At 71.0% G+C, this 45,681-nt stretch carries 39 protein-coding genes; 23 read left to right on the forward strand and 16 right to left on the reverse strand.

The annotated features are described in order from the left end of the window. Nucleotides 1–373: 373 nt before the first annotated feature. The 4 genes from F8A92_RS11365 to F8A92_RS11380 all read right to left on the reverse strand — a co-directional run bounded on the left by F8A92_RS11365 (nt 374) and on the right by F8A92_RS11380 (nt 4,192). A complete protein-coding gene (locus F8A92_RS11365) occupies nt 374–1,312 on the reverse strand; it encodes an amino acid ABC transporter permease (protein WP_153505282.1) in 939 nt (312 codons plus the stop codon). After that, on the reverse strand, nt 1,309–2,016 hold the full coding sequence (locus F8A92_RS11370) for an amino acid ABC transporter permease (protein WP_228389384.1): 708 nt from the start codon (nt 2,014–2,016) through the stop codon (nt 1,309–1,311). The genes F8A92_RS11365 and F8A92_RS11370 overlap by 4 nt, the downstream gene beginning before the upstream one ends. A 347-nt stretch (nt 2,017–2,363) precedes the next feature. Next, nucleotides 2,364–3,239, reverse strand: a complete 876-nt coding sequence (locus tag F8A92_RS11375; protein WP_153505283.1) for a glutamate ABC transporter substrate-binding protein — start codon at nt 3,237–3,239, stop codon at nt 2,364–2,366. 104 nt (nt 3,240–3,343) lie between these two features. Next, nucleotides 3,344–4,192 carry an amino acid ABC transporter ATP-binding protein gene (locus tag F8A92_RS11380; protein ID WP_153505284.1) on the reverse strand — a complete coding sequence of 283 codons (849 nt, stop codon included), beginning with the start codon at nt 4,190–4,192 and terminating at the stop codon, nt 3,344–3,346. A gap of 275 nt (nt 4,193–4,467) precedes the next feature. On the opposite strand from F8A92_RS11380, the gene F8A92_RS11385 reads away from it, so the two are divergent. From F8A92_RS11385 to F8A92_RS11425, 9 genes are all read left to right on the forward strand, one after another. Beyond that, complete coding sequence (locus tag F8A92_RS11385) at nt 4,468–5,496, forward strand: BMP family lipoprotein (RefSeq protein WP_228389385.1); 1,029 nt, start codon at nt 4,468–4,470, stop codon at nt 5,494–5,496. Nucleotides 5,497–6,137: 641 nt separating this feature from the next. Next, entirely contained in the window at nt 6,138–7,808 is a 1,671-nt protein-coding gene (locus F8A92_RS11390; RefSeq protein ID WP_153505285.1) for an ABC transporter ATP-binding protein, read from the forward strand. Next, nucleotides 7,805–9,388: an ABC transporter permease gene (locus tag F8A92_RS11395; protein WP_153505286.1), complete on the forward strand. Its 1,584-nt coding sequence runs from the start codon at nt 7,805–7,807 to the stop codon at nt 9,386–9,388. Before F8A92_RS11390 ends, F8A92_RS11395 begins: the two co-directional genes overlap by 4 nt. Then, the gene (locus F8A92_RS11400; RefSeq protein ID WP_153505287.1) at nt 9,388–10,926 is read left to right on the forward strand and encodes an ABC transporter permease; all 1,539 of its coding nucleotides are present in this window, start codon (nt 9,388–9,390) and stop codon (nt 10,924–10,926) included. The genes F8A92_RS11395 and F8A92_RS11400 overlap by 1 nt, the downstream gene beginning before the upstream one ends. Before the next feature lies 1 nt (nt 10,927). Then, a complete protein-coding gene (locus F8A92_RS11405; protein WP_153505288.1) occupies nt 10,928–11,335 on the forward strand; it encodes a cytidine deaminase in 408 nt (135 codons plus the stop codon). Then, complete coding sequence (locus F8A92_RS11410; RefSeq protein WP_153505289.1) at nt 11,335–12,612, forward strand: thymidine phosphorylase; 1,278 nt, start codon at nt 11,335–11,337, stop codon at nt 12,610–12,612. Before F8A92_RS11405 ends, F8A92_RS11410 begins: the two co-directional genes overlap by 1 nt. A gap of 172 nt (nt 12,613–12,784) precedes the next feature. Next, nucleotides 12,785–13,213 carry a Fur family transcriptional regulator gene (locus F8A92_RS11415; RefSeq protein ID WP_153505290.1) on the forward strand — a complete coding sequence of 143 codons (429 nt, stop codon included), beginning with the start codon at nt 12,785–12,787 and terminating at the stop codon, nt 13,211–13,213. 22 nt (nt 13,214–13,235) lie between these two features. After that, nucleotides 13,236–15,506, forward strand: coding sequence for a catalase/peroxidase HPI (gene katG / locus F8A92_RS11420; RefSeq protein WP_153505291.1), 2,271 nt, complete (start codon nt 13,236–13,238; stop codon nt 15,504–15,506). Nucleotides 15,507–15,853: 347 nt separating this feature from the next. Beyond that, nucleotides 15,854–16,252 carry a hypothetical protein gene (locus F8A92_RS11425; RefSeq protein ID WP_153505292.1) on the forward strand — a complete coding sequence of 133 codons (399 nt, stop codon included), beginning with the start codon at nt 15,854–15,856 and terminating at the stop codon, nt 16,250–16,252. Here F8A92_RS11425 and F8A92_RS11430 read toward each other — a convergent pair. After that, a complete protein-coding gene (locus tag F8A92_RS11430; protein WP_153505293.1) occupies nt 16,236–16,802 on the reverse strand; it encodes an ATP-binding protein in 567 nt (188 codons plus the stop codon). The genes F8A92_RS11425 and F8A92_RS11430 overlap by 17 nt on opposite strands. Nucleotides 16,803–16,806: 4 nt before the next feature. Then, on the reverse strand, nt 16,807–18,282 hold the full coding sequence (locus tag F8A92_RS11435; RefSeq protein ID WP_153505294.1) for a hypothetical protein: 1,476 nt from the start codon (nt 18,280–18,282) through the stop codon (nt 16,807–16,809). A 125-nt stretch (nt 18,283–18,407) separates the two neighbouring features. Between F8A92_RS11435 and upp the strand changes: the two genes are divergently transcribed. Beyond that, nucleotides 18,408–19,034, forward strand: a complete 627-nt coding sequence (gene upp / locus F8A92_RS11440) for a uracil phosphoribosyltransferase (RefSeq protein ID WP_153505295.1) — start codon at nt 18,408–18,410, stop codon at nt 19,032–19,034. 30 nt (nt 19,035–19,064) lie between these two features. Here the strand turns inward: upp and F8A92_RS11445 are convergent, their stop codons facing one another. Beyond that, nucleotides 19,065–20,705 carry a phospho-sugar mutase gene (locus F8A92_RS11445; protein WP_153505296.1) on the reverse strand — a complete coding sequence of 547 codons (1,641 nt, stop codon included), beginning with the start codon at nt 20,703–20,705 and terminating at the stop codon, nt 19,065–19,067. A gap of 240 nt (nt 20,706–20,945) precedes the next feature. Further along, nucleotides 20,946–23,126, reverse strand: a complete 2,181-nt coding sequence (locus F8A92_RS19040; RefSeq protein WP_228389386.1) for a serine/threonine-protein kinase — start codon at nt 23,124–23,126, stop codon at nt 20,946–20,948. A 242-nt stretch (nt 23,127–23,368) separates the two neighbouring features. Between F8A92_RS19040 and F8A92_RS11455 the strand changes: the two genes are divergently transcribed. Together F8A92_RS11455 and F8A92_RS11460 are read left to right on the forward strand one after the other, a co-directional pair. Continuing rightward, on the forward strand, nt 23,369–24,499 hold the full coding sequence (locus tag F8A92_RS11455; protein WP_153505297.1) for a glutamate--cysteine ligase: 1,131 nt from the start codon (nt 23,369–23,371) through the stop codon (nt 24,497–24,499). A 2-nt stretch (nt 24,500–24,501) separates the two neighbouring features. Next, nucleotides 24,502–25,680 carry an amidohydrolase gene (locus F8A92_RS11460; RefSeq protein WP_153505298.1) on the forward strand — a complete coding sequence of 393 codons (1,179 nt, stop codon included), beginning with the start codon at nt 24,502–24,504 and terminating at the stop codon, nt 25,678–25,680. 93 nt (nt 25,681–25,773) lie between these two features. On the opposite strand, the gene F8A92_RS11465 is transcribed toward F8A92_RS11460, so the two are convergent. After that, on the reverse strand, nt 25,774–26,220 hold the full coding sequence (locus tag F8A92_RS11465; RefSeq protein ID WP_153505299.1) for a gamma-glutamylcyclotransferase: 447 nt from the start codon (nt 26,218–26,220) through the stop codon (nt 25,774–25,776). A 68-nt stretch (nt 26,221–26,288) separates the two neighbouring features. On the opposite strand from F8A92_RS11465, the gene F8A92_RS11470 reads away from it, so the two are divergent. Both F8A92_RS11470 and F8A92_RS11475 read left to right on the forward strand, forming a co-directional pair. Further along, nucleotides 26,289–27,692, forward strand: a complete 1,404-nt coding sequence (locus tag F8A92_RS11470) for an NAD(P)H-quinone dehydrogenase (protein ID WP_153505300.1) — start codon at nt 26,289–26,291, stop codon at nt 27,690–27,692. A gap of 250 nt (nt 27,693–27,942) precedes the next feature. Then, a complete protein-coding gene (locus F8A92_RS11475; protein WP_153505301.1) occupies nt 27,943–28,860 on the forward strand; it encodes a hypothetical protein in 918 nt (305 codons plus the stop codon). Nucleotides 28,861–28,955: 95 nt separating this feature from the next. Here F8A92_RS11475 and F8A92_RS11480 read toward each other — a convergent pair whose 3' ends face one another. Together F8A92_RS11480 and F8A92_RS11485 are read right to left on the reverse strand one after the other, a co-directional pair. Beyond that, nucleotides 28,956–29,537: a hypothetical protein gene (locus tag F8A92_RS11480; protein WP_153505302.1), complete on the reverse strand. Its 582-nt coding sequence runs from the start codon at nt 29,535–29,537 to the stop codon at nt 28,956–28,958. Beyond that, complete coding sequence (locus F8A92_RS11485; RefSeq protein WP_153505303.1) at nt 29,534–30,424, reverse strand: hypothetical protein; 891 nt, start codon at nt 30,422–30,424, stop codon at nt 29,534–29,536. Before F8A92_RS11485 ends, F8A92_RS11480 begins: the two co-directional genes overlap by 4 nt. A 162-nt stretch (nt 30,425–30,586) precedes the next feature. On the opposite strand from F8A92_RS11485, the gene F8A92_RS11490 reads away from it, so the two are divergent. Beyond that, a complete protein-coding gene (locus F8A92_RS11490; protein WP_153505304.1) occupies nt 30,587–31,531 on the forward strand; it encodes an alpha/beta hydrolase in 945 nt (314 codons plus the stop codon). Next, nucleotides 31,528–33,174 carry a flavin-containing monooxygenase gene (locus tag F8A92_RS11495; protein ID WP_153505305.1) on the forward strand — a complete coding sequence of 549 codons (1,647 nt, stop codon included), beginning with the start codon at nt 31,528–31,530 and terminating at the stop codon, nt 33,172–33,174. Before F8A92_RS11490 ends, F8A92_RS11495 begins: the two co-directional genes overlap by 4 nt. Before the next feature lie 174 nt (nt 33,175–33,348). Here F8A92_RS11495 and F8A92_RS11500 read toward each other — a convergent pair whose 3' ends face one another. The 5 genes from F8A92_RS11500 to F8A92_RS11520 all read right to left on the reverse strand — a co-directional run bounded on the left by F8A92_RS11500 (nt 33,349) and on the right by F8A92_RS11520 (nt 38,320). Then, complete coding sequence (locus F8A92_RS11500) at nt 33,349–33,825, reverse strand: DUF1304 family protein (RefSeq protein WP_323368434.1); 477 nt, start codon at nt 33,823–33,825, stop codon at nt 33,349–33,351. A 127-nt stretch (nt 33,826–33,952) separates the two neighbouring features. Continuing rightward, nucleotides 33,953–35,767, reverse strand: coding sequence for an acetyl/propionyl/methylcrotonyl-CoA carboxylase subunit alpha (locus F8A92_RS11505; protein WP_153505307.1), 1,815 nt, complete (start codon nt 35,765–35,767; stop codon nt 33,953–33,955). 23 nt (nt 35,768–35,790) lie between these two features. After that, nucleotides 35,791–36,396 (reverse strand): Maf family protein, encoded by a 606-nt coding sequence (locus tag F8A92_RS11510; protein ID WP_153505308.1) that lies wholly within the window; start codon nt 36,394–36,396, stop codon nt 35,791–35,793. Next, a complete protein-coding gene (locus tag F8A92_RS19045; protein WP_228389387.1) occupies nt 36,393–36,713 on the reverse strand; it encodes an acyl-CoA carboxylase subunit epsilon in 321 nt (106 codons plus the stop codon). The genes F8A92_RS11510 and F8A92_RS19045 overlap by 4 nt, the downstream gene beginning before the upstream one ends. Further along, nucleotides 36,710–38,320 (reverse strand): acyl-CoA carboxylase subunit beta, encoded by a 1,611-nt coding sequence (locus F8A92_RS11520; RefSeq protein WP_153505309.1) that lies wholly within the window; start codon nt 38,318–38,320, stop codon nt 36,710–36,712. Before F8A92_RS11520 ends, F8A92_RS19045 begins: the two co-directional genes overlap by 4 nt. Before the next feature lie 152 nt (nt 38,321–38,472). Between F8A92_RS11520 and F8A92_RS11525 the strand changes: the two genes are divergently transcribed. The 7 genes from F8A92_RS11525 to F8A92_RS11555 form a co-directional block, all read left to right on the forward strand. Next, nucleotides 38,473–39,699, forward strand: a complete 1,227-nt coding sequence (locus F8A92_RS11525; RefSeq protein WP_228389388.1) for an alanine racemase — start codon at nt 38,473–38,475, stop codon at nt 39,697–39,699. Further along, nucleotides 39,692–40,993: a D-arabinono-1,4-lactone oxidase gene (locus F8A92_RS11530; protein WP_153505310.1), complete on the forward strand. Its 1,302-nt coding sequence runs from the start codon at nt 39,692–39,694 to the stop codon at nt 40,991–40,993. The genes F8A92_RS11525 and F8A92_RS11530 overlap by 8 nt, the downstream gene beginning before the upstream one ends. Before the next feature lie 75 nt (nt 40,994–41,068). Next, nucleotides 41,069–41,875 carry a biotin--[acetyl-CoA-carboxylase] ligase gene (locus F8A92_RS11535; RefSeq protein WP_153505311.1) on the forward strand — a complete coding sequence of 269 codons (807 nt, stop codon included), beginning with the start codon at nt 41,069–41,071 and terminating at the stop codon, nt 41,873–41,875. A gap of 46 nt (nt 41,876–41,921) precedes the next feature. After that, complete coding sequence (locus tag F8A92_RS11540) at nt 41,922–42,335, forward strand: VOC family protein (RefSeq protein ID WP_228389389.1); 414 nt, start codon at nt 41,922–41,924, stop codon at nt 42,333–42,335. Between the two features lie 139 nt (nt 42,336–42,474). Next, nucleotides 42,475–43,179, forward strand: coding sequence for a PH domain-containing protein (locus tag F8A92_RS11545; RefSeq protein WP_153505312.1), 705 nt, complete (start codon nt 42,475–42,477; stop codon nt 43,177–43,179). A gap of 111 nt (nt 43,180–43,290) precedes the next feature. After that, on the forward strand, nt 43,291–44,484 hold the full coding sequence (locus F8A92_RS11550; RefSeq protein WP_153505313.1) for an exonuclease SbcCD subunit D: 1,194 nt from the start codon (nt 43,291–43,293) through the stop codon (nt 44,482–44,484). Then, nucleotides 44,481–45,681: AAA family ATPase (locus F8A92_RS11555; RefSeq protein ID WP_153505314.1), on the forward strand; the 1,201-nt coding region annotated here is incomplete at its 3' end. The genes F8A92_RS11550 and F8A92_RS11555, both read left to right, overlap by 4 nt.

The following is a 45,681-nucleotide window of genomic DNA, read 5'->3' on the forward strand; positions in this document are numbered from 1 at the left end:
AGCGACTCGCGGACGGGATCAAGGACCAGATTCGGAACACGGCTACGCTTCACCTACGGAGTGCCTCTCTGCGTGATGGACCTTGAGCTTCAGCAACCCAAGAATCCCGCGCCAGACAGGCACTTCCGTGCTTTACACGCCGTACTCACCCCCGACCACGTGAATCCCGAGGCTAGCGGCTCCGCTCGCTCGACGACCAGAGAAGGGCTCGGCGGCCGGGAAGCTCGGCGGCCGTGGAAGGCTCGGTGACCCTGCAGGGGGCCGACGACCGTTGACCGCCTGCGGGCGTCTCGACGTCGCTTCGCCTATCGGCTCCGCTCGCTCGACGACCGTTATCACGCTCGACCGTTAGCAGACCGACGACCGTTGAGGGTTAGTCCTTGAGCTGGCGTTCGGTCTCGATCTCGATCATGGTGTCCGGCGGAAGCAGGGGATCGGCCTTCACCGGCGCGAGCCTCTTGGTGCGCGCCTGCCGCTTGCTCAGGTAGCCGGCCAGCCGCGACAGCGAGTAGTTGATCGCGATGTAGACGCACGCCAGGACGATCGTGACCGGGATGAAGTTGTCGTATCCGGTCGCGATCAGCTGCCCTTGGCGGACCAGCTCGCCGTACCCGACGATCAGGCCGAGCGAGGTGTCCTTCAGCGCCACGACGCTCTGGCTGATGATGGCCGGCAGCATCGTGCGGATCGCCTGCGGGGCGAGGATCTTGCGCAGCGTCTGGCTGCGGGTCAGGCCGATCGAGTACGCCGCCTCACGCTGTCCGCGCGGCACCGACTGGACGCCGGCGCGGAAGATCTCCGCGAGCACCGATCCGTTGTACAGCGTCAGACCGATCACCAGCGAGGCGAGCGCGCCCTGGCCCTTGCCGAGACCGGCGTTGTCCATCACCGTGGTGATGCCGAGGTTGTTGGAGATCGACTGCAGCGTGTCGGCGAAGCCGAGGAACACGAACAGGATCAGCAGCACGAGCGGCACGGCGCGGAAGAACTCGACCACGACTGTGGAGATCGTCCGCAGGATCGCGTTGTGCGAGACCCGCATCGCCCCGAAGACGGCGCCGAAGATCAGCGAAAGGATGATCGCGAGAATCGCGGCGATCAGCGTGTTGATCAGCGCGTTGGCCAGTGAGTTCAGCGCGGTCGGGTCGGTGAAGATCGACCACTTCCGGGCGGTGAACTGCTTCGTCTCGTACATCCGGTACACCAGGTAGCCGAGGATCGCGAGGATCACGAGACTGCCGATGATGCCGGCGATCAGCTGGTTGCGCCGGGCGCGCGGCCCGGGCTGATCGAAGAGGACCGAGGCGCTCATCGGGCGACCTCCAGCTTCCGCTCGAACACTCGCGAGATCCCCGAGATTGCGAACACGATGATGATGTAGCCGAGCGCCGTTCCGAAGAACACCCAGTACAACGCCTGCGGCTCGTCGCGGATCAGGCCCTTCATCACGAACGAGGCCTCTGCGATCAGGAACGCCTCGGCCACCGCCGAGTTCTTCACCAGCGCGATCAGCACGCTCGTCAGCGGCGGGATCACCGCCCGCATCGCCTGCGGCAGGATCACGAGCTTCAGGTTCTGGTTGAACGTCAGGCCGATCGAGCGTGCCGCCTCGGCCTGGCCCGGGTTCACCGAGTTGATGCCCGAGCGCACCGCCTCGCAGACGAACGCCGAGGTGTACGTCGCGAGCGCACCGACGGCGAACCCGAACGTGTGGTCGCCCTTGATGCCCAGCAGGCCCGGCAGTCCGTAGGTGAAGACGACGAACAGCAGCACCAGGGGAGTGTTGCGGAAGATCGTGATGTACGCCGTGCCGACGGCGCGCAGCGCCGGTACCGGCGACACGCGGAAGGCCGCCAGGATCGTCCCGACCACCAGCGCGATGATGCCGGCGAGCGCGGACAGCGCGAGAGTCTTGCCGAACCCCTCGAGCAGCTTGTCGATGTTCGACGTCAGGACCGTCAGGCCCGACTGGGCGAACACCGAGAAGCCGGCGTCCGACAACAGTGTCGTAGTCACGTGTCCTTCTGCTTCCTTCCGATCTCACCGGGGTGAGAGGTGGTTCCGTTGTCCTGCAGGTGCGGCGTCTCGACGTCGCTTCGCCTAGCGGCTCCGCTCGCTCGACGACCGTTGGTGGGTCTTGCTCGATGACCGTCGGGGCCTCCTGCTCGACGACCGTTGGTGGTCTGGCTCGATGACCGTCGGGGCCTTCTGCTCGACGACCGTTGGGGGTCTGGCTCGACGACCGTCGGGGCCTCCTGCTCGACGACCGTTGGGGCGGCTTCCCCGCCCGACGGCCGCTGCGTCGAGGCGCCGTACGAGAGTGCGGGCCGGTCCGCGGCTGCGGACCGGCCCGCGACCCGTCGTTATGCGCAGGCGTCGACCTTCGGCGGCTCGGGAGCCTTCGCGCCGCCCTTGCCCAGGGTGTCGTTGAACGCCTTCTTCCAGCTGCCGTCGTCGATCATGTCCTTGATCGTCTTGCTCAGGAACTCGCACATCTGCTTGTCGTCCTTCTTGAAGCCGATGCCGTAGCGCTCCTCGGAGAACGGCTCGCCGACGACCTTGAGGTCATCGGGGTGCTGCGCGGCGTAGCCGAGCAGGATCGGGCCGTCGGTGGTGACCGCGTCGACTGTGCCGTTCAGCAGCGCGGTGACGCACTCGGAGTACGTGCCGGCCGGCTTCGGCGCGGCGCCGTACTTCTCCTGCACCGTCTTGATCGACGTCGAACCGTCGACCGAGCAGACGCCCTTGCCGGTCAGGTTCTCCGGGCCCTTGATCGAGTTGTCGTTCTTCTTCACCAGCAGCTGCTGGCCGGTCACGTAGTAGGGGCCGGCCTGGCCGACGACCTGCTTGCGCTTGTCGGTGATCGAGTACGTCGCGACGACGAGGTCGACGGTGCCGTTCTGCAGGAACGGCTCACGGTTGGCCGACACGGCCTCGACCCACTCGATCTTGTCGGCCGCGATGCCGAGCTTCGCCGCGACGTACTTCGCGACCTCGATGTCGAAGCCCTGAGGGGTATCGCCCTTCGCGGGATCCTTGTAGCCCAGGCCGGGCTGGTCGAACTTGACGCCGATCTTCACCGAGCCGGCCTTGTTGAGCGTCTCCATCGTGGAGCCGGCCTCGAAGCTGACCTTCGACTCGACCGACGGCGTGCTGCCGCCGGAGTCGCTCTTGCCGCAGCCGGTCATGGCCAGCGCCAGAGCCGACACGGCAGCGACCGCTGCAATCTTGATACGCATTCGCGTTCCTTTTCTCGTGGTGGTTCGGCATACCGTTGATCGATTGCCGGGTGGGCGGCGTACGCCGCGGGGGCTGGCTATTGGGTCTGGCGGAAGCGCTCGGGTCAGTGGTTGAGGATCTTGCCGAGGAAGTCCTTGGCGCGGTCCGACCGCGGGTTGCTGAAGAACTCGTCCGGGGTCGACTCCTCGACGATCGCGCCGTCGGCCATGAAGATCACCCGGTCGGCCGCGCGGCGGGCGAAGCCCATCTCGTGCGTGACCACGACCATCGTCATGCCCTCCCTCGCCAGGTCGGTGATGACGTCGAGGACCTCGTTGACCATCTCCGGGTCGAGCGCGGACGTCGGCTCGTCGAACAGCATCACCTTCGGGCGCATCGCGAGCGAGCGGGCGATCGCGACGCGCTGCTGCTGTCCGCCGGACAGCTGCGCGGGCATCTTCTCCGCCTGGTTGGCGATCCCCACCCGGTCGAGCAGCTTCATCGCCTCGGAATCGGCGTCCTTCTTCGACTTCTTCAGCACCTTCAGCGGACCGAGGGTGACGTTTTCCTTGATCGACTTGTGGGCGAAGAGGTTGAACGACTGGAACACCATGCCGACCTCGGCGCGCAGCTTCGCCAGCTCCTTGCCCTCCTCGGGCAGCGGGACGCCGTCGATCTTGATCGACCCCTCCTGGATCGTCTCCAGCCGGTTGATGCAGCGGCACAGCGTCGACTTGCCCGACCCCGACGGGCCAAGGATGACCACGACCTCGCCCTTGCGGATGTCGAGGTTGATGTCCTTCAGGACGTGCAGGTCGCCGTACCACTTGTTCACGCCCTGGATCTCAACGAGCGGACGCCCGTCGGCAGCGGCGGGCGTCGTCGAGGGGGCGGTTCCGGCGGCACGATCCGCCGGCCGGGCCGGATCGTCGGCCGCCGAGCCGGCTGCGACCGGGTCGTTCGCATGTGTCATGGGCCAGAAGCGTACAGAAGTCGTCAGATGCTGCCTGTTGCGCAGGCATCACAACCGTGTAACAGCACCCTATGGAATCGGTCCCTCGCGCGCGAGTATGTGCCCGCCGCTCACGAATTGGTCTCGGGTGCGAAAGGCGCGGTTAACACGAACTTCAGGCGCGCTACCCTCTAGTAGCACGACTCTAGATTTCGCCCGCCGCGGCCACCGCCGACCGGGCAACCACCTGAAAGGAGACGGTTTTGCGCCGTCCAAAACTCTTCCGCAGGGGCGCCGTGATCGCCTCGCTCCTCTCGGCGACCATGGCCCTGAGCGCGTGCGGCAGCGACAACAAGTCCGGCGGCTCGGGCGACAGCGGTAGCGGCTCCAAGGGCGGACCCGTCGTCGCCGTCGCGTTCGACACCGGTGGCCGTGGCGACAAGTCGTTCAACGACGCCGCCGCCGCCGGCCTCGACAAGGCCGTCGAGGAGTTCAAGCTGGAGAAGCCGACCGAGCTCTCGGGCAAGCCCGACGAGTCGGACGCCGACAAGGAAGACCGTCTCCGCCAGCTGGCCGACAACGGCGCCACCGCGATCGTGACCGTCGGCTTCTCGTACAAGAACGCCCTCGAGACCGTCGCGCCGGACTACCCGGACGTCAAGTTCGTGCTCATCGACAACAGCCTCGAGGCCAAGAACGTCGCCTCGTACGTCTTCAAGGACAACGAGAACGCGTTCCTCGTCGGCGCCATCGCGGCGCTGACCTCGAAGACCGGCAAGATCGGCTTCGTCGGCGGCGTCAACGAGACCCTGATCAACAACTTCGAGAAGGGCTTCACCGCCGGCGCCAAGCAGGCGAAGGCCGACATCCAGGTCGACGTGAAGTACCTGACCGAGGCCGGCGACTACTCCGGCTACAACGACCCGGGCAAGGGCAAGGTCGCGGCCGAGGGCCAGTACGACGGCGGCGCCGACGTGGTGTACGCCGCCGCGGGCCTGTCGAACAACGGTGTCTTCGAGGCGGCTGCCGAGAAGGGCAAGCAGGCCATCGGCACCGACTCCGACCAGTACCTGACCGCTGACGCCTCCTACAAGGAGTCGATCATCGCCTCGGCGCTCAAGCGCATCGACACGGTCGTCTACGACTTCATCAAGTCGGTCAAGGACGACACCTTCAAGGCCGGCACGCACGCCGTCGGCCTCAAGGAGAACGGCGTCGACTACGTCATCAACAACCCGCAGGTGAAGGCGGCCGTCGACAGCAAGATCCAGGATCTGAAGAAGCAGATCATCGACGGCAAGATCACCGTTCCGTCGGCGAACTAGCAGCACCCGCACGGCACAGGTGGCGGGCATCGTGAGCAGGTCGATGCCCGCCACAGTCGTGTCCGGCCCCACGGTCGACTGGCGACCTTCCACGGTCGTCGAGCCTCCGGACGCCCGAGCGACGCCTTTCCACGGTCGTCGAGCGAGCGAGCGCCAGCGAGCGACGTCGAGACGTGGCGACTGCGGCTTGCGTCGTCTCGACGTCGGGCTCGTTCCTCGCCCTCGCTCGACGACCGTTGGGGGGAGCGGCGTCGGACGGCCGTTGGGGAGCGACCGGAGGTCCACGACGGTTGGGGTAGGCGCCCGCGGTCGGGTCGGCCCCTTCACGGTCGTCGAGCGAGCGAGCGCCAGCGAGCGACGTCGAGACGTGGCGACTGCGGCTTGCGTCGTCTCGACGTCGGGCTCGTTCCTCGCCCTCGCTCGACGACCGTTGGAGAGCGACCGGCGTCGGACGACCGTTGGGGAGCGAGCGGCGTCGGACGACCGTCGGGGAGCGAGCGGCGGTCCACGACGGTTGGGGAGCGCCCCGCGCTCGGGTCGGCCTTGCGACGGCCGTTGGAGGTCTTCGTCCGCGAGGTCACGGGCGATGACCGGTATGTTCGCCACAGCAACCACGATGCACCCATGAGGTCGAGGTAGTCATGACAACTACGCCACCGCGAGCGGCGTCCCCCAGCAGCGCGCCGGACACCCCGGATCGCGCAGCGCTGGCAGTCGAGCTGGACGGGATCACCAAGCGGTTCCCCGGCGTCGTGGCCAACAAGGACATCTTCCTGAAGGTCCGCCGCGGCACGGTGCACGCCATCGTCGGGGAGAACGGCGCCGGCAAGTCGACGCTGATGAAGACGCTCTACGGCATGCAGCGCCCCGACGAGGGCGAGATCCGCATCGACGGCAAGCAGGTGCGGTTCGCGACGCCGTCCGACGCGATCAAGGCCGGCATCGGCATGGTGCACCAGCACTTCATGCTCGCCGACAACTTCACCGTCCTGGAGAACATCGTCCTGGGCGCCGAGAAGCTCTACGGCATCGGCGACAAGGCCCGCGAGGTGATCCGCAAGATCGGCGAGGACTACGGCCTGGAGGTCGACCCCGACGAGCTCGTCGAGAACCTCGGCGTGGGCGACCGGCAGCGTGTCGAGATCATCAAGGTGCTCTACCGCGGCGCCAAGATCATCATCCTCGACGAGCCCACCGCCGTCCTCGTCCCGCAGGAGGTCGACGAGCTGTTCGACAACCTCCGCGAGCTCAAGGCCGAGGGCTACACCGTCATCTTCATCTCGCACAAGCTCGACGAGGTGCTGTCCGTCGCCGACGACGTGACCGTCATCCGCCGCGGCACGACGGTCGCCGCCGTCGACCCCAAGCAGACCACCGCCCGGCAGCTCGCCGAGCTGATGGTCGGCAACGAGCTGCCCGAGCCCGCCACTCGCGGCAACACCGTCCAGCAGGACAACTTCGTCCTCGACGTCCGCGACCTCGTCGTCAACGACTTCAGCGGCCGCGCCGTGGTCGACCACATCAGCCTGCAGATCCGCGCGGGGGAGATCCTGGGCATCGCGGGTGTCGAGGGCAACGGGCAGGAGGAGCTCGTCGAGGCGATCATGGGCATGGACGTCATCCAGGGCGGCACCGTCACGCTGTCGGGCAAGGACATCGGCGAGTGGTCGACCCGCAAGCGCCGGGAGGCCGGCATCGGGTTCATCCCGGCCGACCGGCACCGGCACGGGTTGCTGCTCGACTCGCCGCTGTGGGAGAACCGGATCCTCGGCCACCAGACCGAGGAGCCCAACATCGCCGGGCCGCTGATCGACGCCAAGGGTGCGAAGGCCGACACCGAGCGCATCGTGGCCGCCGAGGACGTGCGCACCCCGTCGATCGACGTCACCGCCGGCTCGCTGTCGGGCGGCAACCAGCAGAAGCTGATCATCGGCCGCGAGATGGCGCACACGCCGAAGGTGCTGCTCGCCGCGCATCCGACCCGCGGCGTGGACGTCGGCGCCCAGGCCGCGATCTGGGACAAGCTCCGGGCGGCGCGCGCCGAAGGCATGGCGATGCTGCTGATCTCCGCCGACCTCGACGAGCTCATCGGGCTCTCGGACACCCTGCAGGTCATCCTGCGCGGCAGGCTCGTCCGGTCCTTCGACCCGTCGTCCGTCACCCCCGAGGACCTCGGGTCGGCGATGACCGGCGCCGACGGCGACGTCCGGCCGGCGTCCACCACGGGTCCGGGCGCCACCGCCTCCGGCACCAGCGCGACCGGCACCAGCGCGACCGGCTCCGGCGCGAGCACCGAGGAGGGATCGCGATGAGCGAGACGCCCACGACCCCCACGCAGCCGCCCAGCAGCGCCCCTCCCGTCTCCGACGAGATCACCGCTCCGTCGGTCAAGAGCACCCGCTGGCGCTCGCTGCTGCTCACCCTCGTCGCGCCGATCGCCGCGTTCATCGTGGCGCTCGTCGTCGTCATCATCGTCGTCCTCGCCTCCGGGCGCGGCATCGACGAAGTGTTCGCCTCCATCGACAAGACGATGGGCCTCGGCCGCAACTGGATCGACCTGATCAACAAGGCCGGGATGTACTACATCTCGGCGCTCGCGGTCGCCATCGGCTTCAAGATGAACCTGTTCAACATCGGCGTCGAGGGCCAGTACCGCCTCGCGGCGTTGTTCGCGGCGTACGTCGGGGCCTCGGTCGGCAACCTGCCCGGCCCGCTGCACATCCTCGTGATGATCGTGACCGCGATGATCGTCGGCGCGATCTGGGCGGGCATCGCCGGCGTCCTGAAGGTGACCCGCGGCGTCTCCGAGGTGATCTCGACGATCATGCTCAACGCCATCGCCGCGGCGATGATCGGCTTCCTCCTGCGGGACGGCGGCTTCAGCCCCGATCCCGCCGGTCGCAAGCCCGCCACGCAGCCGCTCGCGGAGTCCGGCTGGTTCCCCAACCTCAACGGCGTCGTCGACCCGATCCTCGACGCGATCGGCCTCACGCCGCCGCCGAAGAGCTCCAACACCTACGGCTTCATCCTGATCGCGATCGTGCTCGGCATCGTCTACGCGTTCATCCTCAAGCGCACCCGGTTCGGGTTCGACCTGCGCGCCTCCGGCCAGAACGCCGAGGCGGCCCGCGCGAGCGGCGTCAACGCCAAGCGGATGACGGTCTACGCGATGCTCATCTCCGGCGCGCTCGCCGGCCTCGCCGGCCTGCCCGAGCTGCTCGGCGGCCGCCAGCACAGCTTCGACGAGACGTTCGTCGCCGGCGTCGGCTGGGCCGGCATCTCGGTCGCGCTGCTGGGCCGCAACAACCCGGTCGGCATGTTCTTCGCGTCGGTGATCTGGGCGTTCCTGGACATCTCGACCCGCGGCTTCCAGACCATCGGCATCTCCAACAAGCTCGCCGCGATCATGCAGGCCGTCGTCCTGCTCGCCGTGGTGGTCGCCTACACGGTGGTGTCCCGCCGCACGAAGGCCGCCGAGGCCAAGGCGGTAGCGGCCAACACCCGACCGCACGGGGGCGGCGCGGCTCCGGCGTCGGGGGAGTCCGAGGAGCGGCCTGCGGCGTCTCGACGTCGCTCGCCTAGCGGCTCGCTCGCTCGACGACCATCGGAGGGCGGCGGCGCGGCTTCGGCGTCGGGAGAGTCCGAGGAGCGGCGCGCGGCGTCTCGACGTCGCTCGCCTAGCGGCTCGCTCGCTCGACGACCGTTGGGGGAGGACGACCCGGCCGGGGGTGACCCGGCTGCGGCTCGACGACCGTTGGGGGAGAACGACCCGGCCGCGGGTGACCCGGCTGCGGGTCGACGACCGTTGGATGGCGACGGGGCAGGGGATAGGGATGACGGTCCGGGGGATCGACCTGGTGCCGGTTCCACGAATGACGACGAGGTGAAGTGATGACGCAAGCGGCAGGCACCTCGGCCCTCATCGACACCCGTACCGCGACCGCCGGAGCCGGCGACGGCACCAAGCGTCGCAAGATGACCGCCCAGCGGCGCTGGACGATCATCGGCGCTGCCTTCCTGGCGTTCTGCCTGGTGCGCTGGGCGACCGGCGCCGACCAGTTCACCAGCGTCGGCACCGTCGGCGCGGCCCTCGTCTTCACCATCCCGATCGCGATGGCCGGCCTCGCCGGCCTGTGGTCGGAGCGCGCCGGCATCGTCAACATCGGCCTGGAGGGCATGCTGATCGCCGGCACCATCTTCGGCGCCTGGATGGGCGTCAAGGGCGGCCCGTGGGCGGGCGTCATCGCGGCCGTCGCCGGCGGTGCGCTGTTCGGCTTGATCCACGCCGTCGCGACGATCACCTTCGGCGTCGACCACGTCGTCTCCGGTGTGGCGATCAACCTGCTGGCCGCCGGCGTCGCCGGCATGCTCGCCGAGATCCTCTTCCCGGAGCAGAACGGCAAGATGTCGCCGGCTCCGGGCCAGATCACCAAGGTCACGCTGCCGTGGAGCGACGCGCTGATCTCCCTGCAGGCCAAGGGTATCCCGGTCGTCTCCGACCTCGCCGGCATCGTCGGCGGCCTCACCACCAACCTCAGCCTGCTGACCGTGCTGTGCCTGGCGCTGTTCCCGCTCACCTGGTTCGTGCTGTGGCGTACGGCGTGGGGCCTGCGGGTTCGCTCGGCCGGTGAGAACCCGAAGGCCGCCGAGTCGCTCGGCGTCAACGTGTACCGCGAGAAGTACCTCGCCGTCATCATCTCCGGCGCCATGGGCGGCCTCGGCGGCGCCTTCCTCGTCATCGTCACCTCCCAGGGGTACCTGGAGAACCAGACCGGCGGCCGCGGCTACATCGGCCTCGCGGCGCTCATCTTCGGCAACTGGACGACGTCCGGCACGCTGCTGGGCTCGCTGCTGTTCGGCTACACCAGCGCCGTGAACCAGCGCTCCGACCTGTCGGCGTCCACCGCCATCGTGGTGCTCGTCGCCATCGGCCTGGCCGTGCTGCTGATGCTCGAGCTGCGCAAGCTGGCCGCCGGCAAGGGCGATCACGCGACCAAGCGCTCGACCCGCATCTCGACCCTGACGTTCATGGGGCTGCTGCTGGCCGGCGCCCTGGTGTCGCTGTTCTTCTCCGGCAAGACGCTGCTGCTGAAGTCGCAGTTCATCCCCGACAACCCGCAGACGACGAGCCTGGCGAAGGTCGGCGTCGTCATCCTGATCGCCGTGGTGATGCTCGTGCTGGCGGCGCTGCTGTACTACGGCGTCCGGGCGTTCCGCACGACCCTGGCGCACCCGCAGTCGTCGGCGAACCTCCCGGCGTACGCGTGCGGCTACCTGCTGTTCGCGTGGATGTGGCTGTCCAACACCGGAATTCCCCAGTCCTTCAAGGGCGCGATCCCCAATATCATCACCCTCATGGTTCTCACCTTCGCCGCCCAGCGGCTGCGGATGCCGGCGTCCGACGGCCTGGTCTATCGTCGCGGCGAATAGCGTGCCGGTCGACTGGACGGCGCTGCGCGAGGCCGCGGTACAGGCGATGCGGCACGCCTACGCGCCCTACTCGCACTTCCCGGTCGGCGTCGCCGGCCTGGTGGACGACGGCCGCGTCGTCACCGGCTGCAACGTCGAGAACGCGGCGTACGGCGTGGGCCTGTGCGCCGAGTGCGGCCTGGTGTCGTCGCTGCACGCCACCGGCGGCGGACGGCTGGTCGCCGTCTCCTGCGTCAACGGCCGCGGCGAGGCGCTGATGCCGTGCGGGCGCTGCCGCCAGCTGCTGTGGGAGCACGGCGGTCCGAGCTGCCTGGTGCTGACCCCACGCGGCGTGCTGGCGATGCGCGAGGTGCTGCCCGACGCGTTCGACGTGGCCGACATCGACGACGTCACCGGCGCGCAGGCCTGATGGCGCAGCACGACGCCGTCGACGTGATCCGCGCCAAGCGCGACGGACGCCCGCTCACCGACGGCCAGATCGACTGGGTGATCGACGCCTACACGCATGATGCGGTCGCCGAGGAGCAGATGTCGGCGCTGCTGATGGCGATCTTCATCCGCGGCATGTCCGACGACGAGATCGCCCGCTGGACCGACGCGATGATCCGGTCCGGCGAGCGCATGTCCCTCGATTTCGACCGGCCCACGACCGACAAGCACTCGACCGGCGGGGTCGGCGACAAGATCACCCTGCCGCTCGCGCCGCTGGTCGCCGCCTGCGGGGCCATCGTGCCGCAGCTGTCCGGCCGCGGGCTCGGGCACACCGGAGGCACCCTCGACAAGCTCGAGTCGATCCCGGGCTGGACGGCGTCCGTCTCGCCCGCGCACTACCGCCGCCAGCTGCAGGACGTCGGGGCGATCATCTGCGCCGCGGGCGACACCCTCGCGCCGGCCGACAAGAAGCTCTACGCGCTGCGCGACGTCACCGGCACCGTCGACTGCATCCCGCTGATCGCCAGCTCGATCATGAGCAAGAAGATCGCCGAGGGCGCCGACGCGCTCACCCTCGACGTGAAGTTCGGCTCCGGCGCGTTCATGCGCGAGTACGCCGACGCCGAGCAGCTCGCCCGCACGATGGTGCGGCTCGGTACGGCGCACGGCGTGCAGACGACCGCGGTGCTGACGTCGATGGAGCACCCGTTGGGCCGCTCGGCCGGCAACGCGCTCGAGGTGGCCGAGGCCGTCGAGGTCCTCGCCGGCGGGGGACCGGCGGACGTCGTCTCCCTGACCCTGACCCTCGCCCGCGAGATGCTGCAGGCCGTCGGGATCGACGCCGACCCTGCCGACGTGCTCGCCTCGGGCAAGGCGATGGACACCTGGAACGCGATGATCGCCGCGCAGGGCGGCGATCCGGCGGCCGCGCTGCCAATCGCCACGGAGACCCACGACGTCCTGGCGCCGCGGGACGGCGTCCTCGCCGGACTCGACGCGTTGTCGGTCGGCATCGCCGCGTGGCGGCTCGGCGCCGGACGCGCCCGCAAGGAGGACCCGGTCAGCGCCACCGCCGGGGTCACCTGGCACGCCGGCATCGGCGACGACGTCCGCGCCGGCCAGCCCCTGCTGACGTTGCACGCCGACGACCCCGCGCGGTTCGCCCGCGCCCTCGAGGCGCTCGACGGCGCGGTGACCGTCGCGGACGCCGCGCCCGAGCCCGCACCGCTGGTCCGCAGCACGATCCGCGGCTGACCCTGCCGGCCGGCGGACGAAGCCGCGTGTGAGCCGCGGACTGGCAAGGTGCCTACTTGTGCACGCCAGACGCTGCACAGGTAGGCATCTTGGCGAACCTCAGGCCGTCCCGCAGGCAAGTCATCCGCCGTCAAGACTTGATCTATTCCAGACTCGTGGCTAGCGTCGAGCCATGCCGACGGCCACCCTGGAGGACCAGCTGCGGGCCGCCGCGCTGCGGGTGACACGGCCGAGGGTCGCGGTGCTCACCGCGCTGCGCGACCACCCGCACGCCGACACCGAGACGGTGATCGACGCCGTCCGCGTCGCGCTGGACGGCGTCTCCCACCAGACGGTCTACGACGTCCTGCGGGCGCTGACCGACGCGGGGCTGGTCCGGCGGATCCAGCCCGCGGGCTCGCTCGCCCGCTATGAGCTGCGGGTGCGCGACAACCACCACCACGTCGTGTGCCGCGGCTGCGGCATCATCGCCGACGTCGACTGCGCCGTCGGCCACGCCCCTTGTCTCACCGCCTCGAACGACCACGGCTTCGTGGTCGACGAGGCGGAGGTCGTCTACTGGGGCACCTGCCCCGACTGCGCGGCCGACCGTGCCAGCTGAACCCGTCGATGGAAGGAAGCACATGAGCAACCAGGACAACCGGCCCGCGGACCCGCAGGCGACCCCGGAGAACCAGTCCTCCGGCTGCCCGGTGATGCACGACTCGGCCACCGCGCAAGGCAGCGAGAGCGAGAATCCCGCCATCGACTCGCCGCAGCCGAAGGGGCACCGGCCCCGCACCAACCAGGACTGGTGGCCCAACCAGCTCGACCTGTCGGTGCTGCACGCGCACTCGCCGAAGGGCAACCCGCTGGGCGCCGACTTCGACTACGCGACGGAGTTCGCGAAGCTCGACGTCGAGGAGCTCAAGCGCGACATCAGCGAGCTGCTCACCACCTCGCAGGACTGGTGGCCGGCCGACTTCGGCAACTACGGCGGCCTGATGATCCGGATGAGCTGGCACGCGGCCGGCACCTACCGGGTGCACGACGGCCGCGGCGGCGCCGGCGACGGCTCGCAGCGGTTCGCGCCGCTGAACAGCTGGCCGGACAACGCCAACCTCGACAAGGCGCGGCGGCTGCTGTGGCCGGTGAAGCAGAAGTACGGGCAGAAGATCTCGTGGGCCGACCTCATCGTGCTCGCCGGCAACGTCGCGCTGGAGTCGATGGGCTTCAAGACGTTCGGCTTCGCGTTCGGCCGCGAGGACATCTGGGAGCCCGAGGAGATCTACTGGGGCAGCGAGGACACCTGGCTCGGGGACGAGCGGTACTCCGGCGAGCGGCAGCTCTCGAACCCGCTCGGCGCCGTCCAGATGGGCCTGATCTACGTCAACCCCGAGGGCCCGAACGGCAACCCCGACCCGCTAGCCTCGGCCATCGACATCCGCGAGACCTTCGCGCGGATGGCGATGAACGACGAGGAGACCGTCGCGCTCATCGCCGGCGGCCACACCTTCGGCAAGACGCACGGTGCGGGCGACGCGGACCTGATCGGCCCGGAGCCCGAGGCGGCGCCGCTGGAGGCCCAGGGCCTCGGCTGGCTGAGCAGCTACGGCTCGGGCAAGGCCGGCGACACGATCACCTCCGGCCTCGAGGTGACCTGGAGCGACCGTCCGACCGAGTGGAGCAACCGGTTCTTCGAGATCCTGTTCGGCTACGAGTGGGAGCTGACCGAGAGCCCGGCCGGCGCCAAGCAGTACGTCGCGAAGACCGATGACGAGATCGTCCCGGACGCGCACGACCCGGCCAAGAAGCACCGCCCCACGATGCTGACCTCCGACCTCGCGCTGCGCTTCGACCCGACGTACGAGAAGATCTCGCGGCGCTTCCTGGAGCACCCGGACGAGTTCGCGGACGCCTTCGCCAAGGCCTGGTACAAGCTGCTGCACCGCGATATGGGACCGGTGGGGCCGCACATGCTCGGCCCGTGGGTCCCGGAGCCGCAGCTGTGGCAGGACCCGGTGCCGGAGCCGCCCGCCGAGCTCGTCGGTGAGGCGGACATCGCCACGCTGAAGCAGAGGCTGCTTGGTTCGGGCCTGTCCACCGCGCAGCTCGTCGAGCTCGCGTGGGCGTCCGCCTCGACGTACCGCGGCACCGACCGCCGCGGCGGCGCCAACGGTGCCCGGATCCGGCTGGAGCCGCAGCGCAGCTGGCCGGTCAACGCCGACCTCGACCTCGACACGTTGCTGGCGGCCATCGAGAAGGTCCAGCAGGACTTCAACGCCGCGGGCGGCGCGCAGGTGTCACTGGCCGACCTGATCGTGCTCGGCGGCACCGCGGCCGTGGAGAAGGCGGCCGCGGACGCCGGCCACCAGGTCACCGTGCCGTTCCATCCCGGCCGCACGGACGCGACCCAGGAGCAGACGGACGTCGAGTCGTTCAACTACCTCGAGCCGCGGGCGGACGGGTTCCGCAACTGGACCAGCCCGGGGGAGAAGCTGCAGCCGGAGGTGCTGCTGGTCGACAAGGCCTACCTGCTGGGGCTGTCCGCGCCCGAGATGACCGTGCTGGTCGGCGGCATGCGGGCGCTCGGGGCCAACGCCGCCGGCACCGCGCACGGCGTGCTGACCGACCGACAGGGCGCCCTCACCAACGACTTCTTCCGCAACCTGCTGTCCCCGGGTACGCAGTGGAAGACGTCGGAGTCCGAGGCGGGCGTGTACGACATCCGCGACGCGGCGACCGGTGATCTGAAGTGGACCGCTACCGCGGTCGACCTCGTCTTCGGCTCGAACTCGCAGCTGCGGGCGCTGTCGGAGGTCTACGCGAGCGAGGACGCGAGCGAGAAGTTCGTGACGGACTTCGTGTCCGCCTGGACCAAGGTCATGGACGCCGACCGCTTCGACCTCCGCTGATCAACCCGGCTCGCTCGACGACTCTAGGCATGGCGCCTTCCACGGTCGTCGAGCGAGCCGGAGCGTGCGGCTTTCCACGGTCGTCGAGCGAGCCGGAGCGCCAGCGGAGGCGACGTCGAGACGTGGTGACGTTCATGGTCGTCGTGCGGCGTCTCGACGTCGCTCGTTCCTCGCTCGCTCGACGACCGTGTGGGGGCCGGCGCTGTTGGGCGCATCTCGACGTCCGCCCTGTCGAGGGTCGTCGACACGCCCGTGCGGCGTTTCGGCGATCGTGGGGGCCGGGTGGTGGCGGTTTTTCACGGTCGTCGAGCGAGCCGGAGCGCCAGCGGAGGCGACGTCGAGACGTGGTGACGTCCACGGTCGTCGTGCGGCGTCTCGACGTCGCTCGTTCCTCCTCGCTCGACGACCGTGGGGACGGGCTCGACGACCGTGGGGACGGGCTCGACGACCGTGGGGACGGGCTCGACGACCGTGGGGACGGGCTCGACGACCGTGGGGACGGGCTCGACGACCGTGGGGACGGGCTCGACGACCGTGGGGACGGGCTCGACGACCGTGGGAACGGGCTCGACGACCGTGGGAACGGGCTCGACGACCGTGGGAACGGGCTCGACGACCGTGGGGACGCTGGCTCGACGACCGTGGGGACGGGCTCGACGACCGTGGGGACGGGCTCGACGACGGTGGGGACGGGCTCGACGACCGTGGGGACGCTCGCTCGACGACCGCTCAGGTCGCGGCGATGAGGGCGCGCAGCCGCGACTCGGCGGCGCGTGCGGACATCGGCGTGCACCCGGCCGCCTGCAGCTCACGCAGGATGACCGCCTCGGCGCGCACCTTCTGCACGCCGATCCGGACGATGTCGCGGATCGGCTTGCGCCGGTGGTCCAGGTCGCGGCGCAGCCGGCGGGCGAACGTGGTCGCCCGGCGGTTGTGGATCAGGATGGCGTCGGCCAGCAAGCCCGGCCTGTTGAGCGAATAGGAGTACGTCGGTACCTCGACCGAGCCGACGGCGCAGATCGCCCGCAGCGCGGCGATCGCGGCCGCGCGATCCCAGGAGGCAGGGCTTTCCCAGTCGAGATGTCCGCCGTTGCGCGGCATCGTCGGATCGGTGGCGTCCTTGTAGTAGTCGTCGAGTGGGACGACCGGCAGCCGCAGCCGCTCGGCGAGCCGGGTCTTGCCACTGCCCGACGGTCCCGCGAGCACGATGACCCGAGCCAGCGGCGCCGGTTCCCCGGCGACATCGCCGAGCGGCGCGGCGTTCGGCAACTCGCCGCGGCGTGCTGCACCGCTCAACGGATCAGTCGGCCCATTCGATGATGCTGGAAACCTCGCTCAGCACCGACTCCCACCGCTCGATGACCTCGTCGGTGACGGCGTCGTCCGCGACGTCGTTGCCCTCCCGCGCGGAGGAGACGATCTCGGCCAGCGGTCCGTCGCCCTCGAGCTGCTCCTTCGCGCCGTCCAGATCGCCGTACTCCGCCAGGTCGACCAGGAGGTCGGCGGCTCCGGCGAAGACCGTCGCGTCGAAGTCGGCATCGCCGCGGAGCATCGCATCCGCACCCTGCAGGTCGATGTCGTCCTCGGCGGCGATCGCCAGCGGCATGTCCTCGTGCCGTACGGCGCCGACGACGGTCGGCCAGGTGGCGAGGTCGCGCAGATCGTGGCCCGGCTTCTCGATGTCGTTCTGGTCCTCGTCCTCGATCACGTCGAGCATCGCGTCCGGAGTGCCGAACAGCCACGGCGCCTGATCGGCGCCGAGGAAGACGGGCCGATCCTCGACATAGCAGCGAAGCGTGAACGCCTCCGGCTGCTCGAACCGGTCCTTGGGGAAGGTGATCCGGACCGGCAGGATGCCGGAGTCCTCCCAGAACTCGTAGGCCGCCTCGGGGTCGATGTCGTCGTCGTCGTCCGAGCTCCCGGCGAGGGGGTGGTAGGCGAGGTCCTCCTCCTCGACGTCCTCGACGTCGTCCTCGTCCTCGTCGTCGTCCCCGTCCTCGTCGTCGTCCTCGTCGTCGACGTCGTCCTCGTCCTCATCGAGGTCGTCCTCGTCGTCGCTCAGATCGGCCTTGAGGCGGGCGTCCCGCTCGTTCAGGTAGTCGTCGTCCTCGTCGTCGTCGCGAACGTCGTCCTCGGCGTCGATCAGCGCCTCGGGGTCGTCGACCGGAACCACCGACGCGTCGATCTCGCGCTGGGCCCGCGCGAGGTCGTCGTCGAGGTCGACCGGATCCCGCCAGTCGATCCACTCGCTGATCCGCTCGCAGACCGCTTCCCACTGCCCGGAGATGGCGATGGCGACCTTGTCCCACGCCCGGTCCCCACCGCGGCCGGCGAACGCGCCGGGACCGTCGGCGACCATCGAGAGCTCCGGGGCATCGGCGACCGGCTCCAGGATGTCCTCGTCGCAGCACTGCGCGATCGAGTCGACGATGCTCAGCGTTCGGCCGAGGTCGCGGACCGACCAGCGGTCGGGAGCCGAGGCGACCAGCTCGTAGACGCCGTCGAGGTCGTACACGTGGTCGTCGTCCGGCACCAGCTCGAAGGCGTCGACGTCCTCCCACTCGTCCCAGTCCGGATGGTCGGCGAGGTCGTGGTCGTCCTCGTCGCGGATGAACTGCGCCAGCTGACCGGGGGTGTCGAACAGCAGGATCTTGTCGTCCTGGCCGAGGAAGGCCTGCCAGACCTCGCCGTCCTCTTCCCACGGAGGAGCCCACAGCGTGTAGCCGGTGCGCTCGTCAAGCACCAGGGCGATCGGAATGATCTCAGCGGTGCTCATCGGTTTCCCCTCGATTGCCGGAAATTCACGGTGCCCACTCTATCGGTGCCGCCTCGCGGATTTCGCCCCCTGCGCACGGGGCTTCGCGCCGATCGAGTGTGAGTCGCAACGCTAGGCTGTCCGGTGTGCAGACCACAGTTGTAGATCATCCGCTCGCACAGGTCCGGCTGACCGCGATCCGCGACCAGCGCACGGACAACGAGACGTTCCGCGCCTCGCTGAAGGACCTCACCCGGATGCTGGTCTACGAGGCCACTCGCGACGTCCCGCTGGCCGAGCACGCGGTGATGACGCCGGTGGCGCGCACCCGCGGCGTCTCGCTGGCCAACCCGCCGCTGCTGGTGCCGGTGCTGCGCGCCGGGCTGGGGATGGCGGAGGCGTCGATGGCGCTGCTGCCGGATGCGCAGATGGGCTTCGTCGGGCTGGCCCGCGACGAGCGGACCCTGCAGCCGCGCTCCTACATGGAGTCGCTCCCGGCGTCCCTCGAGGGCCGACCGGTCTTCGTCCTCGACCCGATGCTGGCCACCGGCGGATCGCTGCTGCACGCCGTCGAGCTGCTGCGCACCCGCGGCGCCGACGAGATCACCTGCCTGTGCGTGCTCGCCGCCCCCGAGGGGGTCAAGCGGCTGGAGGACAGCGGGATCGACCTGCGGCTGTTCACCGCGTCGATCGACGAGCGGCTCAACGACTCGGGCTTCATCGTGCCGGGGCTCGGCGACGCCGGCGACCGCCAGTTCGGCGCGGTCGACTAGCGGCCCCCGATTCCGTTACGCCCGACCCGCTCAGCGAGTCGGCGGCACCAAGATCAGGGAGAGCGCGCTCCGGAGGGTCGCCATCTGCGACCCGGCGTCCGCCTCGGACGTCGCGGTGACCTCCAGGTAGGCCTTCAGCTTCGGCTCCGTGCCGGACGGGCGGATGACCACGCGCAGGCCGTCGCCGCTGAGCACCAGGGCGTCGGTGCGCGGCAGCAGGTCCTCGACGGCGACGGCCCACGGTCCGATCCGGGTCGGCGGCTCGTCGCGCAGCCGCCGCATCGTGCCGGCGATGATCGACAGGTCGTCGACCCGCAGCGAGATCTGCGAGGTCAGGTAATAGCCGAACTCCGCGTACAGGTCGTCGAGGCGCTGCTGGATCGACGAGCCTTCCGCCTTCAGCGCCGCCGCGAGCTCGGCGGTGACCAGCGCCGCGGAGATGCCGTCCTTGTCGTTGACCGAGCGCGGATCGACGGCGTACCCGATGGCCTCCTCGTAGCCAAAGCGCAGCGGCGCGCCGGTCTGCTCGGGGGCCCGCACGATCCACTTGAACCCGGTCAGGGTCGCGGCGTACGGCACGCCTCGCTTGGCGCAGATCGCGCCGAGCATCGAGGAGGAGACGATCGTGGTCGCGTAGGTCCCGCGCTCGCCGCGGCGCATGAGGTGGTCGGCCAGCAGCACCCCGAGCTCGTCGCCGCGCAGCTGCCGCCAGCCGCCGCGCATCGGCGCGGCCGCGGCGCAGCGGTCGGCGTCCGGGTCGTTCGCGATCGCCAGATCGGCGCCGCGCTCGGCGGCGAGGGCGAGGACGTCGTCCATCACACCCTTCTCCTCGGGGTTCGGGAAGGCCAGGCCCGGGAACTCGGGGTTGGGCCGCTGCTGGTGCGCCACCGGCGTCGGCGCGGCGAACCCGGCCCGCTCGAACGCGGCGAGCAGCGTGTCGCCGCCGACGCCGTGCAGCGCGGTGGACACCACGCTCACCTCGCGCGGCGAGCCCGGCGCGACGGCGTCCGCGGCCGCCTGCAGGAACTTCTCGTAGACCTCCTCGCCGACGACCTGGTAGTCATCGGAGCGCGGGATCTGCCCGAGGGCCGTGACGGCGGCGATGCGGGCGGAGATGTCCGCGTCGGCCGGCGGGACGATCTGCGCGTTGAGCCCGCTCGCCCCGCCGAGGTACACCTTGTACCCGTTGTCCTGCGGCGGGTTGTGGCTGGCCGTGACCATCACGCCGGCGGCCGCCTCGAGCGCGCCGACCGCGAACGCCAGGACCGGAGTGGGCAGCTGCCGGGGCATCAGCAGCGCCGCCCGCCCCGAGCCCTGGACGATCTGCACGGTGTCGAGCGCGAACTCGTGCGAGCCGTGCCGGGCGTCGTACCCGACCACGACCGGCCCCTCGGCGCCGACGTCGTCGAGGTAGCGCGCGAGCCCGGCGGCGGCGCGGCCGACGACCGCGCGGTTCATGCCGTTGGGGCCGGCGCGCAGCGGTCCCCGCAGCCCGGCGGTCCCGAACTGCAGCGGGCCGCGGAACCGGTCGGCGAGGTCGGCCACGGCGGCCGCGTCGGGCAGGGCGTCGAGCAGCGCCTCGAGCTCGGCGCGGCTGCGCGGGTCGGGATCGTCGGCGATCCACGCCCCGGCGAGGGCGCGCAGCTGCTCGGCGGACGGCGTACCGGCCATGACTACCTCCTGGAAACGTCCGGCTCGGTCGGTGACGTCGGCGCCGGGATCTGCGTCAAGTCTGCCCGACCGGCTTCCGGCGCCGAGCGTGCCCGTCGTGCCGGGCGCGGCCGCGCCGCCGCAGCTTCGATTCTCCGGAAAACGTCGCCGAATCGGCCGGAACGGGCCGTGTGCGGCGACAGCGGGCCGCACGCGCGACGTTTTCCGGAGACCGCCAGGAGTCTGGGCCGGCGGGCCGGCCTAGGAGGCCTGGAAGGTCTGGATGACCTTGTTGGCGACCGCGGCCGTCTTGTCGCCCTGGTCGTGCGGGCCGGCCGTGATGACCTTCCAGAGGATCCCGTTGCCCTTGTCGGTCGCGTAGAAGTAGCCGCGGCGGTCGGCGCCCTTGAAGGTGTTCGTGTACTGCCACAGCACGTTGCCCTGCTGCGTGACCTCGTACTTCACGTTGTCGTACCCGGGCAGCTTGGCCGGTGAGCCCTCCTGGCTCTGCTGCGACTTGATCTGCTCGTCGACGCTGCTCTCGACGAGCGGCTCGGCGACCACGGTCACCTTGACCATCGTCTCGGGGTCCTCGCCGCCGGCGGCCAGCAGGAACTCGCTGCGTCCCTCGTCGAAGTTGCCGACCTTCCACCCGTCGGGCAGCGTGAAGGAGAAGGGGTGGAACTTGCCGTTCACGCTGATCGCGCCGGACGCCGTGCCGGACTGGATGGTGGTCTTGTTCGCCGTCGGCAGCGCGGCGGTCGGCGAGGTGGACGTGTCGGACGGCTCGCTGGCGGACGCCGTCGCCGAGCCGGACGCGCTCGGGGCACCGCCGGTGGAGCTGCCCGCGAGCTGCCACCAGAGGACCCCGCCGACCAGCAGCGCGACGACGAGGACACCGATCAGCACCGGGACCAGCAGGTTGCGGCCCCGCTCGCGGCGCGGCGTGATCGGCTGGTAGCCGCCGTCGTAGGAAGAGGCGCCGTAGTCGCCGCCGTACGCCGAGACGTCGTGGTCGCCGGTGGCCGGGCGTCCGCCGGTCGGGAACGCCGGCCGTCCGGGGCCGGCCTGGCCGTATCCGGACGGCCTGTACCCCGTGCCGCCGTAGCCGGTGCCGCCGGCCTCCGGGCCGCGCCGCCCTTGGCCCGGGCCCGGTGGGTAGGCGCCCTGCACGTACGCCGTCCGCCGGCCGGGCGCGGATCCCGCGTGACCGCCCTGCATCGGTCCCGAGGTACCGCCCTGCGCCGGTCCCGAGGTACCGCCCTGCACCGGTCCCGAGGTAGCGCCCTGCGGCCGTCCGGGTGCCGACGGCCCGCCCTGTCCGCCCCACGCCGTACCGCCGAGCGGGGCGAGCGGGCCGGTGGGCGGCGAGTACGTCGGCCGTGGGCCGGGCCGCTGGGCCGCGACCGACTCGAGCGCGTCCTGCAGCTCGTCGGGACGGATCCGGCTGCGCGGATCCTTGTCGAGCATCCGCTCGAGCAGCGGCCGCAGCGGGCCCGCGTGCGGTGCGGGACGCGGGTGCTCGCCGACGACGGCCGTGAGCGTCGCGACCGGGTCGCCCATGTCGAACGGCGGCGAGCCCTCGACCGCGCACTGCAGCGTCGCGCCGAGTCCCCAGATGTCGGCGGCCGGACCGGCGGGACGCCCGCGGGCCACCTCGGGCGCGATGTACGACGGCGAGCCGACCATCAGGCCGGTGCGGGTCAGCTGGGAGTCCTCGGCGCGACGGGAGATGCCGAAGTCGGCCAGCTTCACCCGGCCGTCGGGGGAGACGAGGATGTTGCCCGGCTTGACGTCGCGGTGCGTGATGCCGACCTCGTGGGCGCTCTTCAGCGCGGCCAGGACGGCCACGCCGATGCGCGCCGCCTCGGCTGGCGGCAGCGTGCCGTCGTCCTTGATGATCTGCGCGAGGCTCTTCGCCGGGACCAGCTCCATGACGACCCACGGCCGGCCGTCGTCCTCGACCACGTCGTACAGCGTGACCACGTTCGGGTGCGACAGCGCCGCGATCGAGCGGGCCTCGCGCAGCGCGCGCTCGCGGGCGACGTGGTTCTCCTCGGCGGTCTGGGTCGGTGGCAGCAGCACCTCCTTGACCGCGACGGACCGGCCGAGGACGACGTCCTGCGCCTTCCAGACGGCCCCCATCGACCCGCGGCCCAGCAGCGAGTCCAGCCGGTAGCGGTTGGCCAGCAGCCGCTGCCGGTAGGCGCCGTCCGCAGCCCCCGCGCCTTCGGCGTCCGGCTCGTTCCCGGGAACCGGCTCGAGCCGGGTGCGCGTCTCGCCGCCGGCGACCAGGTGCGCGTCGGCCGTGGGGTCGCCGTCGTCCCAGGTCTCGTCCCAGCCGTCGCCCCAGCCGCCGGACGGCGGACCGCCGGCGGGCGCATCCGGGCGCGACGAACCGTCCGGCGCGGGGCCGGCCCGCTCGTCGTCGAACTGCGTCATGGAACTTCCGGTCTGTGGTTCGGGCTCGCACCATTCTTGCAGCGATCCTCCGCAGGACTCGCGCCGCCGGGTGACGATTCGTGCACTTCGCCGCGGCAGACGCACGCCGGGCGCGTCCGGTGCCACCGCCGAACGAGCGGCACGACCGGCGTCCGTCGCGGGCGGACGCCGCACCCGGTGCATCGCGCGCACCGGACCCGTTGCGTCATCGCGACCTGCGCCGTCATGGAAGACTCGTCCGCGTGGATATTCCTTTCAACCCGTCAGCCGGACCCACGCTCGGTGTCGAGTGGGAGCTCGAGCTGGTCGACCTCAAGACCCGCGAGCTGACCTCGCGCGCCGTCGAGATCCTCGGTGACATCACGCCCGAGGGCGCGGCGGAGCACCCGCGCGCCAAGCACGAGCTGCTGCAGTCGTGCATCGAGGTCATCACCGGCATCTGCGACTCGGTGGAGGAGGCGACGTCGCAGCTCGCCGCCACGGTCGCCGAGGTGCAGGCCGCCGCCGACCCGTACGGCATCGGGCTGATGTGCTCGGGCACCCACCCGACCAGCGACTTCCGCGAGCAGGACATCTCGCCGAAGGAGCGGTACGCCGACCTCATCGAGAACATGCAATACCTCGCGCGGCGGATGGCCATCTTCGGCGTCCACGTGCACGTCGGCGTCACCGACAAGAACAAGGTCATCCCGATCGTCAACGCGCTGACCCAGTACGTCCCGCACTTCCTGGCGTTCTCGGCGTCCTCGCCGTTCTGGATCGGCGAGGACACCGGGATGGCGTCGTACCGATCGAAGATCTTCGAATCATTGCCGACCGCCGGGCTGCCCTACCAGCTGGACTCGTGGGCCGAGTTCGAGCTGTACATGGAGACGCTCGTCGAGACCAAGTCGATCCGGACGATCCGCGAGGTGTGGTGGGACATCCGCCCGCACCCGAACTTCGGGACCATCGAGCTGCGGATCTGCGACGGGCTGCCGTCGCTGGAGGAGATCGGCGCCGTCACCGCGCTGTCGCAGTGCCTGGTGACGCTGCTCGACCGCGAGATCGACCGCGGCTACCAGCTGCCCAAGCCGCGCCAGTGGCTGGTCCGCGAGAACAAGTGGCGCGCCGCCCGGTTCGGGATGGACGCCGAGATCGTCGTCGACAACATCCGCACCCTGCGCCCGGTGCGCGAGTCGCTGCTCGGCCTGGTCGAGGAGCTCATGCCGACCGCCAAGCGGCTGGGCTGCGTCGACGAGCTGGGCTCGATCGAGACGATCCTCGACCGCGGTGCCAGCTACCAGCGGCAGCGGGCCCGGCTGCAGGAGACCGGCAAGATGAGCGACGTCGTGGACCTGCTGCTCGGCGAGATGCGAGACGGCCTGAAGTGAGCGTGGACCGGCAACGCCTCGATGCCTGGGTGGAGCAGGACCTGCAGCGGGTCATCGACGTACGGCACGACATCCACGCGCATCCCGAGCTCGGATTCGACACGCCGCTGACCTGCCATGCGATCGCCACCGAGCTGCGGGCCAGCGGCCTGGAGCCGGTGATGATCCGCGGCGGGCTGTACGTCGACATCGGGGACGGGCCACCGCGGGTCGGCGTCCGCGCCGACATCGACGCGCTGCCGCTGCCGGAGGAGACCGACCTGCCGTGGGCCTCGGTCTTCCCGGGCCGCATGCACGCGTGCGGGCACGATGTGCACGCCGCGGTCGCCCTCGGCACCGCCCTCGCGCTCGCCGACCAGCCGGATCTGGCCGCCGGCGTGCGGGTCATCTTCCAGCCCGCGGAGGAGGTGCTCGGCGGAGCGCTCGCCGTCATCGACGAGGGCGCCGTGGACGGCCTCGAGCAGATGTTCGCGCTGCACTGCGAGCCGCACCACGAGGTCGGCACGGCCGGTACCCGCAGCGGACCGATCACCGCCGCCTGCGACAAGTTCGAGGTCACCCTCCGCTCCACCGGCGGGCACACCGCGCGGCCGCACCTGACCGTCGACATCGTCGACGCGCTGGCCCGGCTCGCGACCGGGCTGCCGGCGCTCGCGTCGCGGCGGGTCGACCCGCGCGCCGGCCTGAGCATCGTCTTCGGCTCGCTGCAGGCCGGCGAGGCCGCCAACGCGATCCCGACCGAGGGCACGCTGGCCGGCACCGTCCGCGTCATGACGCCGCGGGTCTGGCGCGACTGCGAGGAGCTCGTGCGCGGCTGGATCTCCGAGCTGGTGGGGCAGTCCGGCGCCGAGATCACGATCGACTATGCGGTCGGCGTACCGCCGGTCGACAACGACCCCGAGGCGGCGTTCGCGCTGCGCCAGGCGATCTTCGAGGTCGTCGGCGCGCACGGCACCTTCGTGCCCGAGCAGTCGATGGGCGGCGAGGACTTCGCGTGGTACGGCGAGCGGTGCCGGATCGCGCTGGCCCGGCTCGGCGTCCGGGCCCCCGACCAGCCGAAGACGGACCTGCACCAGGGCGCCTTCATCGCCGACGACGGCGCCATCGAGGTCGGGGTGCGGATCCTGGCCGCCGCGGCGGTGGACGCCGTCGAGCAGCTGGTCGGCGAGCCCCTGGAGTAGCGCCGCTCCCGCAGTTCCCCCGCCCGTTGTGTTGTTACCGCTTCGGGCGACGTCGCCCGGAGTCGTCACGACACAACGGGGAAGGCGCCCGGGCTACAGGGAGTTGCAGGGGCGGTTGCGCAGCGCGGCGACGTAGTCGTCGGGGGCGCCGGCGGCCTGCGCAGCCTCCGCGAGGACGCCGAGGTAGCGCGCCGACGGCAGGCCGCCCTCGTACGCGTTGAGGACGTACGCCCACGCCGCGACGTCCCCGTCGAGGGAGTGCACGTGCAGCCGGATCCGCTGGTAGAGGCCCGTGGTCGCCGATTCCCACTCGTCCAGGGCGCGGGCATCGGAGGCGGGGACGTCGTACAGCGCGACGAACACCGAGCCGACCCGGTCGGGGACGATCGTCGCGAGGGCGCCCTCCCAGCCGTGCTCCTCGCCGCCGAAGGTGAGCCGCCAGCCGCGCACCCAGCCGGTGCCGGCGGTAGGGGAGGAGGGGCAGCGCTCACGCATCTGGGCCGGGTCCATGTTCGACCCATAGGCGGCGTACAGGCTCACCGGACCAGGTTAGCGGCCGCATGAAAAGATCGTCAGGTAAGGCACCCTCCCGCGAAGGACAGACCGACGTGACCAACATCGTCATCATCGGCGGCGGACCCGCCGGCTACGAATCGGCGTACGTCGCCGATTCTCTCGGCGCGACCGTGACCCTCGTCGAGGCCGACGCGCCCGGCGGGGCCTGCGTGCACTACGACTGCGTGCCCTCGAAGGCGTTCATCGCCTCCAGCGAGGTCGTCTCCAACACGCGGGACGCCGACGTGCTGGGCATCCGCATGCCGCCTGCCGACCAGATCACCGTCGACGCGCCGCAGGTGTACGCCCGCGTCAAGGAGCTCGCGCAGGCGCAGCTCGACGACGTCACGGCCGGCCTGGCGCGGACCAAGGTGAAGGTGGTCTGCGGCCGCGGCCGGCTGCTGCCGGCGGAGGGCAAGGGCGGCCACCCCGTCGAGATCACGCCCACCGACGGCCCGGCGTACGTCGAGCAGGCGGACGTCGTGCTGCTGGCCACCGGCGCCAGCCCGCGCGTCGTGAGCGGCGCCGAGCCGGACGGCGAGCGGATCCTCGACTGGCGGCAGGTCTACGACCTGCCGGACCTGCCCAGCAAGCTGATCATCATCGGCTCGGGCGTCACCGGCGCTGAGTTCGCCTCGGCGTACAACGAGATGGGTGTCGACGTCACGCTGATCGCCTCGCGCGACCGGGTGCTTCCCCACGAGGACGGCGATGCGGCCCGCCTGCTGGAGGAGGCGTTCGCGCGGCGCGGCATGACGATCCTGACCCACGGCCGCGCGAGCTCGGTCACCAATACCGGCGACGGCGTCCGCGTCGAGCTGGCCGACGGCCGTGTGATCGAGGGATCGCACTGCCTGATGACCGTCGGGTCGGTCCCCAACACCGGGGGTCTCGGCCTCGAGGACGCCGGCGTCGCGACGGACGACGGCGGGTTCGTGCGGGTCGACCGCGTCTCGCGCACGTCGGTGCCCGGGGTGTACGCCGCGGGCGACGTGACGGGGGTGCTGATGCTCGCCTCGGTCGCGGGCATGCAGGGACGCATCGCGATGTGGCACGCGCTCGGCGAGGCGGTCGCCCCGCTGCAGCTGAAGACCGTGTCCTCGAACATCTTCACCCACCCGGAGATCGCGACCGTCGGCATCGGCGAGCGGACCATCGACGACCGCGACATGGACGTCCGGTCGGTCACCCTGCCGCTGCGCACGAACGCCCGCGCCAAGATGGCCGAGCTCACCGACGGCTTCATCAAGCTGTTCTGCCGGCCGACCACCGGCGTGGTGATCGGCGGCGTCGTGGTCGCGCCGCACGCGAGCGAGCTGATCATGCCGATCACCCTCGCCGTCCAGCAGCGGCTGACGGTCCAGCAGATCGCGCACACCTTCACGGTGTACCCCTCGATCACCGGCTCGATCAGCGAGGCGGCCCGCCGGCTCATCGAGCACGACGACCTCGACTAGCTCGGGCCGCGGAGCCCAACGGTTGGCTACCCGCCGGTAGTTTCCCCTGATGCAGCAAGAACGCTGCATCGGGGGAACATCCACCGAGACGTGCGCGGCCGGGGCGTCGGCGGCCGGGGCCATCGGGTGGCCGTCGGCGCCCGAGCTGCGGCCAGGCCGGGTGCCGCGTCGTCGTCCACACCCGCCCTCGGTGTCCACAGGCCGGCGGCCGGTGCTGCCGGCCGACGATGCATCGCGCGACGCTGGGGCGGTGAGCAAGCTCAGGGTCGATGGCGACGCGTTGGCGGCGCTCGCCGACGCGGACGGCGTCATCGACGCCGACGCGCTGCGCTCCATCGCGGTGACCCGCTTGGTGCAGGCGCGGCTGCTCGGTGCCGGGCTGCTGCACCAGCTCGCGCCCACGCTCTTCGCGGTCGCGCCGGTGAGCTGGCGCAGCCGGGTCGGCGCGGCCCTGCGGCTCGGCGGCCCGCGCGCGGCGACCTACGGCCCGACGTCCCTCGCCCTGCACGGCGTCGGCGACGAGTCGCTGCCGGTGCACGTCGTGCTGCCGCCGGCCGTCCGCGTGCGGGATCGTGACTGGGTCCGCTTCCACCGCAGCGACCTCGACCGGCTCGTGCTGGTCAACCACGCGCCGCGGCGCGTGGGACTCGACGACAGCGTCGTCGACGCGGTCGGGATGCTCGACGAGCTGGCGGCGGTCGCGCTGATCACCCGCGTCGTCCAGGAGCGCCGTACGACCGCGCTGCGGCTGCTGCAGGTCGCGCAGCGGCGACCGCGCCTGCCGCACCGACGGATCGTGCTGCTGGTCCTGCGCGACGGCGCGGGGATCGAGAGCGCGCTCGAGTGGGTGTACGCCGACCGCGTCGAGCGGCCGCACGGGATCGCGCCGATGCGGCGGCAGTTCGTGGTACCCGAGACCGGCCACCGCGCCGACGGCGCGTTCGTCGATCGCCGGTGGCTCATCCACCTCGACGGTGCGGCGTACCACGACGCGGACGCCGACCGGAGGCTCGACGTCCGCCACGCGGCGCTCGGGTACAGCTCGTCGCGGCTGACGTGGTCGGACTGCTGGGGCACCCCGTGCGCGACCGCCAGGCTGCTGGCCGGGGGTGAGCCGCCCCGGCGCTGTCGGCGTTGTCCACCCGCGCCCGGCCGGACCGTCCTCTGACTACCCACCGGTAGTCTTCCTCCGATGCAGCGGGAACGCTGCATCGGGGGAACATCGCAAGACCGACGCTCAGCGCCACTGATGCGGGCTCGGCGCTAGGCGCCCACCGATGGGAACGGCGTCGTCGTCGAGCCGGTCCCCAGCGCGTTCGGGTCCCAGGGCCCCTCGCATCCGCGATAGCCGACGACCGGGTCCCACAGCCCGTCGACGGGATCGAACCGGATGTTCTGCGCCCACCGGGCGCAGCCGGTCCAGTACTCCTCCAGCGACGGGGCGATCACCTCCTTGATCCGGGCCTCGTTGTAGGAGAACCACACCGCACCGGTGATCCGGTCCACCGCGACGACGTCCTTGGGCGAGGACGTCAGCAGTGGCCACCAGGAGTCCTCCCAGTACGGATCGGCCTCCCCGAAACGGCGGGCGTACCCGCCCTTCATCGCCGCGTACGCGCGGGAGCGCTCCTCGCCGAGCAACTCGGCCATCATCATCAGCTCCGGCGCCCGCCCGTCGTACCGCGCCCGCCACGACACGAGGTCGAGCCCGTCCGCGACGGCGTAGGTGGCGGCGACCGAGGCCGGGACGTCGTCCGCCTCGACGGCCCGCCCCGGCCGGAGCAGCGCGCGGTCGAAACCGCGATCGACGAGAACGGCGAGCAGGGCCTCGAACGACGTGCTCATCGACCGGGCTGCCCGAGGCGCTCTGCGCAGAGGTGGGCGCGGTGCTCGGTCATCAGCGGGACGTGCTCGCCGAACCCGTTCCAGCCCCGGTCCGCCCGCAGGAAGGGCTGGGCACCGATCGCCTCGTAGACCGAGTGCTTCCAGGCGTAGGCCTCGGGCGTCGCGGCGCCCTCATCGAAGGGCGGTGGCTCCTCCGTGGCCCACACGACGTATCCGCCGTGGCTGAGCACCCGCCGCCGCGCTCCCGCCCGTTCGAGGCGGTCGGCACCCCACCGCGCGACGAAAGCGGGCCCGAAGACCTGCACCCAGAAGACATCGGGAAGGTGCATCTCCAGCGCCTGGAACGGCGGCGGCCGCCACGCCGGCGGCGCGCCACCGGCGGGAGACGGCCCGTGCCTGCCGACGCGGTCGGCGAGGAAGCGGCCCCGCTGCTGATGCACGTGCTCGACCTGCGCGAGGAAGCCGTAGGAGGCTTCGATCGCCTCGGCGAGCCTCGCCAGCAGCTCGCCGAGATCGCCCGGCGACCGCGGTGCCAGCAGGAGCTCCACCTTGCTGGGTCGGACGAAGCCCGGGGGATGGCGGCGGAATGGGTCCGCCACGTACGACACCGTGCCAGTCCCGCCTCCGTGCGGAGCGGCCAGGTGCACGACAGCCTGCGGCCGGTCGGCCTGTCGGGTGGCCAGCTCGACCAGCTGGCCCGGGAGGTCGGAGACCGTCGTCCGCGCCGGGTCCCGCGCACCCACCCGCGTCGGGGCGTGCTGGGGAAACGTCTCGAGCACCCGAGCCACGCGGGCGACGAACTCCGCCGCGCCGGGTCGGGCGACGGTCACGAGCTCGAGGGAGTAGGTGGGCGCCGTGGCCTGCGGAGCGCGCGCTGGTTCGGTCACGCACCGATCATCGCGCAGGTCACCCGGCGAAGCGCTGTCGGGAGTGGCCGTCGCGGCCGAACGGGTCGGCCGAGGCAGGCATGGACAGAACACGTAAAGGGGACCCGATTCCGGACCGGTGCACTGTTGACATGTGCGTCAACTGTTGCCATCGTCACAGGTATGGCGCTTGATGAGGCATCACAACAATTTCTGGTAGCAATGGCCGAGGGCGGCTCGCCGCCCCTCTACGAGCAGACGCCCGCGATGGCCCGCACGACCGGTCCGATCTTCGCGGGAATGAGCGGTCCGGGACCGGAGGTCGGGGAGGTCCGCGACCTTGAGCTGGACGGCGCGAACGGGCAGTTCCGCGCGCGCGTCCTGAAACCCAAGGGCGACCCGAAGGCGATCATCGTCTACTACCACGGCGGCGGCTGGGTGATCGGCGACATCGACCTGCAGTACGACACGGTGGCGCGGCAGCTGGTCGACAAGAGCGGCTGCACGGTGGTGATGATCAACTACCGCAAGGCCCCCGAGTTCCCGTTCCCCACCGCGGTCGACGACTCGTACGCCGGTCTCGAGTGGGTCGACGCGCACCGCGACGAGCTGGCTCCCGCGGGCGCGCCGCTGATCGTCGCCGGTGACAGCGCGGGCGGCAACCTGAGCGCGGTGATGGCGCTGCGCTCGCGCGACCGCGGCGGCCCCAAGATCGACTTCCAGGTGCTCGTCTACCCGGTCACCGACTGCGACTTCGAGCGTGCGTCGTACAACGCCGAGTCCAACCAGCTGCTGCTGGACCGCAAGCTGATGGAGTGGTTCTTCGCGCACTACGAGCCCGACCCCGAGGCGCGCAAGCACCCCGACATCTCCCCGATCCGCCACGAGAACCTCGGCGGCCTGCCGCCGGCGTTCGTCTACGTCGCCGAGTGCGACCCGTTGCACGACGAGGGCGTCGAGTACGCCGAGAAGCTCAAGCAGGCCGGCAACGAGGTCGAGCTGGCGGAGGCCGAGGGCCAGATGCACGCCTTCTTCCAGATGGCCAACATCCTGCCGGGCTATGCCAAGGGCATAGACCTGGTCGTCAACAAGATCAACGGGTTCGTAGCGAAAGCAGGGAAGCAATGACCACGACGACTACCCGAGAAGAGGCTGCTCAGCAGGGCGCCGAGCAGGCGAAGGTCGACTACGACGTCGTCATCGTCGGAGCCGGCTTCTCCGGCATGTACCAGCTGCACAAGCTGCGTCAGCAGGGGATGACGGCGCACGTGTTCGAGACCGGCGACGACGTCGGCGGCACCTGGTTCTGGAACCGGTATCCCGGCGCGCGGGTCGACATCGAGTCGCACCACTACTCCTTCGGCTTCGACGAGCAGCTGCAGCAGGAGTGGGACTGGCAGGAGCGCTACGCGCCGCAGCCCGAGTTGCTGGCCTACGCGCGACACGTCTCCGAGCGGTACGACCTGCGCAAGGACATCAGCTTCTCCACGAAGGTCGAGGCGCTGGATTGGGACGACGCGTCGGGCACCTGGACGGTCCGCACCGACAACGGCGACCCGGTCACTTGCCGGTTCGTCATCCTCGCCACGGGCTGCCTGTCGGTACCGCAGCGCCCGAAGTTCGAAGGCCTCGACGACTTCAAGGGCGAGCTGTACTACACCTCCAGCTACCCCAAGGAGGGCGTCGACCTCTCGGGCAAGAAGGTCGCGGTGATCGGCACCGGATCGTCGGGCCTGCAGACGATCACCGCGATCGCGCCCGAGGTCGGCGAGCTGACGGTCTACCAGCGCACGCCCTCGTTCGCCGTACCGGCGCGCAACTACGAGCTCAGCGACGAGGACCGGCAGAAGTACAAGGCCAACTACTCGGAGATCCGCACGAAGAACTTCGCGTCGAAGGTCGGTTTCGACGACGGCCAGAAGGCCGGCGTCCTCGCCTCGGAGCTGCCGCCGGACGAGGTCCGCGCGATGCAGGACGATCGGTGGGAGTTCGGCGGCCTGAGCTACGGGTTCGCGTTCGGCGACATCCTGCTGGACGCGGCCGTCAACGAGCAGTTCGCCGAGTACGTGCGCGAGCGGATCCGCGAGCGCGTCAAGGATCCCGAGCTCGCCGAGAAGCTTTCGCCGCGCACCTACCCGATCGCCAGCAAGCGGATGTGCGTCGACACCGGCTACTTCGAGGTCTACAACCAGGACAACGTCACGCTGATCGACATCCACGAGAAGCCGATCGAGAAGTTCACCGAGGGCGGGATCATCGCCGGCGGCGAGGAGCGTGAGTACGACGTCGTCATCCTCGCGACCGGGTTCGACGCGATGACCGGCGCGGTCAACAAGATCGACATCACGGCACGCGGTAAGAAGCTGCGGGAGCACTGGGCGCACGGTCCGCAGACGTACCTCGGCCTGATGGTCAGCGGGTTCCCGAACCTGCTGATGATCACCGGCCCGCAGAGCCCGTCGGTGCTGACGAACATGATGACGTCGATCGAGTACGACGTCGACTGGATCAGCCGGCTGCTGACGGACATGCGCGATCGGGGCAAGACGCGCATCGAGGCGCGCCCGGAGTCCGAGCAGTGGTGGGTGAAGGCCAACAACGACATCGCCGCGCTGACGCTGATGCCGCAGGCCCACTCCTGGTACATGGGCGCCAACATCCCCGGCAAGGAGCAGGTGTTCATGCCGTGGGTGGGCGGTTCCGACGTCTACATGGCGATCTGTGAAGGGATCGCGCTCGCCGGCAACTACCACGGCTTCAAGATGCAGTAGCTCCGCCGTCCTCGCGCCGGTCACTCGACAGCGAGGTGCGCAGGGTTGCTCGACAGCAAGGGTGCGCGGGATTCGTCGCTGACGACGAATCCCGCGCACCTTGCTGGTAGGTAGGCGAAGCGGCCCCGCGGAGGCGACTGCGGACCACCTGCCGGCAGCGCCGCATCGTCGTCCCTAGAGCGCGATCGCGACCAGTGCGACGGCCGGGAGGATCACCGAGCCCACGGTGCCGCGGACGCTTCCGCCGCGCGGGCGCCAGTACCCGATCAGGTCGGCGACGCCCATGAACAACGACGAGAACAGCATGTAGATGCAGCACACGACCACCACGGTGGTTCCGGTCACCGCGTCGGCGTAGCCGACCATCCACAAGCCGATGAACGTGCCGACGCCGACGAGGGCGTTCCTGGCGCCGATGCAGAACGACCACAGGTGCACCTGCCGCAGGCCGCTCGCCTCGATGCCGAGAAACCGCTGCACCCAGGGGCGATCGATGAGGAAGGCCTCCAGGGGGAACACGACGATCAGCAGCAGCGCCGAGAGCCCGGCGGCGAGCTGCGCGACTGCGTTGATGGTGACCTCCGCCGAAGACTTGCGCCGGTGGCAATCGGCACGCGGGTAGTACCGACCTCCATGGTCGGCGCTCCCGATGGCTTGTCAAGCCCGCTCGCGGTGTCCGGCACCGCCGCCGGACAGGGTGCCCAAAAGCAAGGTGCGCGGGTTCGTCCCTAAGGACGAATCCCGCGCACCTTACTGGTAGGCAGTCGAAGCGGCGCCGCTACTCGGCGTCCTTGATCTCGCAGATCACGGTGCCCTGGGTGACCGGGTCGCCGGGGGAGCCCTGCAGGCCGGTGATCACGCCGTCCTTGTGCGCAGTCACCGGGTTCTCCATCTTCATCGCCTCGAGGACGACGACGAGTTCGCCGGCGGAGACCGACTGGCCCTCCTCGACGGCAACCTTGACGATGGTGCCCTGCATCGGGGCGGTGACCGAGTCGCCGGAGGCCGCGGAGCCGCTGCCGCCGCCCATCTTGCGCTTCTTCGCGGCCTTCTTCGGCCCGGTGCCGTTGCCGCCGAAGGACAGGTCGCCCGGCAGCGAGACCTCGACGCGCTTGCCGCCGACCTCGACGACGACCGTGTGCCGCGGCAGCGTCTCGTCGTGCGCCTCGGCGCCGCCGGTGAACGGCTCGACCTGGTTGTCGTACTCGGTCTCGATCCAGCGGGTGTGGACGTCGAAGCCCTCGGCGGGCTTGCCGTCCTTGTCGGCGGCGATGAACGCGGGGTCGCGGACGACGGCGCGGTGGAACGGGATGACCGTCGCCATGCCCTCGACCTGCAGCTCGTCGAGCGCGCGCCGCGAGCGCTCCAGCGCCTGCGTGCGGTCCTTGCCGGTGACGATCAGCTTGCCCAGCAGCGAGTCGAACTGGCCGCCGATGACCGAGCCGGTCTCGACGCCGAAGTCCATGCGCACGCCCGGGCCGGACGGCTCGACGAGCTTGGTGACGGTGCCCGGGGCGGGCAGGAAGTTGCGGCCGGCGTCCTCGCCGTTGATGCGAAACTCGAACGAGTGCCCGCGCGGCTCCGGATCCTCGGTGTACGGCATCGCCTTGCCCTCGGCGATGGCGAACTGCTCGCGGACGAGGTCGAAGCCGGAGGTCTCCTCGGTGACCGGGTGCTCGACCTGCAGGCGGGTGTTGACCTCGAGGAACGAGATCACGCCGTCCTGGCCGACGAGGAACTCGCAGGTGCCGGCGCCGTAGTAGCCGGCCTCCTTGACGATCTTCTTCGACGCCTCGTGCAGGCTGGCGCGCTGCTCCGCGGTCAGGAACGGCGCGGGCGCCTCCTCGACGAGCTTCTGGTTGCGGCGCTGCAGCGAGCAGTCGCGGCTGCCGACGACGATCACGTTGCCGTGCTGGTCGGCCAGCACCTGGGTCTCGACGTGCCGGGGCTTGTCCAGGAACCGCTCGACGAAGCACTCGCCGCGGCCGAACGCGCTCTCGGCCTCGCGGACGGCGGAGTGGAACAGCTCGGGGATCTCCTCCATCGTGCGGGCGACCTTCAGGCCGCGGCCGCCGCCGCCGAAGGCCGCCTTGATCGCGACCGGCAGGCCGTGCTCCTCCGCGAACGCGATGACCTCGTCCGGCCCGTTGACCGGGTCGGCGGTGCCGGGCACCAGCGGAGCGCCGGCCTTCATCGCGATGTGGCGGGCGGTGACCTTGTCGCCGAGCGCCTCGATCGCCGACGGCGGCGGACCGATCCAGATCAGGTCGGCGTCGATCACGGCCTGCGCGAAGTGCGCGTTCTCGGACAGGAAGCCGTAGCCGGGGTGGATCGCGTCGGCGCCGGACTTCTTGGCCGCGTCGATGAGCTTGTCGATCACCAGGTAGGACTCGGCCGACGTGCTGCCCCCGAGCGCCACGGCCTCGTCGGCCATGCGCACGAACGGCGCGTCACGGTCGGGGTCGGCGTACACCGCGACGGAGCCGATGCCGGCGTCCTTGCACGCGCGGATGACGCGTACGGCGATCTCACCGCGGTTGGCGACGAGCACCTTCTTGATGGCGGTGGTGTCGCCCTCGCTCTGTACAGGCATATCTGGCCTTTCTAATCCGTGCGTCAAACAGCTAGTTGAAAAGATTGAGTGATGTCGATGTCGAGCTCGGCGAGCATCCGACGGACGAGCGGGAGGCTGATCCCGATGACGTTAGTGTGATCGCCCTCGAGACGCTCGACGAACCAGCCGCCCAGACCGTCGATGGTGAACGATCCCGCGACGTGCAGCGGCTCGCCGGTGGCGACGTACGCCTCGATCTCCGCGTCGCTCATCGGCCCGATGTGCACCTCGGTGGACGCCGACGAGCTCGTCGAGCGGGCGCCCACGATGACGTGGTGGCCGGTGTGCAGCGTCCCGTGGTTGCCGCGCATCTGCCGCAGGCGGCGCGTGGCGTCACCCGCGTCGCTGGGCTTGCCGCGCACCTCGCCGTCCATCTCGAACATCGAGTCGCAGGCCACGACGACCGCGTCGTCGTCCGCGAGCTGGGTGGCGACCTCGCGACCCTTGGCCTCGGCGAGCGCGATGACCTTCTGCTGCGGCGACGCGTCGGGCATCAGCGCGAGCAGCGCATCCTCGTCGACGTCCGAGACGACGACCTCGGGCTCGATGCCGGCCGCCCGCAGCGTGGCCAGCCGGGCCGGCGAGCGGGAGGCGAGGACGAATCTCATCGGGGCTGGTACTCCGCCCGCCAGCCGCCGAATCCGGGACGGCCGATGCTGCGCATGCGGCGCGCCGGGCTCGCCCAGCCGCTGACCGGCTTCGGCGCCGGCGCCTTCTCGCCGCCGGACGCGGCCGCCGCCAGGACGAGCGTCAGCACCGCGATCTCCTCCGGGGTCGGATTTCCGGCCTCGATGGTGAAGAACGGCGTGGGCGGTGCGGTGGCATCGTCGGCGTGCGGCGTCTCGACGTCGCTCGTTCCTCGCTCGCTCGACGACCGTGAGGTGTCCGCGGGGGCGTCCGGGTCGGCCGGCTTCTGCTCGCTCACAGCGGGATGTTCCCGTGCTTCTTCGGCGGCAGCGTCGCGCGCTTGTTCTTCAGCGCCCGCAGCGCCCGGGTGATGTTCATCCGGGTGTTCGACGGGTTGATGACCGTGTCGATGTAGCCGCGCTCGGCCGCGATGTACGGGTTCGCCAGGTGCAGGTCGTACTCGTCGATGAGCTCCTTGCGCTTGGCCTCGACGTCGCCGCCCTCCTCCTGGACCTTCTTGAGGGTGTTGCGGTGCAGGATGTTGACCGCGCCCTGGGCACCCATCACCGCGATCTGGCCGGTCGGCCACGACAGGTTGATGTCGGCCCCGAGGTGCTTGGAGCCCATCGCGTCGTACGCGCCGCCCATCGCCTTGCGGGTGATGACGGTGACCAGCGGGACGGTCGCCTCGGCGTACGCATAGAGCAGCTTCGCGCCGCGGCGGATGATGCCGTTCCACTCCTGGCTGGTGCCGGGCAGGAAGCCGGGCACGTCGACGAACGTGATGACCGGGACGTTGAACGCGTCGCAGGTACGGATGAACCGGGCGGCCTTCTCCGAGGAGTCGATGTCGAGGGTGCCGGCCAGCTGCATCGGCTGGTTGGCGACGACGCCGACGGACTGCCCGTCGATGCGCGCGAAGCCGCACAGGATGTTCGGCGCGAACATCGGCTGCACCTCGAGGAACTCGCCGTCGTCCACGACGTGCTCGATGATCGCCTTCATGTCGTACGGCGTGTTGGGCGAGTCGGGGATCGCGGTGTCGAGCCAGAGGTCCTCTTCGCGGCCCTGGAGGTCCTCGCCCTGGCCCTCGAGCTCGGGCGGGGTGTCCATGTTGTTGGAGGGCAGGTACGACAGCAGGGCCTTGACGTACTCGATGGCCTCCTCCTCGTCGCTGCCCATGTAGTGCGCGACGCCGGAGCGGCTGTTGTGCGCCTTCGCGCCGCCGAGCTCCTCCATGCCGACGTCCTCACCGGTGACCGTCTTGATGACGTCGGGGCCGGTGATGAACATGTGCGAGGTCTGGTCGACCATCACGGTGAAGTCGGTGATCGCGGGGGAGTAGACGGCGCCGCCGGCGCACGGGCCCATGATCAACGAGATCTGCGGGACGACGCCCGAGGCGTGCACGTTGCGGCGGAAGATCTCGCCGTACAGGCCGAGCGAGACGACACCCTCCTGGATGCGCGCGCCGCCGGAGTCGTTCAGGCCGATGACGGGGCAGCCGATCTTCATCGCGAAGTCCATGACCTTGACGATCTTCTCGCCGAAGACCTCGCCGAGCGAGCCGCCGAAGACGGTGAAGTCCTGCGCGAAGACGGCCACCTGGCGGCCGTCGATGGTGCCGTATCCGGTGACGACGCCGTCGCCGTACGGCCGGGTCTTCTCCTGCCCGAAGGCGGTCGAGCGGTGCCGGGCGTACTTGTCCATCTCGATGAACGTTCCCGGGTCGAGCAGCATCTCGATGCGCTCGCGGGCGGTCTTCTTGCCGCGCGCGTGCTGCTTCTCGACGGCGCGCTCGGAACCGGCGTGGGCGACCTCGGCCTTGCGGCGTTCGAGGTCGGCGATCTTGCCCGCCGTCGTGGTCAGGTCGATCTCGGGTGCGGCGTTTGCGGTATCGGTCACGGATTGCACTTTAACGCCCGCGACGCGCGGGGCTGCGCCGGGTTCCGGAGGCAGCGACGCGGCGGCGTGCGCGATCCGGGGCGCGGAACTATTCGGTCGGGCGACCGAAGCGGCTATCGTCGGCAGATGACCTCCGCAGCGCAGGATCGGGCGTGACCCGCGCCCGGCGGGTGCGACCGGCCGCCCCGGGTGCGCCGCCCGGGAACAGACCGGGAGCGCCGCCGCCCCCGGACGGGCCGTGGCGGGCGCTGCGTACCGCGGGGGGACCGATCGCGGTCGTCGACCTGGACGCCTTCGACGCCAACGCCGAAGGCCTGCTGCGGCGCGCCGCCGGGACACCTATCCGCGTGGCGTCCAAGTCCGTGCGGTCGCGGGCGCTGATCTCGCGGGTCCTGCAGATGGAGGGGTACGCCGGCGTCCTCGGCTACTCGGTACGCGAGGCCGTCTGGCTCGCCGAGCACGGCATCCGGGACGTCGTCGTCGCCTACCCGTCCGTCGACCGCGACGCGATCGCCGCCGTGGCCTCCTCGCCCGCGCTCGCCGAGCAGATCTGCTTCATGGTCGACCTGCCGGAGCACGTCCGGCTGCTCGTCGACCTGGCGGTCCTCGCCGGCGCGCGGCTGCGGGTGGCGATCGACGCCGACTGCTCGCTGCGGCTCGGACCCCTCAGCGTCGGCGTGCACCGATCAAAGGTGCGCACCCCCGAGGACGCCGGGCGCCTCGCCGGGCTGATCGCGCGGACCCCCGGCGTCCGGCTCTGCGGCCTCATGCTCTACGAGGCGCAGGTCGCCGGCGTCCCCGACGACCGCCGCGGCATCCGCCTCGTGAAGCGGCTCTCCAACGACCAGCTGAGCCGTCGCCGGCGGGAGATCCGGGCCGCCGTGGAGGGGCACGGGAGCCTCGAGCTCGTCAACGGCGGCGGCACCGGCAGCCTGCACACCACGCGGCTCGACCCCGCCGTCACCGAGCTCGCCGCCGGGTCGGGCCTGTTCATGCCAGCCAGCTTCGACGGGTTCGCGGACCTCGGGACGCGGCCCGCGGCGTGGTTCGCCTCGCCGGTCACCCGCAAGCCCGCCGACGACGTGGTGGTGACCTTCAGCGGCGGCTATCACGCCTCGGGCGCCCCCGGACGCTCGCGGCTGCCGGTGCCGACCTACCCCGCCGGGCTGTCCTACTTCGCGCAGGAAGGCGCCGGGGAGGTGCAGACCCCGCTGCGCGGGGCCGCGGCCCGCCGGCTGAACGTCGGCGACCTCGTGTGGTTCCGGCACGCGAAGGCGGGGGAGATGTGCGAGCGGTTCACCGAGCTGCTGCTGGTCCGCGGCGGCCAGGTGGTCGAGCGGGTCCCGACGTACCGCGGGGAGGGGCAGAGCTTTGGCTGAGTGGACCAACTGGACCGGCACCAGCACGGCGTCCGGCATCGACGTCGTCCGGGTGCGCGACGTGGACCACCTGCGCCAGGTCTGCGCCGGCGCGTCCGCGCGCGGCGGCCGGCTCAAGCCGATCGGGGCGGCGCACTCCTTCACCGGCATCGGCCAGCCGGTCCAGACGCAGCTGGACGTGTCGCGGCTCAGTGGCCTCATCAGCGTCGACGCGGAGCGCTCGCGGGCCTGGCTCGGCGCCGGAACCCGGCTGGGCGACGCGGTGCGCGCGCTGCACGACGCGGGGCTCGGGCTGTCGAACCAGGGCGACTACGACCGGCAGACGCTCGCCGGCGCCACCTCCACGGGGACGCACGGCACCGGCCTCGGGCTGACCGGGTTCGCCGGCATGGTGCGCGGCGTCGAGGTCGTGCTGGCCGACGGCAACCTGCTGCGCGTCACCGAGACCGAGAACGCCGAGCTGCTGCCGGCGATGTCGCTGAGCCTCGGCGCGCTCGGCGTCCTCACCGCCATCGAGTACCAGTGCGAGCCGCGCTACCTGCTGTCGGCACACGAGGGGCCAGCCCGCTTCGGCGCCGTCCTCGAGGAGCTCGACGAGCGGGTCGCGAGCGCCGACCACTTCGAGTTCTTCTGGTTCCCGGACACCGACCGGGTGCTCGCCAAGACCAACCGGCGCCATCGCGACGAGGCGCTGCGCGCGCCGCTGCCGGCCTGGAAGGACCGCCTGGACAACGACATCCTCTCCAACCGGGTGTTCGGCGTGGTCACCGCGCTGACCCGCCGGTTCCCGCGGCTGACCGCCCCGATCAACCAGGTCAGCGCGCGGGCCCTGTCGGAGAAGTCGTACACCGACTGGTCGCACGTCGTGTACCCCACCGAGCGCAACGTGCGGTTCTGCGAGTCGGAGTTCTCCGTGCCGCGGGCGGACGTCGTCGCCGTGCTGCGCCGGCTGGAGGCGTGGCACCGCGCGCACCGCTCGGCCACGCCGTTCCCCGTCGAGGTGCGCTTCACCGGCGCGGACGACCGGTGGCTGTCGACGTCGTACGACCGCGAGTCGGCGTACATCGCGGTGCACCAGGTCGCGGGGCGCCCGTACGAGGAGTACTTCCGCGCGTTCTGGGAGATCCTGCGCGACTACGAGGCGCGCCCGCACTGGGGGAAGCTGCACGAGCTCGCGGCGGCGGACCTGCGGCGGGTCTACCCGCGCTTCGACGACTTCGTCGCGGTGCGCGACCGGCTGGACCCGGCCCGGGTCTTCGCCAACCCCTACCTGGACCGCGTCCTCGGCCCGTGACCCTCTCCGATCCTGGTGCCGAGAGCCCGCTCCGCGGGTCACCGGTCGCACGACCGGGTGGGTAGGGTTCGGCGCATGATCGATGCGGATGCCGTACGCCGGGGGCTGGACTCGTTCTGGCAGGAGCTGCAGGTGGTCGCCGAGACGGGGTCCACCAACGACGACGTCCTGGCGCTCGCCGCCGAGGGCGCCCCGCAGGGGCTGGTGCGGGTCGCCGAGTTCCAGACGGCCGGCCGCGGGCGGCTGTCCCGGACCTGGCAGGCGCCGCCGGGCAGCTCGGCCATGTTCACGATGCTGCTGCGTCCCACCACGCCCGTCGCCCGCTGGGGCTGGATCCCGCTGATCGCCGGGCTCGGCGTGTACGACGCGCTCCTGGCCGCGGGCGCGGAGGTGGCCCTGAAGTGGCCCAACGACGTCCAGCTCGGGGACGACCGCCGCAAGTGCGGCGGGATCCTCACCCAGGCCACCACCGGAGCGGTGGTGGTCGGCATCGGGCTCAACGTCGTGCCGCACGACGGGCTGCCGAGCACGGCCGCCGCGATCCACCAGTTCTGGGACGCGCCGCGCGAGGACATCCTGCGCGCGGTGCTGAACGGGATCGGCCGGCGGTACGGCGCCTGGGAGGCCGCCGGCGGCGACGTCGCGCGCAGCGGGCTGCTCGCGGCGTACCGCTCGGCCTGCGGGACGATCGGCCGGCGGGTCCGGGTGCTGCTGCCGGGTCCGCCTCCGGCCGCCTCCGGCCAGGGGGCGGAGGCCGGGACGGAGCACGCGGTGGAAGGCGATGCCGTGGGCGTCGACGAGGACGGCCGGCTGGTCGTCGAGACCGCGTCGGGCCCGCTGGTGGTCGGCGCCGGCGACGTGGTGCACGTCCGTCCGGCGTGAGGCTCATGGGCGGTATGTGTCCGTGCTGCCGTCTAGCGTGGTCTCCATGACTGGAATGCGGCTGCGCTGGTACACCGTCGTCGTCGACAGCCTGGACGTGCGCGCCCAGGCCAGGTGGTGGGCGGAGGTGCTCGACTGGGTCCAGGTGTACGACGCCGACGACGAGTGCGTCATCGTGCCCCGGCACGCGAGCGCCGACCCGATCAGCGCCGAGGAATGGGATCGCGCCGGGCCGGGCATCGTGTTCGTGACGGTTCCCGAGACCAAGACCATCAAGAACCGGCTGCACCTCGACCTCGCGCCGCACCTCGACGACGACCGGGACGCCCAGATCGAGCGGCTGCTCGCCATGGGGGCCCGCCGCGTCGACGTCGGGCAGGACGACGAGAAGGTCGGCTGGACGGTGCTCGCGGACCCCGAGGGCAACGAGTTCTGCGTGCTGTCCTCCCGCGACCGGTAGCCCGTCGGGCCGCAGAACGACGCGCTTCCGGGCCGCTGTCGACTCCCGGCGGACACCGGCTCTCAGCGCTGTCGGTTTCCGGCAGGTCCGGGCCGTGGTCGCGTAGATTTGCTGGTAACGGCCGCGAGTGGAGGATCCGATGGGCTTTCCCGAGAACATCCTGACCAAGGACGAGAAGGTCGTACGCAGCCTGCACCCGCACTGGCTGACCGTCCTCGCGCCGACGGTGATCGGCATCCTGATCATCGCGGCGGCCTGGCTGATCGTCGCCATGACGCCGGTCAACCCGACCTGGGACGTCGTCGACTGGATCATCATCGGCCTCGGAGTCCTGCTGCTGATCATCTTCGTGCTGGTGCCGTTCCTGCGCTGGCGCACGACCCGCTACGTGATCACCACCAACCGGGTCGCCGTCCGCCGTGGCGTGCTGTCGAAGTCCGGCCAGGACATCGGCCTGTCGAAGATCACCGACGTCTCCTTCCACCAGTCGTTCCTCGATCGGATCATCCGCTCGGGCTCCCTGCACATCGAGACCGCGGGCGACGGGCCGGACGAGGACATCGCGAACATCCCGCGCAGCAACCAGGTGCAGCAGCTGCTCAACCGGCTCGTCGAGGAGGACGCCGCGCGCCGCGGCGGCTTCGGCGCGGGCGGGCACCGCGCGTACGACGCGACGTCCGGCAGCGGCTCGTACGGCGGCGCCGCGGCGAACGACGCCCGCGGCAGCGACCCGGCGTACGACCCCCGTGGGGAGCCGCGCCCGGACCGCACCGACCGCACCGACCGCGCGGAGCGCCGGCCGGACGCCGGACCGGACGAATGGGAGACCCCGCCGCTGCGCTGAGCAGCGAATCTGCCGGCGACGGGTCCGCCAGTCCGGGGAATCACAGCCGCGCGGGCGGCTCGCCGATCGCAGGTCCGAAATCTTGTCGGGGACCCGACCTACGTTGAGGACATGCGGATCCTGCACACCTCCGACTGGCACGTCGGACGCCGGTTCAACGAGACCGACGTGCTCGATCACCTCGGCGAGGTGATCGATGCGCTCATCGACGCCGTCCGTCGTGAGCGCATCGACGTCGTGGCCATCGCGGGCGACGTCTTCGACCGCGCCGCGCCCACCGCCGAGGCCACCGCGTTCCTGTCCGAGCGGCTGCGGCTCGTCCGCGCCGCCGGCGCACAGATCGTGATGATCAGCGGCAACCACGACGGAGCCTCCCGGCTCGGGTACGGCGGGTGGGCGGCCGCGGCCGGCGGCCTGCACTCGATCACCTCCGTCGCCCAGATCGGCAGCCCGGTCGAGATCGCCGACGAGCACGGGCCGGTCTACTTCTACGGCATCCCCTTCCTCGATCCCAAGATCGACCGGGGGCACTTCGGCGACGACGCGCTCGCCAGCCACGAGCTGATCCTGGACGCCGCGATGGACCGGGTGCGCGCCGACCTCGCGCAGCGCGAGGGCGACCGCTCGATCGTGCTCGCGCACTGCTTCGCGGTCGCCGGCGAGCGCGGCGCGCAGCTGCCGCAGGGCGAGCAGATCGCCGCCGACGTCACCGACTCCATGCGCTCGATCGCCTGCGGCGGCGTCGAGTGCGCGCCGACGGCGGTGTTCGAGGGCGTGTCGTACGTCGCCCTGGGGCACCTGCACTCGCGGAAGGTCCTCGCCGAGCACATCCGCTACAGCGGCTCGCCGCTGGCCTACTCCTTCGGCGACCGGGGACCGCGCGGGGCGTGGCTGCTCGATCTGGATGCGGACGGCGTCCGCGACGTCTCCTGGGTCGAGCTGCCCGTGCCGCGCCAGATGTCCTTGCTGACCGGGAGGATCGACGATCTGCTCGAGGATCCGGCGCACGAGCCGCTGACCGGGCACTGGATCAGCGCGGTGCTCACCGACCGGGCCTACCCGCTCGAGGCGATGCGCCGGCTGCGGGCCCGCTTCCCCTACTGCGTGCGGCTCGAGTTCCGCCCCGAGGCAGGCTCGACCGTGGCGGCGCGCAGCTACGCCGAGCGGGTCGCCGGCAAGAGCGACGAGGCGCTGACCACCGAGTTCGTGGCCGAGATGCGCGGCGGCGTGGCCGCGACCGACCTCGAGTCCGAGCTGATCCGCGCCGCTTTCGAGGAGCTGCGCTCGCGGGAGGCGATCGCATGAGGCTGCACGCGCTGACGATGACCGCGATCGGGCCCTATGCCGAGACCGAGCGGGTCGACTTCGACGCGCTCGCCGGTGACGGGCTGTTCCTGTTCGCCGGGCCGACCGGCGCCGGCAAGACGACCGTCCTGGACGCCGTCACCTTCGCGCTGTACGGCCGGCTGCCCGGCACCCGTGAGGGCCAGCTGTCGCGGCTCAAGAGCGACTTCGCGGCCGCCGACGTCCGGCCCGAGGTGGTGCTCGAGCTGACGGTCGGCGCGGAGCGGCTGCGGGTGCACCGGTCACCGTCGTACGAGCGGCCCAAGAAGCGCGGCGACGGCACCACCACCGAGCGGGCCTCGGTCGCCATCGAGCGGCAGGTCGACGGCGCCTGGATCGGCGTCGAGGGCGCGCGCAAGGAGAACGTCGCCAACGACTGGCTGGCCGAGCGCCTCGGCCTGACCTGCGATCAGTTCACCCAGGTCGTGCTGCTGCCGCAGGGCCAGTTCGCGGAGTTCCTGCACGCCTCCGACGACGTCCGCGAGAAGCTGCTCGTCTCGCTGTTCAACGCGCACCGGTTCAAGGACGTCGAGGACTGGTTCGACGACCGGCAGCGGACCGAGGCGGCGGTCGCGGCGGACGCCGAGGAGAAGGTCACCGCATTGCGCACCAAGGCGCAGGCCGTCGCCGACCTGGGCGACGACGACCTGCCCGAGGCGGTGGACGTCGAGTGGTTCGCCTCGCTCGCGGACTCGGTCCGCGCCCGCAGCGACGAGGCCGAGATCCGCGTCGACGTCGCTGCCCGGCTGCACGAGGAGGCCGCGGAGCGCCTGCTCGCGGCCGAGGACGTCGTCCGGCGCCAGCAGGAGCTGACCGAGGCGCGGCGGCTGCACGAGATCGTCGAGGTGCAGCGCGACGACATCGCGACGTTGCGCAGCCGGTACGAGCGCGCCGTCGCGGCTGCATCCGTCGCCCCACTGCTGATCGAGCTCGACCGGCGCCGCAGCACCGCCGAGGGGGCAGCGGCGCAGGCCGCCGCGTCCCGGCAGGCGCTGCTGGCCACCGAGCCCGACCTCGCCGAGCAGCCCGTCGACGCGGCTCGCGCGCGGCTGCGCGCGCTCACCTCGCGACGGGGCGCTCTCGACGACGTGATCGCCGCCGAGCGCGAGATCGCCGGCCAGCGCGCGGCGCTCGAGGCCGCCACCGAGGCGTTGGCGG

The sequence above is a fragment of the Cumulibacter manganitolerans genome (assembly GCF_009602465.1).
GTDB lineage: Bacteria > Actinomycetota > Actinomycetes > Mycobacteriales > Antricoccaceae > Cumulibacter > Cumulibacter manganitolerans.

Bases quoted from the DNA above. Each gene is read 5' to 3' on its own strand.
- F8A92_RS11365 (WP_153505282.1), bottom strand. From the start codon at position 1,312: ATGAGCGCCTCGGTCCTCTTCGATCAGCCCGGGCCGCGCGCCCGGCGC.
- F8A92_RS11375 (WP_153505283.1), bottom strand. From the start codon at position 3,239: ATGCGTATCAAGATTGCAGCGGTCGCTGCCGTGTCGGCTCTGGCGCTG.
- F8A92_RS11380 (WP_153505284.1), bottom strand. From the start codon at position 4,192: ATGACACATGCGAACGACCCGGTCGCAGCCGGCTCGGCGGCCGACGAT.
- F8A92_RS11390 (WP_153505285.1), top strand. From the start codon at position 6,138: ATGACAACTACGCCACCGCGAGCGGCGTCCCCCAGCAGCGCGCCGGAC.
- F8A92_RS11395 (WP_153505286.1), top strand. From the start codon at position 7,805: ATGAGCGAGACGCCCACGACCCCCACGCAGCCGCCCAGCAGCGCCCCT.
- F8A92_RS11400 (WP_153505287.1), top strand. From the start codon at position 9,388: ATGACGCAAGCGGCAGGCACCTCGGCCCTCATCGACACCCGTACCGCG.
- F8A92_RS11410 (WP_153505289.1), top strand. From the start codon at position 11,335: ATGGCGCAGCACGACGCCGTCGACGTGATCCGCGCCAAGCGCGACGGA.
- F8A92_RS11415 (WP_153505290.1), top strand. From the start codon at position 12,785: ATGCCGACGGCCACCCTGGAGGACCAGCTGCGGGCCGCCGCGCTGCGG.
- katG (WP_153505291.1), top strand. From the start codon at position 13,236: ATGAGCAACCAGGACAACCGGCCCGCGGACCCGCAGGCGACCCCGGAG.
- F8A92_RS11435 (WP_153505294.1), bottom strand. From the start codon at position 18,282: ATGAGCACCGCTGAGATCATTCCGATCGCCCTGGTGCTTGACGAGCGC.
- F8A92_RS11445 (WP_153505296.1), bottom strand. From the start codon at position 20,705: ATGGCCGGTACGCCGTCCGCCGAGCAGCTGCGCGCCCTCGCCGGGGCG.
- F8A92_RS19040 (WP_228389386.1), bottom strand. From the start codon at position 23,126: ATGACGCAGTTCGACGACGAGCGGGCCGGCCCCGCGCCGGACGGTTCG.
- F8A92_RS11480 (WP_153505302.1), bottom strand. From the start codon at position 29,537: ATGAGCACGTCGTTCGAGGCCCTGCTCGCCGTTCTCGTCGATCGCGGT.
- F8A92_RS11490 (WP_153505304.1), top strand. From the start codon at position 30,587: ATGGCGCTTGATGAGGCATCACAACAATTTCTGGTAGCAATGGCCGAG.
- F8A92_RS11495 (WP_153505305.1), top strand. From the start codon at position 31,528: ATGACCACGACGACTACCCGAGAAGAGGCTGCTCAGCAGGGCGCCGAG.
- F8A92_RS11505 (WP_153505307.1), bottom strand. From the start codon at position 35,767: ATGCCTGTACAGAGCGAGGGCGACACCACCGCCATCAAGAAGGTGCTC.
- F8A92_RS11510 (WP_153505308.1), bottom strand. From the start codon at position 36,396: ATGAGATTCGTCCTCGCCTCCCGCTCGCCGGCCCGGCTGGCCACGCTG.
- F8A92_RS11535 (WP_153505311.1), top strand. From the start codon at position 41,069: ATGATCGATGCGGATGCCGTACGCCGGGGGCTGGACTCGTTCTGGCAG.
- F8A92_RS11540 (WP_228389389.1), top strand. From the start codon at position 41,922: ATGACTGGAATGCGGCTGCGCTGGTACACCGTCGTCGTCGACAGCCTG.
- F8A92_RS11545 (WP_153505312.1), top strand. From the start codon at position 42,475: ATGGGCTTTCCCGAGAACATCCTGACCAAGGACGAGAAGGTCGTACGC.
- F8A92_RS11550 (WP_153505313.1), top strand. From the start codon at position 43,291: ATGCGGATCCTGCACACCTCCGACTGGCACGTCGGACGCCGGTTCAAC.